The following is a 57671-nucleotide window of genomic DNA, read 5'->3' as shown; positions in this document are numbered from 1 at the left end:
CCCGAGGGCATTAAAGGCTTTAGTTGGGGCGCTTTCTTGCTAAGTTGGATTTGGGCAATTGGCAACAGCACTTGGATTGGCTTATTGGCCTTAGTGCCTTATGTTGGTTTTATTGTATCGGTGTATTTGGGCTTTAAAGGCCGAGAAATGGCATGGCAAAATAAACGTTGGGATAGCGTTGAGCATTTTCAACGAGTACAAAAACAATGGTCATTTTGGGGCGTATTGATCATTGGTGGCATATTTTTATTGGGTATTGTAGCGGCGATAGCTATCCCTGCTTACCAAGCCAATGTCTAACTTATAAATAGAGCGAAAAGCCAGTATTTACTGGCTTTTTTTATGCCTGAAATGGTCAAATAATGGGTTTAATTACTTACTGAGTTATTATGTTTTTCATTCTTTATTTTATGATAATCGTAAAATAAAGTTTGACAATCATAAATCCGCTGTGTACTTTTTAGGCTATGAAAATACGAATCAACCTAGATATAGAATTGGCAAAGAACAAAATGCAGCTGAAAGAGCTATCTCAGCGCATTGATATTTCAATGACCAATTTATCATTACTAAAAAACGGAAAAGTGAAAGCGATCCGCTTTAGTACCCTTGAAGCTATTTGTGAAGAGCTTAATTGCCAACCCGGCGATATTTTGGTGTACGAACGCGATAGCGAATAACTTTACAACGCAACAGGATTTTGGAGGGCATATGCTCAACCGTGACTATTTACTACCCGGCATAGCAGCAGGATTACTCGCTGTGATTTTTCCCATGTACTGGATTTCAGTATTTGGCGAAACACTCGATGGCTTAGGAGAGGCGCTTAAGCTTGATTTACAAAGCTTAAACTTTTCAGACCTTGTGTTCGTGCTTATCGGTGCACTTGAAATTTATGTGTATCTGAGTTTACGCAAGGCACTAAAAGATATGTTCGATGTTGAAGGTGTACGCATACTGTTATGTGTGCTTGCGGTGCTGGTATTAGCTTTTCATGCCACTGTGTTATGCGATGTTTATCTTGCTGTTGCAGGTGATAAAGCATCGAATGATGTAATAGAAAGTATTTCAATTATTGCCATGGCGGTCTCTGCTGGGAGTTTAGGCTTGTATGCGTTAGTGGGTTTGATAACAGCCGCTTTATTACTGACAAAGCGCCATGGTATGTCATCGTTGCTAACGGTGTTTTCTATCCTAATGTTGCTGATGTGCATCTTACAGTTAACGGTGATTTTTGCTTATTTAAATGTGTTTTTATTCCCAGCAGCACTATTAATTTTAATGGTGTTCTTTATCAAAAAGCCTGAACAAATCGAAGTGATTTAATAACGCGTTGTAATACAAGGAATAGAGTATGAGCTGGTTTAAAACGATTCTGTTAACGCTATTTTTGTCATCTGTTTGGGCTGCTACCTGTGTATATGGTGGTGTCAGTGGTTGGTTTTTAAAACCTATTGCCGAAACGGGCAACACTGAGCAGTTTATTGCTAATAGCCAGGCGCTGATTGCCAACAAACACGCAAATATCGCTTATGTTTTGATTGAAAATGGCCAAGTGATTTTTCAAGATTACTCAAAAAGCAAAGATGAAATAACCGCCAATACTCTGTTCCCCGTGGCATCACTGAGTAAATTTATTACCGCCTATGGCGTGATGACTCTGGCTGAGCAACAACAAATTCGTTTAGATCGCGCGATTAATGAGCAACTCACGGGCTGGCAGTTACCTGAATCAGAGTTTGATAATCAAACTGTTAGCCTTGCTCATCTGTTATCTCATACTGCGGGGCTTGGTGATGGTTTAGGCTTTGCTGATATTGAGCTAAATGAAACCGTACCAAGCTTGCTTGAGTCACTAAACAAGCCGCTATCATCAACGGGTGTGCGTGAAATTAAAGTCACCAAGCCTGTGGGCGATTTTCAGTATTCTGGGGGCGGCTATTTGATGCTGGAGCTGCTGGTAGAAGAGAAAACGAATCAACGCTTTGCAACTTGGATGGCTGATAACGTCTTTAAGCCAGTTAATATGACTGATGCCAGTTACGATGTACTCACTGAGTTAGACAATATCGCACCTGCTTATGATAAAAGCGGGCAAGCTGCTGGGCATTTTCAATACGCATCGGCAGCGGCAACAGGCTTACTGGCAAGTAGCCATGACTTGATCGCTTTAGTGCAAGCATTAACATCACCTCAAACAGGGCAGTTAAGCCCGCAAATGATCAGTACCATGCGAGAGCCATTGGCTATTAGCTTAGGCGCACCAATTTGGGGGCTAGGTACCATGCTTTATGCGCCAACAGCATCGGGAGATTTTGTGTTTGGCCATGACGGCGCAAATGAACCGGCAATAAATAGCACGCTTCGCATTAACCCAGATAACAATGATGCAATCATCGTACTTAGTAGCGGCGGTGAACATATTGCATCAAAACTCGGGTATGAATGGACGCTTTGGCAAACCGGTTACCCCGACTTTTTAGCGTTTGATGTTGCCCTGCAAAGTGCTTTTGTACCTTGCTTATTAGGCCTTGGCATCATCTTGATAGGTATGCTTGTGGTGCGCTTCAAAAAAGCGAAATAAGCAATTGATGTTAGGTTTAAATTATTTTTCTGCTTTACCCGGTAATTAGTAGCATTGTCATTGTTCATTAACGTGAACAGCTATAGTATTTGCTATACATTGATTATTCAGGGTAGGGCGCATGTTACGATTTTTTTCTATAGACCAAGGTGTGATCACAGAAACTGAGCCAGCTGCTGATACACCGCTTGTTACTTCTATTAAAAATGCCCACTGGATTGATACCATAAATCCGACCGAAGAAGAACGGCAAGCGCTGGCAAGCACGCTTAATATCACCTTACCCGGTGCTGATGATGTTGAAGAAATCGAGGCCTCTTCCCGTTGTTTTATCGACCATGAAGGCTTGCATGTGCATGCGCTTTTCATGTCACCAAATGAAGGGCGCTTTAATACGGTAACCGTGGCTTGTTTACTACAAGACAACTGCTTGCTGACAATCCGCGATGATGAACTAGCCGATTTTCGTCTTTTACGACTGCGTGCTCGGAAAGGGCAGGTAGCGTGTGATAATCCAAAGCAACTTTTGGTGACTTTATTTGACCAAAAAGTCGAAAACCACGCTGACATGCTTGAAGACATGCATCACCAGTTAGAAAAACTCAGTGCCTATGTACTTGAAGAGGATGACTCAGACTTAGAAGAAGCTGTTAGTCGAATTTCGCGCCTTGAAGATAATAACGGTAAAGTGCGTTTATGTTTGATGGATACGCGCCGGAATATCTCGTTTTTACTGCGCCACCTAGGAGCGCCGACAGAAGACCGCGAATCACTACGTGAAATTGTACTCGATATTGATACCCTTATGTCTCACTGTACATTTTTGTTTGATAAGGTGAATTTCTTAATGGACTCGACTCAGGGTTTTATTAACATCGAACAAAACCAAATTATAAAAACCTTCTCTATCGCCTCAGTGGTGTTTTTACCGCCGACCGTTGTCGCCAGTATCTATGGGATGAATTTTAACAGCATGCCTGAACTGCAATGGGCATGGGGTTACCCGTTTGCAATTGGCATTATGTTGCTGTCTGGCTTTGCACCTTACTTGTTCTTTAAACATAAAGGTTGGTTGTAACAAAGCATAAAAAAGCCCAGCAAATGCTGGGCAAGGGGTCTTCGGATAGACCTAGGGGGTTTAACCTTTCAATTCGCCGGTAGACGATTCGATATGTGCACGAACAAACCATTGGAATTGTTCTAAGTCAGCCAGTTGGCCGGTGATCATATCTTCAGAAACTGGATCTAGCTCACCAAGCTTATCGATAGCTGCACGGTGGTCTTTATTAACACCGTTATACACTTTATCAAGCGCTGTTAGGTGGTCAGTCACTAAGCCTTTACCAATTGAATAATCTTGCCAAGTACGGCGTTCTACAATTGATTGAGGTGTACCAACCGGTACGCCGCCCATGGTTGCGATACGCTCTGCAATCGTGTCAGTCATCTCTTGCACTGCGCTTACTTGTGGATCAAGCATTTCGTGTACACCAATAAAATTAGGGCCAACAACATTCCAATGAATGTGTTTTAAAGTGAGGTGTAAATCGATTAAAGCGACCATGCGCTGGTCTAGAATAGCAATCGTGTCCGCTGCAGCTTGGTCTTTAACACCAGGTGCTGTAAATTCTGCGACTTTTGATGATGAATTACTCATTACTCCTCCGAGATTATCTGTAAATTTCCTTTCGCTTTTAATCTAAAAGCATGTGTAATTACATAGAAGCAAGCGTTGTGCCTGATAATTATAAAATTATAAATTGTTGAATATAAATGGTTAATTTGATTTTTATCTTGGGCTGGAGTAGTTGTGGCTATGAAAGAGTATGAAAACTCTGCACACCTTCTGTAAAAAATTCAGTGTGCAGATACAAAGTTACGAGTTAAGAAAGTAATGCCGCCGCTAAACGAACAAAGTCTGATGAAGTTAGAATTCCCACTAAGTTGTTATCTTTATCAACCACCGGCATGCAGCCATGACGGTTTTCAACAAAAAACTTAGCAACTTCGTGTAGCGGTTGCTCTGGCGAGATACTGGTAAAATCGGTAGCCATAATATCAACTACTTTGGTTTGCTTTTCCTTGCGTTCAAGAGCGCTGGCGCTGTAATTAGCCATGATATTCATTACCTGAGCAATCATGATTTTTTGCGTTAACATGCCAACTAAACCACCGTGCTCATTGATCACTGGGATATGACGGACATTTTTCTCTTTCATTAGATTATGAGCATCATGCAGGGTATTTTGCGCGCTAATGGCGAATGGGTCTGGCGTCATCAAATCACTAACTAGGTGTGTCATGGCTACATCCTTACAATTAATCAAGTTGTGGTAAGTCTAGCGCTTATCGAGTTAATTGCACTTTAGTGAGATCAAAGTTTTAGTGATTAACGGTGCAAGTGCCAGCATTACTTTGCTGACAATAATGAAAGTCTAAATAATAGTGAGACTTAGCTGGGCGTTCACCTTTAGTGAGGTATTGATACATCAACTCGGCAGAAAGTCGGCCCATTTCAAAAGGGTTTTGACCAATATTGGCCGATGATAATCCTTGCTGTAATACTGCTAATTGCATTTGCTCAGTATCGGCAGAAACAATCACCACTTCTTGATTGGCAATACGTTGTTTATGTTTAGCAATCACGTTTGCATAGTTAGGGTTAAATTGAGCAAAACCGGCTACCGCTAGAAATAGTGGTGGATTTTCAAGGTTAAGCAGTTTGTCGAGTTGACCGAGTGACACCCCTCGCTTACCTAAGCTATATAAAGGGCAACGGTCAAATTCACTCCAGCCATTTTCACCGCTTAAACGTTTCTCTGTTTGCCCTGATAAGGCATAGCGAACGCCTTCAATACGCTTGTTTAAATTAGGCGTTGTTGAATGCCCTGATTGAATACACACTTGATTATTTGCCTTGTTGGTGAATTTTTTTAATTCGTTCCCCAAGGCCACACCATAATCAAAATTATTGGTACCCACATAAGCTAAACGGTACTGCTGATCTTCCTCAAGCAGATCAGAGTCAAAAGTGATCACAGGAATGTTGTTATCTTTAAGCTTTTTTAAAGCTCTTTCAACAAGGTAATTGGAATCTGTAGTTGCGATTAATAAACCGCTAATATTATTTCTGCGAACAAGATCGGTGATCACTAATACTTGCGTGCGAATATCTTGAAAATCTTTGGGGCCGTCGTAAATACATTCAAAATCGAGATGCTGTTTTGCAAATTGCTCACAGCCTTTAAAAGCTTGCTGATAAAAGCTATCGTTTTTGGTTTTACCCACAACTGCCACCACATATTTAGCCTGAATTGGCAGGGCGAAAAGCCAAAAACTGGCGCACAAAAACACCCAGTTTAATTTAAAATTTAATAATACTTTTAAGGGCATAGCACTACATATTGCAAGTTAAGCACGAGCTAATTATAGTGACAGAGTTTGAATTTACAAGGTTGATAGAAAGGTATTTGTTTTCGTGGCGTCTCTAGTTGTTTATTCCTTGTTTAGGCTGTTGGTTTCTATGCGATTACGACCATTATTTTTCGCTGCATAAACGGCTTTGTCTGCGCGGTTTACTAAGCTTTCAAAGCTGTCATTTGGTTGCCAATTGGTTAAACCAAAGCTAGCAGTAACCGATATACGATGTTCTCGATAAGCTATTTGACTGGTTTCAAATGTTTTACGTAGGCCCTCTAAAAATTGCTTAGCCGAGCTGATGTCGGTAGCAAAGAACAACAGTAAAAATTCTTCACCACCAAGGCGGCAACATAAGTCACCTTTATTTAAATGGTGTTTCATTAGATCAGAGAACACTTCGAGGACTAGGTCACCGCCATCGTGACCATAGCTATCATTAATCCGTTTGAAGTAATCAATATCAACAACGCAGGCAAATAAACTAGATGTTTGGCTTGGGCTGAATAGTTGCTGTTGTTCAATAATGAATTGCAGCCCGCGGCGATTGTAGAGCCCGGTAAGCGGGTCTTTTAGAGACAATTCCAAATAACGCTTTTTTTCATCCACCAACAGGGTGGTGATGAGACCTAGCCCAGTCATAACAAACACGGTTGCATGGGCAATGACGGTCAACGAATACAAGGTCGCTAAGTTATGTTCATGGGTAATAATACTTAGCTGTGAAATGGGTACTAATAGTAAAATGCATTGCGCCATTGACAACACAGTGTTGCCAATATTCTTTTCACATACAGCGCGTTTAGTTGTGAAGTAAATAAGTGCGGGTAACACGCTTAATGTAAAGCTGGCTTCGACAAGGGCGAGTTGATTTATATTTTGAGTGAGCAGGGCAAATACAGAAAAAATAGCACCATGCGCAATAATTATCTTATTAAATCGGCTAGGTTCGTCGTGGTTATAAATGGATAATTGTAGCAACGTCATGGAAATCATATAAATCACCACGCCAGAGCGAAAACTTGGTGCAAGGTCTAATAAGTCTTGGATCCACAGCCATGCAAAGCCAATGACACCGAGGTAAAAAAACAGGTTAAATAAGCAAATCGAGCGGTTATTAAAACTACTGCGCATCAGGCGCGTGGCTATAATGGAACAGGTTACTACCGTGATAAGTAAGAAGATAAAAAAGCCGTGGTAAAAGTAATTCTCTACGTTACTAGCCATGAGTTGCACTGAAAAGCTCTAGGTAAATAAAGCTTAGCACAAGAAAAATTACCCACCTTTAAATGTTAGTTTTGTGTGTTGTCGCCTCCCTCAATTAGCGTGTATGCATCATGCGCTTTTTCACTTGGTTTTATGCCATTTCCTAAAATGATTGTTAATCGTGTGACGATTGTACGCTCTAATAGCGTTGACACATGCAGTGCTGGCGAAGTTTGACTTGTGCACGTTAACAAACCGCATTGGGCTCTTTGCTCGAAACGAGGTTTGTTAGTGGGCTTGGAGCGTTCTACATCAACTGCCTGCTCGGCAACGAGAAACCAGTCATAACCGGTGTCTATCGTAATGTTTGCGGCTTGCAGCATACTTTGCTCAAGCGCTGAGCGCTTTGAACCGTGACGAGTTTCGTATCGAAGGATATATTGATTATCTGCGAGCTGCTTAGTTGTTAGGCCTGGTATACTTTTATCGGTCGAATGTTGGCTGCTGGTGCAGCCAATTAATACAATGGCGAAATAAGCTAATAACACGTGTTTCATGATTGTCTCGCTTATTGCCAATGGTTAGTCAGTGCTTGTTGTTCGGCGTTACGATCTAACGGCTGGCCTTGAATGTGCTCGTCGATGTAACTATCAAGCGCAGGTGTTTTACTTGCTAAGCGATAGCTTTGGCTTGACATTGCGCGTTGCTCGCTCGATGCATGAAGCTGCCAAATCCCTTGTTGTTTACAAGCAATATGTGTTTGCTGGGTACTTTTAGAATACAGCGTGTATTGACGGCAAAAATCGCCATTAGTATTAACAAAGCTAAGCTGAGCAGTTAGGCTTCTGTTTGTATCTATTACCGTGTTGTCGCCACTCAATTTTTGATCTAATGCGTTGGCAATGGGTTGTTCCAAACCTTGTTGTTGAACAAAGCTAGCAATAGCGACTGTAAAAAGCACTGCAATACTTGCTGCAACGGCCATTTGTTTGCGTCCGGCAAGTTTAATTTGCTGCCATTTGGATAGCGAAACGACATTCTCTTTACTATGCTGCTCGATTGTTTGTGCAAGTTCATCAGACAAGGGCATTATATCAATCTGCGCTGCGTGTTGTTTAACTAGCATGTCAACTTCACATAGTTCAGCTAGGCGTAAAGCGAGTTGCTCATCTTCAGCAATTGCATTACGTATTGCTTCCATTTCGTTTGCTGGTAATTCATTGTCTAAAAAAGCACTGAGTGTTTGGTCATCAATCTTCATGCGTTTTCCTTGGTGAAATCAGGCTTAATTAATTGATAAAGTGCGGCTCTGGCTCGTGACAATTTACTCATCACGGTGCCAACAGGTATCTCGAGGGTGTGCGCAACATCTTTGTAAGCCATACCTTGCACTGCCACGAGAGATACTATAGCGCGCTGTTCATCTGGCAAGCTTGTTAAAGCGTTATTTACTCGTTGCAAAGTCTCTTGGGTAGCGAAACTCTCTTGTTCATCGTCACAGACGGGTTCTTGAAGTTCAGTATTTTGAACTGCCTTTAAGCGCACTTTTTGCGAGCGGTATTCGTCGATCCAAACATTTCGACAGATCTTGAATGCCCATTTTAGTGGTTCAATATCATCGGGCATGCCTTTTTGTAAAAGTTTCTCGATGGTCATTTGTACAATATCATCGGCATCTGCTTGATTGCCGGTAAGCGAAAATGCAAAACGTCGCAGCGCTGGTAATAAACTGGTTACTGTATTTGTCATAGTTTCCCTTATTGGTTAGGGCAAGGGCCGATTAATGAAACAACTCATCAATGATTCAGCCAACTCACACTACTATAACGGGCAAGAAAAAGTTTTATTCCCAATAAATGCAATTTTTCTTTCACTGAAACGTTATAGTAATACCTAACTAAATGAGAAGTCACTGTAACATGAAATTGAAATCAGTCATTTTAAGTAGTTTGTTGTTTACTTCAAGTACGCTATCAGCAGCGATTATTAAGCCAATAAATGGTGTGATAGAGCAGATAGATCCTGTTGTTAATAAACTTGAACCGCGCATCACTAGCCAAGTAGAAAGCATACGCGAACATGAGTTAATCGACGACGCAACAGCAATTGTGACCTCGCTACCTAAAAGGCTAGAGATACTCAATCAGTTACAGGCTCCTGCATTTGTTGAAGTCGATGTAGAGCATGGTTTTCGTGCAGTTGAAAGGCAGTGGATAATGCTGGCGAATGAACAGCATCAGGGAAAACTCTTACAAATTGGCGCACAAATTATCGTCACTAAACAATACACGTCATTAGGTTTGTCATTAGTTCGGTTTGTTGTCCCGGCCAATTACGATTCAAAAGCGCATTTGCAACGTTTACTTTCACTCGATGATGCATCGTTATTGGATAGAAATCATATTTATCAAGCGCAAAATGGTTCTCAGCAAGAAGCGCCTTCATCAAAGCCTACAGCAATGTGTGACTGGTTTGTAAAAATAGGCATGATAGATAGTGCGATTGACACGACTCATCCGGGATTTAGTAATACACAGATAAAAACGCAGTCATTTCTTACAAATGACTTAGTATCACCCGATTTACACGGCACTGCGGTTGCTGGCGTTTTGGTCGGTAAGTATGGGCAGCTCATGCCGTTATTAACTGAGGCAACATTATACAGCGCGGCTGTGTTTTATCAGCAGTCTGATTTATCACAGGGGGCGACATTAGCTGCAATAGTTGACGCACTTAATTGGTTGGTTGCTAACGAGGTGCCTGTTATCAATATGAGTTTTACAGGGCCCGACAACGCTATTCTAGCGGCAGCAATTAATGCCACAGCGGCTAAACAAGTAACTTTAGTGGCGGCTGCAGGCAATGAAGGACCTGCTGCGCTGCCACTTTACCCTGCGGCATACCAACATGTCATTGCTGTCACGGCACTGGATAGCCAAAACCGAATTTACCGCTGGTCAAACAGAGGTGATTATATTGATTTTGCGGCATTAGGCGTCAATGTCATGACGTTAAAAGCTGGAGGGGATCTTGGTCGGGAATCTGGAACCTCTATTGCCGCGCCGCGTATTTCAGCGGCGGCTGCATGTTTAGCGGCAAAGCCTAATACAACTCCTAAAAACATTTACCACGCGTTACAGCAACAAGCGAATGATTTAGGTGAAGTGGGCAAAGATACGGTGTTTGGACATGGTGTAATTGATTAAAAGCTGGCTTTTAATGACAGCGAAGCAATGCTTTGGGTATAGGTGTTTGCTGCCAACTTAGATTGATAATCGCCGTACTCTGCTTCAGTAACAATTTGCAAAGAGTCAAAAACAGAAAGCTGCCAAAATGCGCTGACTACACTGCGACTTTCATCCCGTGATGGCTCGCTTTGTGTAAGTGATTGGTTGATAACTTCTTGGTAGTTTTTATCTTGATAGCGCCAGCTTAATCCTGCTTTATTGCTTATATCAAACGCTTTAAAACGATGAGTGATGCCCGTATTTAAGCCCCAACTTTTAAAGTTGAATTGCTCTGAATCAGCATTTTCTCTATCTAAACTAGCGCCTAAAAGCAGCATCGTTTTACCCTTATTAATAAAGTAATAAAGGTTTGAATCAAGCCCTAACCCTTTTGCATCGCGCATTGACTGTGTGGCGAATTGTTTATCTGATGCCCTAATCGCAGTGCGCAGATAGGTTGTTGGATTAACGTAATGGCCAACATACAAACTTACCTGATCCAAGGTTAAAAATGTTTCTTTTGCTACTTTTGCTAAAGCACCGTCATAACGTATACCTACATCAGTACCAGAAATGCTATAGCTAGAATCAAGGCTATATTGATGCAATGCCAAGTCATACTGGTCAAGCTGGTGATAATTGGTTTGCTCGTATCGATAACTTGGTGTGAACTTGAGGTTGTCAGTTGCATGTAACTCAGCACTAACACCAGCTTTAAGTATTGAACCTGTATCACTTTGTGAAGAAATATCATCTAACTCTTTAATGGCTAAATCAGAGTTAGTTGTTAAGCCAATTTGTGCATCAGCATGAAAAGTTGCATCCGTAGCAAACACTTGAATGCTTGTGGTTAACGCACTTAAGGTGATGAGCTTATTAATTGTACGCATAATAATCTCCTAAAGGAGCGCCGAGTGATAACCCGGCACGCTATTGGTTAAAGGCCTAAGTTCAGGCTGTTTTGAATGTTATTAACGACTTCGGTAGTTGTCGCTGCGGTTATTTGCTCAGCAACTTGTTGGTTAACGCTGTTGCTAACAGTTGATGAAATGCTTTGCTCAACACTACTTTGTACAGAGTTCATTGCAGCTTGTTGTACATTGCTAGTCAGTGATGATTGCAGGTCATTAGTGATTTGCGAGGCCTGACTTAAGCCTGCAGTGCTTAGCTCACTAGGCTCTAAAGACGTTAATACATCTGTTTGCTGACTCAATTGATTTTGCATTGCGTTGGTTATGTTCGAATTTGTGTTAGCGACGGCCACATTACTAATAGCAGTTGTCGCAGTTGACAGCATTGACTCACCTGCTAGCGCTACGGTATTGGCTGCTTGAGAAGCGCTTGATACTGAGTTTGTAAAACCAAGCTCGGGCATTGTTTCAGCAGGCTGCTGTTCATCGTTTTCAATCGTTGTTTGATTATTTGCTTGTCCGCTATTTGAACTTTCAGTATTCACACCAACTGATGAATTTTGTGTTGTTGCCGAGCCTGACAGTTGAGTTGATTGCATCATTGTCGTATTCGACGATGCTTGGTTTGAACTTGTCGAAACTTGATTATCACTGGCTGTTTGCTGTTCAGATGCGACTGATAGTTGCACGTTAGCTGCTGATGAAGCCGCTGAAAAGCCTGTTGCAGTTACGACACAGATTGCGATAAGTGATTGTTTTAAATTTGTCATTGTCTCGTCCTCTTTTTTGCGAATTGACATAGAGGTAACGAGTGGGCGAATGGTTTATTCCAAAAAGTTTTAACTTTTTTCAATCAAATTAGCTAACTTATTGAAAGCTAGACAGAGATTTCACTTTTTGTTCATTCACAGGTCGCTAAACTTTAAATTTTAAAGATACCACTGCGATGAAAAAGAGTTTTGTTTTAGCCTTATTTTTTTGTTCTGGGCCAGTTTTGGCCAACAGTGTATGTGGTGGAACGTCTGCCAATGGCTATGTACGTAATGCAGTAAAACTACCCAGCAAAGGTGACAACTTTACCAGCTACAGCAAAGTGGCTGAGCTGGCAGGACGTACGTATGTTCATTCGCAGGTAAAAAACATTATTGTTGATGCCTATCAAGCGCTCCAGAAATCCCATCCAGATAAACGATACAAATACGCTGAAACGGGCTTAGAAAATGGCGGGAAATTTAGTCCACATAAAACCCATCAAAATGGTTTGTCAGTTGATTTTATGACGCCGGTTGTTAACGAAAAGGGGCTATCAGTTCATTTGCCTACACATGTGTTTAATCGTTTTGGCTACGATATTGAATTTGATAAACAAGGCCAGTTTGAACAGTTTAAGATTGATTACACCGCTTTAGCAGCTCATATTGTTGAGCTGCATAAATCGGCAACAGCAAAAGGTTACGATCTTTGGCGAGTGATCTTTGACCCAACCCTGCAAGCTGGGCTTTATAAAACCAAGTATGCCGACTACTTAAAAGCGCATATTCAGTTTTCGACTAAACCATCCTGGGTGCGACATGATGAGCATTACCATGTCGACTTTTTAGTGCCGTGTGAAATATAAGCCAAGCAAAGCTTACTCAAATTAAAACAAACTAAACATCACTGAAGCGATTAATAGTATTGCCATTAGGTAGTTAAATGCTTTTAAGCGCTTTGGGCTGGCGAGCCAGTGTTGTAGCTTTTCGCCAAGTAAAGTCCACGAGCTGACACACGGCAGGTTAATTAAGCCAAATACGAGGCTTACGATTAACACTGAGGTGAGGTTTTTGTCTGGGGCATATAAGCTTACCGCGCTTAATGCCATTGCCCACGCTTTTGGGTTTACCCATTGAAATAGTGCAGCCTGAATAAAAGTAAACGGCTTACTCTCACTACTGGCTTTTTGTTGTGTGTTACTTGTGGCAATTTTAAACGCCAGATAGAGTAAGTAAGCAATACAAAATACTTTTAATATCAAATAGCTTGGTGGATACAAGTCAAATAGCTGCATGATGCCAAGGCCTACTAAAACCAGCATCAACATAAAGCCAAGCGTCACGCCAAGTAAGTGTGGTGTGGTTCTTTTAAAGCCAAAGTTAGCACCTGAGCTCATCAACATTAAGTTATTTGGCCCTGGGGTAATTGATGACACCAAAGCAAATAATGCCAAGGCTGTTAAAATTTCAAAACTCATCGCTATCTCTCCATTTGAATTTAGATGCAATTATAAGTTGTAATGTGCGCAATTTTTGCGCTTAATGTTGTTGTGTGTATTTAAATTTCACAATCAAAAATGAAAAAAGATAAAATTAACGACAGAATATTGCATGAGCTTAAGCGCAATGGCCGAATTGCCAATGCCGAGCTGGCAGATAAAGTGGGTTTATCACCTTCGGCATGCCTTCGTAGAGTGCAAGAGCTAGAAAAGCTTGGGGTTATTGCGGGGTATCGGGCGGTTATAAATAATCAGGCTGTTGGCCTAGGATTTATCGCTTATGTTGGGGTTGGTTTAAATGAGCACTCAACAGTATCTCAGCGAGCATTCGAACACGCTCTTGAGTTTATTGATGAAGTAAAAGAGTGCCACAATGTAACTGGCTCGTTTGAATATTTGCTGAGAGTCGAGACGGCGGATCTTAAGTCCTATAAAGCGTTTCATGCTGATGTGCTCGGCTCAATACCACAGGTACGTACCATTACAACTCATGTGGTAATGGAATCACCTAAGGACGAACGCGCTTAATAATAGAGTTTGTACCTTTTTTGTTATTAATTTATTGCGAGCTATAAGGCCTTAGTCTAGAATCTTCGCGTTAAAATAATAATATATAAGGAAATTACGTGAAAACGTTAAAGCCTTTTTTGGCGTTTATAGCTTTAGGTTTATTAGCAGGCTGTCAATCGACAACCGAAACAGGTGTATCGATGGCCCGCTTTGAGAGCCCAGAGATCAACAGTGATCCCTTTCATTTTCGTGCAACTGTCGGTACAGATACAAGCAAGATCATTGCGAAAGATACCAGCGAGAGTACATCAACGAGTACAGCGTTAACGACTTCGATGAGTATGACCTTAGGTTATTCGACGGAGCTTACCGTAGGGGTTGGTATTGGTGGCGATCATGATTATGAAAAATACGCTATTAAGCATCAGTTTTATGGCAGCCCTTTAGAATCGGCCGTCGAGAAAAACTTCTCTATGGCCGTCAGCCTAGGCTATATTCGCAGTGAAGATGCGGGGTATGGTCCACTATTAGCGGGTAATTATGATGACGATACCTATGATTGGGATTTGTCGCACGATACTTATGATATTGCACTTATTTCAGGATACCGTTTAAGCTCAAAAGCCTTGCTATACGGCAGTGTCTTTTATCAAAAAGGCTCTATTGATGTTGATTATACCCAGATGTATTACCGTACAGAGGAAGGTGATGTATTTTTATCGGGAGCATGCAGTGATACGCCAGAGCAATGCCTTGATTTTAGCGCTGATCAAGACGGTCATAATGCAGGTGTCAGCATTGCACTTGAATATGCATTTACGCATTGGTTCGCTATTACAGGTGAAGCAGTTTATAAATCGATGAACTGGTTTGATCGCAGTGAAAGCGAGACTGCGGCAAATGTAAACGTTGAATTTAGGTTCTAGGTTCGGTTTTTCGAGAAAAAGGCATTAGCAAGCGCTAGTGCCTTTTTTGTTTAACGGGCAGTTAGCGCAATAATCAGCGGCTACAAGTTGATAGTGTAAGCAGCAGGTTTTACGCATAAATGTCAGCGTATTGTTTTGATCACGAAAGCGATGTTTACCACATAGCTTTTGCCATGGTTGAAAACGTTTTGCTATAAATTCTATCGATTTCTCTGGCCAGCAAGCGATTAACGCTGCGTGGAAAGTATCACTTTGTAAACGCTTTAATAACCCTTCATTTAACCTGTATTGCAATGGCAGGTTATCATTCCAAGCATGCTGGTGATCAATTAAATGATTGGCTGCCAGTTCTATCAAATCTGCATTATTAAAAGAGTCATGTTGAACCATGATATTTAAATTAGCCAAACCATAAATATGTGAGCCCGTTACCCGCTGCTTAATATTGACCAGATCAGGAATGCAACCAAGGTGCTCTACACTGGCTACTAATAAGTAAATAACTTGCCAGCTCAGTTGTAAGTAGAGATTGATTGCGACATATCCCTCAGTAACATTTGCCCCTCTTAACTTTATAGCGTTAGCCAAATCGGTTAGTTGCTTGCTAGTTAAACATTGACTGCTAAACCATTGTTCATCGTTTGTTGGAGTTAAGAACGTCAGCAGTGAACACTGCTGACGTAAGGCTAACTCAAGCTTATTATGCTGTTGTGTTTGCAAGTGCATATTGCGCCAATGGGTTTTGCAAATCACCTGCATACTGCAAGCTTGAAGCTGGGTCGGTTATATCAACCATTTGTTGATTATTACGCAGCTGTAAGCGGTTTAAGCATGACAATGGGAATGACTCAGCAAATAAATCATGCTCAGCAAACTTGTCTTTTAGCGCTGGGTGGCTCGCCTGATACTGAACAATTGTATCGGCGACGGCTTGCCAAAATTGTTGTTCGGTCAGTAGGCCATCAGTTACTAAAATTGCCGAAAGGTAGCGGAAGAAGCAATCGAAAATGTCAGTAAAAATAGACAACACGGCAACGCCTTCTGGAATGGTTACCTTAATCCGCTTTATTTCATCATTCAGCTCGATGTTACTATTTAATAAGGCAATCTCTTCACCAATGTCTTTAATGAATACGCCTACCGGAACATGATTGTTAAATCGAACGATGAGGTTTTCACCATGTGGCATAAAGACTAAATCATACTGGTAAAAACAATGTAGCAATGGTGTCATATAAGCCTGTAAGTAGTGGGTTAGCCACTTATCAGCACTGAGCCCCGATTTGGCAATTTTAGCACTTACAAATGAACGGCCTTCGCTATCGATATGAAGCAGACTTGCCATAGTGGCAAGGCTTTCATTCTCGTCCATGTATTGAGCGGGATTTTCACGCCAAAGAGCCGCCATCATTTTCTTATAAGGGTTATCGCCAAGCGCAGGATGAGTGTAATACTGCTCATCAAAGCCAAGGGTTGCGACTTCTCTTAAAGGTTGAAACTTCAGAGATTTTAAATAGCTATCTTGGTTTACTAAGTCGAACAACCATTGATTTATTGCTGGAGTTACTTTCATATAGGCACTCGATAAGCCCCGCATAAAGCCCATATTTAAAATTGATAGAGCGGTTTTAACATAGCATTTGTGTGGTTTGCTGATGTTATACAGGGTACGAATTGATTGCTGAGGTAAATAACTATCGTGCGAGTAGCCTAAACAGACAATATGTTTTTGCGAGATGTGATAGCTATAAACATGGACTAATTTGTTAAACCACTGCCATGGGTGCATAGGAAATAACAGATAGTCACTTGGCTTTAAACCTTGCTCAGTCAGTGCTTTTTCAAAGCGTAAACGCTCAGCTACATCAAGCTCATCGGCAATCAAGTTCTCGTATTTATAATCATGGGTACTTTTATAAGTGGTATGCTGTTTGTGACACGCAAGCCATATAATTTGAAATGGGTTTGCGGCTTCCGGCGTATATTGGTGAAAATCTTGTGAGTTAAAACCAATGCGGCCATTGTTGGCTATAAAGCTTGGGTGACCCATGGTCATTTGGGTTTCGATCACTTGAAAATCTGCGTCTGCTAATTGCTGAGCGCTATAGCGATTATTTTTAAATTTAAATGCAAAGCCACTGAGTGTACTCGCGAGTTCTTCGAGATAGGTGCCAAGCATTGATTTGTCTATGTTTAACTTGTCATTACACTCAAGTACAAACGCGATAGCGTCTAATGGTTGGCTGTTGTTAAGCGCCATTTTAGTAATGCTATTTGGCTCAACTTGCAGGTGATTAAGCAACATAGGCTCACCTTTAAACTGATAGCTTTGTCCACCCATGGTATGCAACACATAATGGTTAGGTTTTTCACTGTCGTAGCTAAATAGTCGTTCGTGATAAAACTCACTGAGCATTTTGGCAATGAGTAAACGATTTGCGTATTGCCACGCTTGTTGGTCTAGATGTGAGGTACTGCAAGATGGCGTTGCTTGTTGCACTGCAGGCCCTTGCTGTGAAGTGTCGAATCGAGACGAAAGATGCTGTAAGTAATTAAAATGATCTTTTTCTAAACTACCAAGTAATGCGGTTTTCTCACCCAATTTGATAACTTTATGATGGCTGAAACCTGCCTTTAAGTTAAGGCGATAATTTTATGATTGGCTACATCTGGCTCCACAATCACTCGCTCACATGAGAGGGTATTAAACATAAACTCTAATACCGACTGCATAACAGCAAGGCTAAACCCCGCCACAGAGAACTGCTTTGGAGCGAGTAAAATATGCATGCCTAAATCGCCGTTTTTAAGCGCTAGGTGGTTCTCAAGTTTTAGTATTTGTGGTTTATAAACCTCAATTAAAGCAATAGGTGTTTGGTTTATTTCAAGCAAATAGGCTTGTTGAGCCTCATCTTTATTGAGTGTTGTATAAAATTCTAAAATTTCTTCGGGTGAATGTTCCATTGCTCCCCAAAACTGAGCTTGGGGGTGTTTAAGCCAAGGGGTAATAGTCGTTAGATCGTGTTCAGGGTTTAATGTTCTGATTTTTACATCACCAAGCAAAGCGTGCTTGATAGGAGTTTCAGTGATGTTTTTCATAATCGTGTTCTCTTAAAAATTAATAACTGTGAATAGGGTCTGTTGAGGTATGTTTGTTGCGTAAAAAAAGCAGATAAAACAAACATAAAGTGATGGCAAAGCCGACAGAACCCGTCAGTAATGGGGTGTTAAGTTCAAAGCGAGATACTAAATCTCCCGCTAAAAATGAGGCGCAGATGACACCGATATTTTGCATAAAATGAAGCTTGGCAAAGTCGCTTGAGTAAAAACGTGGTTCGCTCATTGCAAACAACATGACTTGTAGACGCACGGTTAGTAAAAATAGCCCAATAGCAAATACAACACGGCCGAACACAAGCCATTGCCAGTGTGAACTAAGTTGTATAAATAGGCCGATACTGCTTAACATAAGTGCATAAGCAATTGTTTTACTGTGCTTATTGGTTGCAGCCTTGTTTTTGGTTGTAATCAAAATGACAAGTGCAACCCAAGCAGGGATAGCAAACACAGCACCAGCTAAAAGTGCATTGCTGAAATCACTTACTTGTTGCCAAAGTAGCGTAAAGTATGGCGTTGCTAAGAACATGCTGAAGTACACGCCCATAGATATAACCCCTAAGCGAATAATGTAGCCAGGGAAGCGCTGTCGTTTTACTGATGATGCGGTTAATTCGCGTGGCTTGTAGCTTACTTTTAATAAGTAAATTAAATACAAGCAGAGCATAACCTGTAAGCAGTCACCCGCAGCCATCACTAAATATAAAAAGCGCGGCTCAATACTTTGAATGATCAAGCCACCTAATAAAGCACCGCCAATACCACCAAAGTGTAAAAGCACGCTAAATAAAGCAACCACACCGAGGTGCTGTTGTTTTTCTTCGATACTTAGAACAAAGGGATAAATAAGCAGGTAACTTGCTTTAAATACCAGCATGAGCTGTGATAACAGCCAAAAGCTCCACACGTTGTCGCTGTAAAAGCACGCAACACCCAATAGCCCTGCCATTATTTGGGTGATCACCCACAAATACAGTTCGTGCACGTGCTGCGCTATTTTCGCCCATACAGGGAAAGCACACATCACGGTGATGCAGCAAACAGCAATATAGGCACCAATGTGATTACTTGATTGCAAACCAAATTGGGCACTAAAAAACTGCGGGTAAAAGGGCAAAATCATGGTGTCGCAAACAACAGATATAATCGTCAGCAGCACCAAGCTTGACTTTAATGCGGGTTGTTTCATGCTATTTGCTTCTGTTTTTCGTTGACAACATCGGGTAAACCAAACTCTTGAAAGGCAATTTGTGTTTCAACAGGGTAGGGGGCATAACCTAAAATAGAGCGCAAAATATGGCTGTTTCGATAGCAGGCCATGCCCAGATCTGGCGTTACAAAACCATGACTGTGGAGTTCAGCATTTTGTACAAACAACCTTTGTAGCTTGTCGATACTGTAATTTCGCTCAACAGCAAAGCACCCGTTATCTAGCCAATTTATTTCGCTCATCAAGCCACTTAGAAAATCGGGTAGCTGATAACTAAAGCCCGTTGCCATAATGACCTGATTACTATGTAAGCTAAATTCAGCCTGCTGTTCACTGTGTCTAAAAACTAACTTACTGCCTTGTTTTTTAATGAGCTCGCTGTTGGTCAATAACCTTGCGCGGTTTACCCCTTGAATATCAAGTTGGTAAAGCTGATCATAAATCTGATTAATTAACTCTGAGTTGATGCCTTTGTATAAATTACGTTGCTTGGCTAGTAACTCCTGTTTGGTTGTCTGTTCTAGGTTATAAAAGTAATCAACATACTCAGGAGAGGTCATTTCTAGCGTGAGTTTCGTGTACTCAAGAGGAAAGAAACGCGGCGCTCGCGTTACCCAATTGAGTTGGTAGTTATGCTGTTTAATGTCACACAACAAATCATAAAATACTTCAGCAGCACTTTGACCTGAGCCAATCACAGTGATGCTCTTGCTATTTACTAATTCATCCCGCTTATACAGATATTCTGTGGCATGGCAGAGCTGTGTATCTTCAGCCTGAACAGCGGGTGGGTAATAAGGTGAGGGACCTGTGCCCAGTACCAAGTGACGACAATAAAGCGTTTTTGTTTGCTTTGCAGATTCAACAGTGAGTACATAGAGCTGCTTTGTTTGATCAAACTGGCTATGAATGACTTTATGACCAAATTGTATGTTACTTAATTGGCTTGCTGCCCATTGGCAATACTGGTTGTATTGCTCACGCAGTAAAAAGAAGCTTTCTCGAATATAAAACTGATACAGCTTACCTTGTTGTTTCGCATAGTTTAAAAAGCTGTATGGATTGGTTGGATCTGCCAATGTAACTAAATCCGACATAAACGGTGTTTGTAACGTAACACCATCGAGCATAAGCCCAGGATGCCAATTAAATTCATCACGTTGCTCTAAAAATAGCGAATCAAGTGTTTCAATTGGTTCAGCTAAACATGCCAAACTGAGGTTGAACGGACCAAGACCCACAGCAATTAAATCGTATACTTTATTCATGGCTAGTTTCCTCAACTTTTAGGCGTGCCTTGATGCTGTAGGCGCAGGCTTTAATATCAGCTGCAATGCTTTTAATGTCTTCAATTTGTGTGTTTGGATTAAGTAACGTGAACTTTAAGTAGTTGATACCTCTGAATTTGGTGCGAGCAATGGCACACTCACCTTGTTTGAATAGCTCATCTTTAATTTGATAATTAAGCAGGTTTAATTGCTCATCACTGAGGCTTTTATCGTTAAAGCGAAACACTAAGGTGCTCAGTTCAGGTTGGTGAATTAGCTCAAATTCTGGGTCTTGTTTGAGCGCCACATAACTACTACGGGCTAATGCCATAACAGAAGAAAACACTTTGCCAATCTGTTCGTGGCCCATAATGCGTAAAGTTAGCCAAAGTTTTAGGGCATCAAAACGGCGAGTCGTTTGAATGCTTTTATCAACAAGATTTGGTGCTGCTTGTGGGTTGTCGTTAAACGGATTTAAATAATCAGCATGATGAGTTAAATGTTTAAATTGCTTTTTATCAGCAACAATAAATGCGCTACTACTGACAGGTTGTAAGAATGATTTGTGGTAATCTAACGTCACCGAGTCAGCATGCTCAATGCCATTGAGTAAGTGACGGTGATCATCAGCAGCAAGTAGTCCACAGCCATAAGCGGCATCGACATGAAGCCATAAATTATCAGCTTTGCACCGCGCTTTTAGCTTATCTATAGGGTCTATTGAACCAAAGTCAGTTGTGCCTGCAGTAGCGACAAGCGCTATAGGAATATTGCCTTGTGCTTTACACTCATTAATAGCTGTATCAAGTGCGGTTAGGTCCATTTTAAATTCTTTATCAACTGCAACTGGAACAACCGCGTTATAGCCAAGGCCCAGTAAAGCGGCGGACTTTTGAATACTAAAATGGCTGACTTCAGAGCAAAAAATACGGTAGCGATGGGCATCAGGACTTAAACCAAAATCGCGAATAAGGTGCCCAGACAAGCGCTCTGCAGCATGGTCTCTAGCAAGTAACAATGCCATTAAATTAGATTGACTGCCGCCACTTGTGAATATGCCATCGGCAGTAGCACTTAAGCCAATGCGTTCGATACTCCAGTCAATTAACTTTTGCTCAATGAGCGTCCCGCCAGCACTTTGGTCCCAAGTGTCTAACGAAGAATTTATAGCAGTTAATAACTGTTCAGCTATTACCGCAGGGTAAGCAACGGGGCAGTTTAGGTGGGCAACATATTTTGGATGATGAAAGTAGACTGCATGATCTAAATATAGAGATTTTACTTCGCCTAGCGCTTGCTCAACGTTATTGAGAGGTTGATTTAGTTCAATACTGGCAATTAGTTTACTCAGCTCCTTATGACAGACACCAGAATGAACTTGTTTTGCTGAACGCAGTGCTTGATGGATAAGCGACAGTGTTTGCATTGAAGCCATCTCATATTTGAGCAAATTATTTTCGTTAAAAATAAATGCTTGGGGTTGTTCATCAACATTTATTGATGAATGAGTATTAAGCACGGGGGCTAATTGATTCACGACTCAATTCCTTCTCAGTTAATTTGAATCGGGATCGTAATGATAGTGATTCTCAATATCAATAATAATAAATCATTAATTTACTTTACAATTTAATTACCTTTTGTAGGTTGAAGGTGTTTTGTTTTTTATTTTATCTAGTAATAAATAATTGTAATCAGATCAAAGACTATAACTAAATTAATCCCTTTTTTAGGTTCTAATTGGCTGCGTTGTTTTACTTTTTCGATGAAAATGGGCACAAATAAAAGCAATAAAGCCATCATTTAAGAAAACTTTAATAGGTAGGTGAGAGGTTTTAATCGCTAAGTAAACACATTTTGAGTTGCTATAAAATGCGTAAGCATAGGGAGGATTCTACGAATAGTTATTTTAAAAAAGCTGGGTTACAAAGTGGGTGAGGATTAAATTAAATGAAAATAATCTTGCCATTGCTCTTTACGAGAATGGCAACAGGAACTTTAGCTTATAAAAACACATAAGCAGCAGGGAGCAGCATACCGCTAATGACTAATACTGAGCGGCTACCCCATGGGCTATTTTTACCCTTGATCATAAACAAGCCGCTGATTGCTAAAAACAGCAGCAGCCCAGCAAAAATATCAGAAAAAATTACCCACGAAGCGTTTGTCTCGTTCAAGTGTAAACGGTTAAATGCTTGAAATACATGACGAGGCTCAATGGCTTCATAGTTTATGATATCTTTATTGAGTTTAAGGCTGAGGTTGTTACCGTTTTTTAAAAACACCTTAAACTCTTGCGGCGACACCCAATAAGAAGCCTTTACCGGCTCGCTTACATCAGCATGGGAGATAATTTGCTCAATCAACAACTCGTCATTATCTAATTGCCAAGTTTCATCGCTCACACTGATTTGCTGGTGGCTTACTTTGTAGTTTGGGTTCCAATCATCTTTGTGGTTCACTGCAATGCCAGAAACCGCAAAGATAATTACTAAACCAACACAAAAGTAACCAATATCGCGGTGTAAGTTTCTGTTTAACTTAAACCAGTTGATACTTGATTTATTACTCAATGATTTCAACTCCGCTCGGTACGAGCTGATAAATAGCCATTGCTTCAGTCACTGAGTTTGCATCAAAGCTTTCGCCGGCTTGCTGCGCTTTGTGAGCAAGTAGCGCTTTAGTGCGGCCAAGGCTAAGCTGAATTTTATCGAGCTTACCAGTTACGATAGCTTTACTGCCTTTAGCCGTCATCGGGAATACCATGTCGCCATCTTCAACTTTGATACGTAAGTTTTCAAAGCGTTTGTCAGATGCAAGCGTCATCCAGCAACCACGTTTTTCGCAAACCCCAGTGATAGTACCTTCCACGGTAATTGGATTTGCAAGGTAATCGTCTGGTGAGGCCATAACCGTCGAAATTTTAATGAGTTTGTCACTGTCGACTGGATTGCCAAACTGTAAGCTAAAGGCGTGTTGGCTAAAGCTTAAAAGCGCCAATGAAAATGCAATAAATGTTTTTGATTTTAGGAACATAGCGGTTGCTTCTTGAAATAAAATTAAGCCTTAGTTTAAGCGATTTACTTGTATGATAAAAGCTTAATGAGATTAAAAATGATTTGCAATTATATCAAACCTAGATCAATTGCTTTTAATGCTGCACGGGTTCTATCACGTACATCTAGCTTTCTGAGAATAAAAGACACTTGATTACGGATAGTCCCTTCAGACTTATAAAGTGCCTCGGCGATTTCACTATTTGAATAGCCTGCAGCGATTAAATTGAGCACTCTAAGCTCGCTTTTACTTAATTTATCAGGAGTTGCTAAAGAAGTATCGGTTGTTTTAGTGGGCTTATTCAAAATTCGCTCGGTGATCGCAGGAGCTAGCGCTGAGCCACCTTTAGCAAGTGTTTCGATGGCGCTGACCAAGCGCTCTAAATTAATATCTTTTAACGCATAACCTTTAGCACCATAGCGAATACATTCTAGCACTTGTTCACTATCATCAAAGGTCGTGAGTACCAGTACTGGTTGCCTCAGCTGTTGTGCTTGCATACTTTTCAGTACGCCAATACCGTCTAGAATAGGCATGCGAATATCAAGGAGTACAACATCAATAGAATGTTGCTTGAGCATCTCAAGAGCTGTTTGGCCATTGTCAGCCTCAGCCACGACTTGAATATTTGCTTTAAGGGCGAGTAAGCTTTTTAAGCCTTCTCTTAATAATGTTTGGTCATCAACGAGTAATACCCTAATCATTTTTTACGCCAAAGTATGTGGATTAAGTTTATGAGGTAGCGTTGCAGCAATCGCAAACCCATCATTATTTTGTTCAAACTCGATTGCCCCTCGCACTAAAGCTAAGCGCTCTTGCATGCCTGTTAAGCCATTGCCTAAGTTCAGCTTGGGCATTTCGCCGCCGTTATCATAAATAGTGAGATGCACTGAATCAGCTTGGAGGTCTAAGCTTACCGACAGCTCGGTCGCATCACTGTGTTTAATACAATTCGTAATCGCTTCTTGCACAGTATGAAATAACGTTTGTGCCAATAACGTATCACTTATTTTTATATTTTCATCGTAATTGAGTGTGACATTTAAGCCTGTAACATGACTGCACAATGAATTCAGCGATGCATGTAAATCAATGGTTTGGTTTTCTCGCATTGACGAGACAGAGTCACGCACATCATTTAATAACAAGCGGGTAATTTGCTGTGCTTTAGTTATGTGTTTTGGTGCTTCATGGTTAGCACAATGATTGGCGACTTCTAGGTGAATACTGAGTCCCGTAAGGTGGTGGCCAAGGGTATCATGTAAATCTCTGGCAATACGAATACGTTCATCGCGAGTTGCGGTGTCGTTTAAAAGCGCTTGGGTTGCTTTTAATTCACGTAATAAATGGGCTGCTTGTTCTTTGGCTTTACGCTCAGAAATAAGCCGAGTAGCAAAGCGATAGGCAAAGCTATTGTATAAAGTGAAAGCCAACCCGTTGAGCAATACAAATTGCTTATCAAAGCCATAGTGAAGCGTCAGCGCCATCAAAAAGGGCAGGCAAATGAGTAAATAGAGGCTGGCTTTGTTTGGCTCGTAATCGCTGAATTTAACTAAGAAGATGATCAATAGAATTGTAACAAAGCCAATATTAAATAGCCACATCAATAGCACAACATTAGCGATAGTGAAGTTCAAAATACGGGTTTGATAGTGCTTAAATCGTGATCTGAAAAACTCAAAATAAATTAAAAAAGCAAAAAAGCTTATAAATAACACACTGATCAAAAACGTATTTATTGTACTAAAACTTAGCTGCGCCGATTCTGCTCTTTGCGACCAAGCGTGCAGAGTATAAATAAACACAAACCCCCAGGTGATTGCTGAGAGTATGAAATCGCTTCGATGTATCAACGTTTGCAAGAGTTTGTTCATACGCTTAGTTTAATCCGCAATTATTCGTTTATGTATATGACAAATGTCACGATTAAATATGTGACATTTGCAGCAAGTCAGCCCTAATGGTGAGGCGTTAAACTGCATTAAAACACCAATATAGGGACATTATCATGACCAAAAATGAATTTCTGCGAAATAGTCTTTTTTCTTATCTGTTGATCGCAGCTTATTGTTTAGCTGCATTATTTGTTGATGATGCCAAGGCCGATGAGCAATCACAGCAATGGCAAATGGAGGTCGGTGCTGCACAATTGGCCATTGATACAGCATGGCGAGATTACGATATTCAAACCATGGTCTTGCCATACTTCAACGCCCGAAAAGGCAACTGGCGCATAGGGCCTAAATATGGCTTAGTGCAATATGCCTTTTTACAAGGCGCAGAATTTGAAGCGTCAATGGGGCTTAGTTTCCGAGATGAAACCTACGATAGCAGTTTAATCTTTAGTGATGAGTTGTCGGATCATGAGGTTTTCACTGACTATAAAGACGGCAAAGGTGAGCTAACCTTCAGAACTCAGCTGCAATATAAACAGCTTTTTGTTCGTTTAGCGCAAGATATTTCGAATCACTCCGATGGACTTACGTTTCTTGCCCGCTATAACCTACCGATTTATGGCCAAGGATTAGGGTTACAGCTAAGTGCTGATCTCGGTTTTTATTGGCAAGATAAAAAATACACTCAATACCTGTATGGCATAGCTAATGGCAATATCGCCCCTGAATTTGGCAGATATGAATATCAGCCAAGTGCAGCCCTTAACCCATTTACCTCGCTAAACCTGACTTATGTTTTTAATGAGCAGTGGTCTGTTTTTACGAGCTTGCGCTATGAGCAACTTGACTCAACTATCAAAAAAAGCCCGCTAGTGGGAGAAACTGCCAAGCAGCAATTCGCTGCCAATATAAATTATCGTTTTTAGAAAAAGGGATGAGCAATGAATTATCTACTGAGATTATGCATTTTACTCTTACTAACTGGTTGTAATAGCGCTGAAGAGGAAGTGTTTGACGAAGACGATTTATACCAAGGTGTCTATGAAAGTGACTATTATGTTTATAACTATAGCGAGTACCCGGTTGATTTTTATATGATGAACCTACGAAACAACACACCAACAAGCGCAATTTATAAGGAGCAGAACTTCCAACAATCAATCGATGGCTACGGTGGTTTTGAAAAGCTTAACTTTAAGCGTTCTGTGGTCGGAAAGGTTGGCTTTGCAGCTTTTTATGATGCTGAAATAAAAGCTCATCTACAAAAGTGGGTTGTTAGTGATATAGCTAATTATGTGATCAGTTATATGGATGGCGAAACGCTGAAACTGGCTTTTTTAGCACGCACTGAGGCTGTAGATAGTGGTGATTACCCTGTGGTTAGGCTGGTTAGTTTTATCGGCAATACGAACTACAGCTATAAACTTGCTAATAGTGAATTAACTGAAGCAACAGCAACAGCTTATATACCGCTAACTCATTGCGCTAGTGACTTACAAATTGCAGGTTTTGAATTTGATTTTTGTAACTTAGAGCAGCGTGGTTACTTAATTGTGCTGCTACCTAATGAGCAAATAGCAATCATCAAAGAGTAGTGCTTTATGACAATTTCGTGAATATTGTGATAATGTAACTTTTTATCGTTTCATTGCTTTATAATGCCTTTTTTATTTGTATGATAAAGCTGGTTTTAGCTTGGAGTTAGCATGGTTTCACGTCGAGAATTTTTAGTAGGGGCGGGCACATTGGCCTTTTTAGGATTATCAAAAAGTGCCATAGGTAAAGTGTCGTTAGGTGATTTAAAAACAACGGCTGTGGGCTTTGGCCCATTAATTCCCGATCCAGATAAATTGCTCGACTTACCTGAGGGCTTTAGTTATCAAGTCGTTTCAAGCCTAGGCGAGAAAATGTCTGATGGATTTACAGTACCTGACAAAGCCGATGGTATGGGTTGCCTAGGGCTTGGTAATGACCGTGTTGCATTAGTGCGAAACCATGAGCTAAAGCCAAAAGATTTAGCGAAAGCTGAGGCAAGTATTGCCAACCATAAAACGCCCCAGGCTTTTGATACTAACAGTGACGGTGTGGCGTTACCGGGTGGCACAAGTCATATCATTTATAACTTAAAAACCCATCAAAAAGAGCAAGAATACTTGTCATTGGTCGGCACTATTCGTAACTGTTCTGGCGGTATCACGCCTTGGGGCACCTGGCTTACGTGCGAAGAAACCACAGATACCAAAGCTGATGGATTTAACCAAGACCACGGCTATATTTTTGAAGTACCCGCAAATAGCAAAGGCTTAATTAAACCTGAGCCATTAAAAGCCATGGGGCGATTTAATCACGAAGCGGCTGCCGTTGATCCGCGCACTGGCATTGTTTATCTAACAGAAGACAAAGGTGATAGCGTCTTTTATCGCTTTATTCCAAATGAATATGGCAAGCTGCATAAAGGCGGGCAATTACAAGCTATGGTGGTAAAAGGTAAGCCACAATTCGATAGCCGGAACTGGAATAATAAAGCCATGGGGCTACATCAAGAGCTTGAGGTTGAGTGGGTCAATCTAGATAACCCTGAAAGCCCGAAAGACGACCTACGCCTACGTGGCTACAAACAAGGCGCAGCATTGTTTGCTCGCGGTGAAGGTATTCACTGGGGTGATAAAGAGCTTTATTTTTGCTGTACCAATGGTGGTAAAAAACAACTTGGTCAGGTTATGAAATATCAGCCATCAGAATTTGAGGGCACAGATAAAGAAGCACAGCAACCTGGTAAAATCTCGTTGTTTGTAGAAAGTACCAGCAAAACCTTTTACAACTTTGGCGATAACCTGACTGTGTCACCTAATGGTCATTTAATTGTTTGTGAAGACCAATACACCGATGTGGTTGATAATCATCTTCGTGGTGTGACACCCCAAGGCCAAGTTTATAATTTTGCCCGCTTAGTGGCGCAAACCGAGCTGGCAGGTGCCTGTTTTTCACCAGATGGTAGCACTTTGTTTGTGAACGTTTACTCACCGTCAAAAACACTTGCTATAACAGGCCCATGGCATCAGTTTAGTGTTTAACAAATAAAAGAGCTTTACTTTAATTCATCAATTATTAGTAACGGAAAGTTCTTTGCCGAGCGGGGCTGCCAATCTGCAAACTCAATATTCCTCACATTCAGTGTATTGAGTGCTTTTTTTGAGTAGCTCCAGCCTCTGGCTTTTTGTGCCACAGCTGCACGCTTTAGCTCTTCAGATAAACCAATGGTTAGCAAGTTATGCTTAACACCGCGTTTTGCATAAAAGGCTTTTTCACGTGCCACGGCTTTTGCGATTATTTCATCGTATTGAGTGCGTAAAGCCTGCCACTTGGTTGTTTTTTCTGGCTCTTTTAAATGCGTTACCATGGCATCAATATCGCTATCTCGCCAGCGAGCCGAAGCGGCATCGCCATGCCAACCGACAATGGTGTTCTTAGCTATGGTAGTAGGGTTTCCTGCAAGCAATACATAATTAGCACACGACGAAAAGCAAAATTGTTTTACATGAACTTTTAAATTATGCGCCAAAATCAATTCGGCGAGATCCATACCTAAATCAACGTTTCCGCCACCACTGGTGATTTGTATGCTGTTTATGTTTGGCTGCTCAGCCAAAAGCTGTGCAACATGTTGATTGTTTTTGGCACTAATTTCGCCCTGATAAATAATGCGCTGCTCGCTTAGTGACACACCGGCAAAGCTGAACCAAGGGATAATTAAAAACAGACTAAAAAATACACGAAACATAAAACGCTAACCTTATAAATTGTATGATAATTCTATCATGCTTTTAGGGTCTTTTAGCTGCTTTTTTGGCGCTGACTTTAGCGGCGTGTTTGGCAATCCACTTTGTCATTTTTTTCATTAAGGCGGGCGGAAAATCATGGCCCATTCCGGGCACAACTTTTAGCTTACTACGCTTTATTAAGATTGCGGTGTTGATACCCGCAGACAGAGGCATAACAGGATCAGCACTGCCGTGGATCACTAAGGTGGGGGCTTTAATCTTCTTTAAAAGTTGCTCACGATAGGGCGTTGCGGCAATGGCTGCAAGCTGACGTTTAAAGCCTGTTTGATTTGTGTGGGCCCGCTCAATATAGCGTTCAGCGTTGGCGTATAAAGCGTGTTCATCTTGTGGATAGGCTGGGCTGCCAATGAGTTGGTTGAGCTTAACATTGTAATCAATCGCGGCTTCTTTATTACTGCTCCGGGGTCGTATTTTAGCGAGCTTTACTAATAGGTTTATGTTTGACCCCGAAAACGATAACGGCGAGCTACTCGACATAATTGAAGTTAAGCTCAGCACACGTTTTTTATACTTTGCCGCGGCAATTTGCGCAATCATGCCACCCATCGACGCCCCCACTAAGTGCGCTTTTTTGATAGCCAGTGCATCCATTAATTCTTTTACATCGCGAGCCATGTCATCGAGCGAATAGGGCAGTTTTGCACGAATGGGTAATCGACGGCTAAGCCAATGCTTTACAAGACTCGGCTTGCCTAACTCATCTAACGATGAGGATAACCCTGCATCACGATTATCAAAACGAATAACCCGAAAGCCTTTTTCGACCAAGCCAAAATAAAGCGACTCTGGCCAAACGGTAAATTGAGCACCTAAGCCAATAATTAAAATGATCACCGGCGCGTTTTCATCGCCTTCATCTTGATAACTAATACTGATACCACTGGCTGTAAGGATATGTTCCATAGACTGACAAATAAGCTTACGCAGGTATCATCAGCTTAGTGTGTGAAGTTGGCAGTTTAGTGACAGCAATAAAAATAGACAGCACATGACTGCATGCTGTCTATTTTCAGGGAGTTTTCTTAGAAGTAAGCGGTAACGCCAATCCAGAAGTTACGGCCTTTATCTTTAACGTTGTAGTCGTCTGTGAATGTGACTTCACTAATTACACCGCGACCTGTTAGGTACTCATACTCACCATCGCCATTTAGGTCGGTATAGCTTGTGCTATAAGAGGTGAAATCTTCGTCTAATAGGTTGTTTACGCGGGCATTGATTTGCACGTACTCATTTACATAAAACTGCGCACCTAAATTAAGTAGGTTGTAGTTTTTGTAATACAGCGCTTTGTCGTGCACGTTATCCCAACCGCGATAACGGTCTGAACGATATACACCTTGTAGGTATAAGTTCATAAAGTCAGTCGCTTCCCAGTTTAGGGTAAGGTTTGCCATGTGCTCAGCTGAGTTAGTTAATGGCTGACCTTGTTCAGGACCGCTCTTTTGTTCGCTATCAGTCCAGGTATAGTTACCGTTAACAGACACTGTTTTGGTAATAGTATATTGGCCTGCAATTTCAACACCTTGTAGGTCTACTTCGTCGATATTGATTTTTTGGCTATAGCTATCGTAGCCAAGCTGATCATATTGACCTAAGTTCACACAAGGGCGTACATTGTTAGTTTGCTCACAGCTTAAAATAGTGTCGCCGCTGGCAATTTTGTCTTCAAACTTGGTGTTGTAGTAAGTCACATTGATGTTGTGATCGCCATCAAGCGAAGTCCAGTAAAGGGCGATTTCAGAGTTCACGCTGGTTTCTGGTTGTAAGTCTGGGTTACCTGCAAACGGGCTTGTGCCTTGACCGCCAAATCCGGTAATACCGTCATAAAGGTCTGTGGTTTGTGGTGTTTTATAACCCGTACTTACACCCCCTTTTAGCGTCCAAGTGTCAGAGAGGTTATAGACACCGTAAACGCGCGGAGATACTTGGCTGCCAAATACATCATGGTCATCGTAACGAGCGCCTAATGTGAAGGTAAAGTTGTCAGTTGCCATCCAGTTATCTTCGGCAAAGATTGAGTACATGTTTTGCTCTTGTACTTTGCCAGCTTGGTCACTTTCAAGACCAAATACACCGTCTTTTAATTCACCGTCGATAAGCTGGCCACCAATTGCTAGGTTATGGCTACCAAAGCTACCTGTGATAGGAATGTCAAAGCGTAAGTCATAGGTATATTGGCTGCTTTCTAGAGGGCGAGCAGGGCGCGGTAGGAATGTTTCTTCGGCTAAGTCTTTACGTGCTTGCTCATCCATACCTTCGTATTCGCCAGTACCATCGTACATAGCTTGCAGCTCTAGGCGCTCGCTGACACTCAGTGGTAAAGTACGGCCATTATTTTGCGTATCAACATAAGAAACAGAGGCCTTCAGCGTTGCCCAATCAAGCTCGCCATCGTAGCTGATTGACCACCACTCACGGTCAAACTCTTGGTCTGCCGCATAACCTGCGCGCGGGTTTACTTGGCCGCGGCGGTCTTGCCAAATTGATTCAATATTATCTTTAGTGCCAAGCGGGTAAGTAATTGTGCCTGATTCGATGTCGTAGCTTGGCGTGTTGTCGTACACTTGGCTTGAATTATCATAATCAAAACGTAAATGATGAGACTCAAACGGGGTAAAAGTTAAAGTAAAACCATACTGCTCGTTTGTGTTATCAACGGTACGACCGCCACTCCCAAAACCTAATGAACGAGTATGAACAACACCATTTGGATCGGTTGCTGGTTCAAATGTTGGCGAAGATGCTTGTTGCTCGTAAACACTGCCGCGTACACCTAAGCTTAATACGTCTTTAATAAGTGGACCCATCACACTAAAGTCAGTGGTAATGTCATCACCAAAATCATCGTTTTGCTGTAATGAACGGCTAAAAGACACTGCACCGCTCCAACTATCAGTGTGCTTTTTAGTGATGATATTAATTACACCACCCAATGCATCTGCACCATAAAGCGTTGATGCAGGGCCGCGAATTACTTCAACACGTTCAATGGCATCAACTGGTGGTACGTGGTTAAACGCGTTGCCACCAAAATTGTTTGGGTATATGTCGCCATGGTTATTTTGGCGTTTACCATCAATAAGTAACAGGGTGTATTCACCTGTTAAACCACGCATACTCACACTGCCTTGGCCCGTTTTATCTCGGGTTGTGCCAATGTCGATACCTTCTAAATACTGCACAGCATCAAGTACTGAGGTGAAGGCATGAGACTTAATATCTTCATTAGTGATAATTGAAATACTTGCAGGTGCTTCGGTAACTTTTTGCTCAAAACCTGTTGCAGTGATAACTAAGCGTTCCATATCTTGTTTTGGCTTAGCGTCATCAGCAAAGGCTGAAAAATGTGTTGCTATGGCAAGTGCCAGTAAGCTTGGTTTTATTGATTTCATTGTAGGTTTCCAGTTCTTTTTGTAGGTTATCCCTTTGAGGGACGTCGCGTATACTACAGAAATGAAAAATACGATCAATAACTATTATTATTTAGATTAATCTTTTTCAAGTTGGCTTAACACTATTCACAATTAAGTTGCGTTTGTTTTTTAGCTAATTAATACCAACCCGCTTAATTAAGTAGTCTATTTTGAGGCAATAAAACCTCGTTGATAGCAAGGCAAAAATTTCGTTATTTAGTTGTTCTAAATGAGAAATTTTTAACGCAGTTAGCGACAGGTTTAATCCCTCAAAATGATTAAGTATTATTGCGGGTTGGTATAACACGCTGTTACAAACAAGTTTTAGATTAAATACCCAAGGCAGATTCAGTTCCTGTATAGTGTTTTAATCATCATCATAAAAATTAAAATAATGAATTCAGATATCTCTTTAGCGCGCTTTAAGCAGTTCCCAGTGCTTATGTGGATCTTCCTATTTGGCTCATTTATTACCCGTGGTAGCTATTACATGGTGTGGCCATTTCTTGCGGTGATCTTGTACGAAAAGTTTGCTTTATCGGCGACAGAAGTCGGTTTGGTACTTACCAGTGCCGCGGTGATTTCAGTGTTCACCAGTTTTATTGGCAGCAGCCTATCCGATAAAGTGGGCCGGCATACGCTGATGTACATTACCGGCGTGCTGTATATCATTTCTTTCTCGCTGTTAGCTGAGGTAGAAACCGTGGCCGGTTATGTGATTGTAATGACCTTATGTTCGATTGCGACTGCACTTTGGCGACCATTAACCAGTGCGGCGATTGGCGATATTATTGAGGATTCACAAACTCGCGAGCTGGCCATGCAGTCGCTGTACTTTATTGTTAATGTGGGCTGTGCGGTGGGTCCATTAGCAGGGGTATGGCTAGGTTTAACCGGTGAGCAGTCGAGCTTTTATATTACCGCAGGGGCATTTGCTATTTTATTGGTGCTGCTTGTTTGGGGCTTTAATTTTAGTGATAAAGCAGCAAAAAATACCGCAGCAATTGATGAGCCAGAAGAGAAAAAACCAGCTGTACAGGGCAAGCAAATCTTACGTATTCTATTTGCAGATAAGCTGCTGCAGTGTTTAATTTTAGCCAATATTTTGTGCATGTTTATTTATGCGCAAATGGATAGTTCACTCATACAATACCTAACTCGTGCAGAGGCACCCGACCTACTTGCATTGATTTCTGCACTAATATTTACCAATGCGTTAGTGATCATTTCGAGTCAATTTCTGCTGTTAAAAATGATGGCACGATTTAGCCTAACGGTGCGCATTCAAATTGGCTTGGTGCTATTAATGGTGTCGCAGTTTTGGCTAGCACTTAATCCAATCGATTTATTCTGGGGCTGGATTGGTGCGATAGTGGTGATGAGTTTGGCCGAAACTATTTTGTTTCCGACGATGAACGTTCACCTTGATAGGCTCGCACCTTCTCATCTTCGTGGTGCGTACTTTGGTGCGGCTTCGTTTTATGATTTAGGGTTTGCTTTAGCACCACTCGGTGGTGGTTTAATTTTAGATTATTACAACGGCCCAACGTTATTTTTCGCAGCGGGAGGCCTTTGCCTTGTGGTGATTTATTTATACGCCATACTCGAAAAGTTACCCAGACCCGATTTTGCAAACCCGTCATAACCTTTAAAAAGCCCCTTTATGGGGCTTTTTACGCTTTAACAATTAATGACAGCGATATCAATTTACGTATTTTTTCCGAGATAATAGTTTGTAGTATCGGCTTATAATGTTAAAAAATTGTTTACCATACCGATAAGAACTCAATGAACGCACCCTACTTTTTGTGCAAACGCTCGCTATTATGCTCGGCTGTATTGCTAACACTTGCTGCTTGTGGCGGCTCAGGCTCAGATGAAAAACAAACAACAACCCCTCCTGTAACCGAAACACCACAAAATCAAGCGCCGCAAATCAGCGGTCAATCACAGACTTTACGTGTTGGTGAAACCTTGAGTTTTAGCCCTGAAGTCTCTGATCCAGATAATGACCCACTTACTTTGTCTGTAACAAACTTACCAAGTTGGCTAAGTTTTAATGAAGCCTCAGCAAGTATCAGTGGCACGCCTGAGCAAGTAGGTAAGTATGCAAACATTGAGTTTACGGTCACTGATGGGCAGCTCTCTGCACAGCTTTTGATTGATATTAATGTAGAAGCCAAACTTATTGAGAATACACCGCCAACGCTCACGTCCACCCCATCGGATAGCAATGAAGGCCAAGCTTATACTTACCAGCTAACATTTACTGATGCACAAAATGACACTGTGGTAGTGAGTGAAGTTAGTAAACCTGATTGGCTTAGCTTTGATGCGAATAACCTCAGTTTTAGCGGTACGCCCTTGTTTGCGAATACGGGCGAACAGCAAATTCGTTTTCGTTATTCAGATGGCGAAGTGACGCAGCAGGCAGAGCAAACATTTAACATCGTTGCCAGAGCAAACTCAGCGCCTGTGGTGTCTCCACTGAGTAGTGAAGCACGTGCTGAGCAGGCTTTGAGTGTGCAGTTAATCAGCACCGATGCAGACAACGATGATGTGAGCTTAACCGTAACAGGTTTACCAACGTGGCTAAGTTTTGATGAGCAAACTAGCATCTTATCTGGCACCGCGAGTAATGAAGACCTTGGTGAACATAAACTCACAATCACAGCCTCTGATTCACGTGTACAGGCAAGCTTTGAGTTTGTGTTAAACATCACCCAAAGTTATGTGGCCGAGGCACTCGAAACTGGCAATGCGCTGGTTGTTCCAAACAGTGAGTTGCTACTTGATGCGACACTTGCTGAAATTGATACCCACAAAGCGCGCTTTCAAAGCATTAAAAATAGCTTATTTGGTTTTGGCTCAAGCTCCGCTCTTGATGAATTAAGCTGGTATCCAACATGGGATGCAACGTTATTAAATGCCACTTACCCATTCAATGAGCCAGTTCTACTTACCAACAATAGTTGGCAAGATGGTTACGAGACAAAGGTCAGAAACCTTGCTGTAGTCGGGACTGGTGATGGTGAGCAAGGCCGTTACTTAGTATTTGGCAGTAATCCTTATCGAAATACCATTAACGAGCAAATGACTCAGTTTTTGAAAAACAGCACCACCTGGTTAGCTGGCAGAGAAATAACCGCAGAGCAGCCACTTAAACTTGTATTAGCGCAACTTGATCAAAGCTATTACTTTCAAGATAGGATCAAAACGCGAGAGTGGTTTGATAGTCAATATGAAGGCATGGTGAGCTATAACGACAATACAAGTTGTGACAACGACGCTTTAGCGGCGTGTTTAACAACTGACACGGATGTACTGATTATCTCTCAGCATGAGCGTGAAGGATTAAATATTGAGAATGTTGTGGCTGCAGTAAAGCAAGCTCAAGCAAATGATATAGCGGTGATCTATATTCAGCGTGATGGTAGTCAAACAGCACTCGGTAAAGCGCTATTTGAATTACTCCATGTGAGCGTTGCAGGTGATAACTATTGGCACCGATTAGAACTGGCACAGTGGAACCCAATTGCTATCAACGACAGCTTGCCAACTGATGCGCAAACTATTAAAGACTTACTTAGTCGCTTTAAAAGCAGCGAATTTAGTGTTGATTTAAGTGCCTGTGATAACCGTAGTTGCCCAGCTGAAAGCCAATATCAGCAACAGTTTAGTGATGCGGCAACGATCATTAATTCGGTTTTTAGAGGTTTTGACCAAGCGAAAACAGATATCTTTACAGAGCAGGGCTATCGCTTTTACCAGTTACTGGCGCTGCTTGCAGATCATTATCGCCAAGTAGTGAACTTCCCGATGGATAAGCTAAGCACCGATAATACAAGCTTCTTTCGTGCCCTGTTTACTGATCATGCGGTATTAAATATACGTAAAGTCAATCCACTTCAAGTTGATATGGGTAATTTCAGCCGTAGTGATTTTAGTCATGTAACACCTAAAACCGTCACCGTGAATATGCAGAGTAAGGCGTATTTTCGCTCAACGGGTGTGTATGCCTTGCCGGGGCAAACGTTTGCTATTAAACGCACCGATAATCAAGCAGTGAATACTAAGGTGTTTGTTAATACTCTGCGTGATGGCGCAACACATTACATGAGCAGCAATGGCTATAATCGACCCGCTAAATTGCAGTCGGTTCATGTGCCTATAGAGACAAATGAAACAGTCTATTTTACGTCACCTTATGGTGGGCCAATTCAAATTGAGTTTGATAAAAATGATTTAGATGTCAGCTTTGAATTTAGCAATGTAGGTGAGCACCCTTATTGGCGTAGCAGCAGTGATGATGAGCGCTTTGCTGAGTTGCTTGAAAAAGGTGACTATGATTGGGCTGAGGTAGCAACCGGTGGCTTTGAAGTGCATTCAAAGCTCGAGAAAATGCGTATTTCAATTAACGATGGTTATTGGCCTGTAGCGTCTGACTTCGCCCATGCAGTAGAGCGTTATACTCATAACTATCCGCATGTACTTGCTGGTTTCAAAGGGCCGGGCATCGATGTGGTTAGCGAAATTCATGACTTTGCGAGTGCACGCAATATCGAAGTGCAAACAATAGATATTGTAAAACATATGAATGCAGACCAACCGACCTGTGGTTGGGGCTGTTCTGGTAATCCGTATGACGCAGGTTGGAATTTTAATCCAACTGGGCATGGCGATATCCATGAATTAGGGCATGGACTTGAGAAAGGGCGCTTCCGAATTGAAGGGTTTGGTGGCCATTCAAATACCAATTTTTACTCCTACTACAGTAAGTCGAAGTTTGAAGATGAAACTGGCTTTTCGGCATCGTGCCAAAACTTGCCATTCGAGAACTTGTTTGATCATTTACAAGCCAGTAAACAAAGCGCAGATGCATTTGCTTATATGCAAGATTTAGCAATGTCAGAGTGGTCACAAAGTCATGCTATTTATTTACAAATTATGATGGCCGCACAGGCACACAATAAGCTTGAAAACGGCTGGCATTTATACCCTCGCTTACACATTTTGGAGCGTGCGTTTAATCTAGCTGATAACAGTGAGACTAATTGGCAGGCACAAAAAGATGCACTTGGCTTTTCAAGCTACAGCTTGTCAGAGGCACAAAGCTTAGGCAACAATGATTGGCTATTAATCGCGCTTTCAGAAGCAACCGAGCTCGATTTGAGTGACTACTTTAGCATGTGGGGTATGGCAACGTCAGACAAAGCAAAACAGCAGGTTAAAACGAAAAGCTACACGGTATTAGGTGATGTTTACTATGCCTCATCTGCCACCGGCTATTGCACCACGTTAAATCAAACAGAGGTTGCAATAGATGGGGCGCAAAGCTGGCCTGAATAATACACCGCTTTGTTAAGTTGATTGGTATTCATATTTAAAACGCCAGCGAAAGATTTCGCTGGCGTTTTTACTATTAGATTCGTGAAATTAGCTACAGCTGCTACCTTTATAACTCACACATTTATCGTTGAGGTGTAACATGGCTGTTTCTGCAATCCCAAAAGGTTTCCATGCGGTAACCCCGTATTTGATTATTGATGGCGCAACAAAAGCTATCGAATTCTATAAGCAGGCTTTTAATGCCGAGCTTGTAATGCAAATGCCAATGCCTGATGGTGGGGTGGCGCACGGCGAGATAAAAATAGGCGACTCCTACATCATGCTTTCTGACACCTACCCTGAAATGGAATACAAATCTCCACAGCAGCTTGGCGGTACACCTGTCAATATGATGCTGTATGTTGAAGATGTCGATGCTGTTTTTGCCAAAGCGTTGTCGCTTGGCGCGAAAGAGCTACGCCCTGTGCACGACCAATTTTATGGTGATAGGTCGGGCACGTTAGCCGACCCTTTTGGCCATATATGGAACATCGCGACACATAAAGAAGACCTAACCGAACAAGAATTAATCGAGCGCATGGGAGAGCTCATGAGTAAAGAGCAGGATGCTTAAAAAGTTGTTTCAACCGACATTCCTATTTGCCATGAATCAACGTCTTGGTAACTGCCCAGAGGCGTACTAAAGTCGATATGGATCACATTGTCGTTACTTGAGCGCGATGAATATAGGCGAATACCTAGACCTGCACTGGTTAGCATTGAATCTGAAATATTTGCAGTTTCAGTGCTGCCAAAAGCTTGGCCTACATCAACAAAGCCAACAAAGCCTACATCTACAAACTGATACAGATTGATGTTAGGGTACATTCTTAGTTCCGCCGTTGCTTGTACGCTTGAAGTACCATGTTGGTAACTTTCTGGGAAGCCACGCATACCTTCTTCACCCCCAACAGCCAGTGGTTTGTCAGCAAATTCATGGTTTTGCCAATGACCATTTAGATGCGCATAAAAAGCAAATGAGTCTGACCAGCGATAGTTCATTTGTGCTTTTGAATAAAGCGCTAAACGGTCATCAAGCTCAGTTCCGACATTGCCTTTGATTCCAGCGGCAAATCGATACAAGGCGTTATTGTTAAACCACGCTTTGGTAAGGTTTGTATCAAATAAAAAGCCTTGACCAAAATTTACGGTATCGATGGCAAACTTTGAATTTAGCTCCCAACCTAGGTTAACGTCTTCGTTGTGGTTTATTAGGTCAATATCGTGCAAAACGGCGTAATTGTCTTCTAGCCAATGTAATCCGACCCAAGGCGCTGCAATGGTGTAATCGTTAAGGCCTGCAAGCAAAGGCTCTGTTTCAAAAGGGCGGTAACTGACATCTTCGTAATCAATCCCAGCAAGCCAGTGAAAGGTTTGCTGACTGTCTTGCGATAAAATTCCGCCGTAAGCAAACTGGGCGATTAATTCATCAGTAAAAAACTCTGAACGTGTCATGCCATTTTGATAGATATAACTTTTTTGCTTTTGTGATTTAGCAAAGTAGCGCATAAGTGCGTCACTGCTGCGTTGATAAAAAGGCTGATGATAATCCACTAAAAAGACTTGCCCGTCATCGTAATCATCAGCTTGTAAAGTGAGGGTTGCATGAGGCTGCCAAGGCACTGGCATTTGCAGCACTGAGTGGTAGCCTGAGCGTTCATGATCTGATTTATACTTTAAAGATGCGCGAATACCGTAGCCTAAAAAGTTTTCTTCTTTAAAACCTAAGCTGTATTTATTATTGCCGCTACTACGGCCAAAATTAATGGTTGGCAATAAACTCCAGGTATCCCAGGTATCGATTTGCACCACGCGGGGTTCATCTTCAAGGCAATCTTTTGTATAGCTAACCTTGGCATCTCTTAAGTATTTTTTGCTGCGCAGAATACGCTCCGCTTCTTGTAGCTGACGCTCACTGACTTGGTCACCCTCTTTGAAGGTAATTTGCTCACTAACAACTTTGTTTTTGGTATCTATGTGCAGCCAGTTGATAAAGCGATGTAGGGCGGTTGTTTCAGGGTCATTAGGATCGAAAATCGTATGCGTATCAATGTTGAGTTTATCAACAGTGATGTCTTTGTCTTCGCTTAACTCTGCAGTAGGTTTGCTTTTTACTTCACAAACCACATCTAAGCTTAAAGGCTCGTTTGCATAAACAGTCCCTGTAGCAGTGCATGTTATTAATAAAACGGGTGTTATTTTATTCATCATTATTATGCCTACTAAATACCAAGGAGATGCAGCGTGTTTGGCTTTATCAACCTTTAAATTCTTTACAGTTATCAGCATAAAATCGCTAACTTAAGAAAAACTTAACTAAAACTTAAACTTCATTGAAGATTGTAAGTTTATGATTAATAAACGTTATGCTAACTAATTGTGACAAAGTTAATCGAGAAATAGCTGGCTTACGTATGATTTCTTAAGGTTTCTAATTGAGTAAATAATGAAAAAGCGTGTTTTATATTGGCTGCAAAATGATTTACGCCTAGTCGACAATGAAATTCTATCTGAGTTAGCTGATTTTGATGGTGAGCTTGATTTAGTGTTTGTGATTGAGCCGCGCTGGTTTAGGCAAACTAACTATCAATCAAAACCGTATGGGACGCATAAATACCACTTTTTACGTGAGAGCCTAGCCGCATTTGCACAAGCTGTTGAGCAACTCGGGCAAACACTTCATGTAATTACAGGTGAGCCTGAGCAAGTAATCAGTCATCGTTTGCAAAAATATGATATTGAAACATTGGTTTGTACCGAGCAAGTTGGCGTTTATGAGCAAAAACAGCTAAGAAAAATCAACGCATTGTGCCCACAAGTGACGGTAAAAACATATCAGCAAGATACCTTGTTTAAAGCAGCAGACTTGCCTTTTCAGCTTGATAACTTACCTAAAAACTTTACAGCCTTTCGCAAACTGGTCGAAGCTGAGCCAACCTTTATAGCCGCGCCACAGCAAGCGGTTAGCCACTTACCTCATCCTGTACAACTATGCCCTGACAACCTTATTGCTGATGTTGCAACTCAATCGGGCGTTTTTAAAGGTGGTTTACTTGCAGCTCAGCAGCATTGTAATGCGTACTTCTCATCTCAGGCGCCAAGCAGTTATAAAGAAACACGTAATGAGTTAGACGGCTTTAGCAACAGTACTAAGTTCAGTGTATGGCTCGCTGGTGGCACAATTAGCGCAAAACAGCTATACCGAGAAGTGGAAGTGTATGAGCTACAAAACGGTGCGAATGAGTCGAGCTATTGGATAAAGTTTGAATTACTGTGGCGCGAATATTTTAAGTGGCATGCAATGCGCTCTGGCGCAACACTCTTTCAGTTTAAAGGGCAAAAGCACAGTGCACCGCTGACGACTTTTAACAGCCAGCGCTTTAATGCCTGGTGCCAAGGTCGCACGCCATTTGCTTTGGTTAATGCAATAATGCATGAGCTTAATGCGACAGGCTATATTGCTAACCGCTCTCGGCAAATTGCAGCAAGTTGTTTAGTTAACGAGCTTGAACTTGATTGGCGCTATGGTGCAGCGTATTTCGAACAGCAACTCATTGATTATGACGTGGCTGCAAACTGGGGTAATTGGCAATATATAGCGGGGGTCGGCGTTGACCCTAGAGGCGGTCGACATTTTCATATTAATAAGCAAACAGTCCTTTATGATCCTCTGGCGCGTTACATTCGAAAATGGCAAGGAGATCAAACCATCGTAAGCACAATCGACAGTGTTGATGAGGTGGATTGGCCAAAAATGTAATAGCCTGCGTTAGATCAATATTCTTCACGGATTTTTAGTGTTTTTTTATTTTGTTAACTAAAATAATGATTAAGGCTTACTTTTATTTCGGGTGAGCTAGTTAACAAGGCTAATTATGGCATTTAGTGAAGGGTATGATGCGATTAAATCGCAGCTTGGATTAGACATTGCTCAGCTAATTCTCGACAGTGGGGATGCGGGTGTCTGGCTTTGGAATGTACAAACAGGCGAAACCATTTTCAATGATAAGTGGGCCGATATTATCGGTTACACACTGCAAGAATTATTGCCAGTTTCAATAGAAACTTGGCTCAGCTTTGCTCACCCTGACGACCTATCAAAATCGGAACAGCTATTAAACGCTCACTTTAAAGGTGACTCTAAGCGTTATATTTGCGAAGCGCGAATGAAGCACAAACAAGGGCATTGGGTTAAAGTGCTCGATAAAGGCCAAGTGCAAAGTTGGGATGAAAATGGCAATCCTGAATGGATGCTAGGCGTTCATATCGATATTACTGAACAGTGGTTAAAAGAGCGAGAAATTGAGTTTTTACATGCTAAATTGCAAAAGTTTACTGATAACTTACCGGGGTTTGTTTATCAGTATGTGGTGGAAAAAGATGGCACCGCATATTTTCCTTTTGCCAGCTCCAAAGTCTTCAAGATTTATGGCTGCACAGCAGATGATATAAAAAATTCTGCAGATTTAATCATGCAAACGATTCACCCAGATGATTTAGAGCGAGTCGTTAAAAGCATTGAGAAATCGCGAGTCGAATTATCCGATTGGCATGAGGTATATAGAGTTAATCATCCAACTAAAGGTGTGATTTGGGTTGAAGGAAAATCCTCACCTATTGCCCGTGCTAATGGCAGTGTTGAGTGGAATGGTTATTCAGAAGATGTCACTGAAGAAGTTAAAAGCAACGAAAAAATACAGCTGCTTACAGCCGTTTTCTCAACAACAAGCCGCGGTATATTAATAACCACCTCTGAGCCTAAAATTGTGGATGTTAACCCTGCTTTTGAGCAAATTACAGGCTTTTGTAAGGCAGAAGTGCTTGATAAAAACCCATCTATACTTTCAGCTAAGCAGCAACCCACAGAGTTCTTTGAGTTGATGTGGGAGAGTTTAATACACAATGGGCGCTGGCAAGGTGAAATATGGAACAAGCGCAAAACCGGTGAAGTTTTTCCTGAGTTGTTAACCATAGATGCCATGTATGACGAACATGGTCAAGTGAGTCATTACATTGGTGCATTTGATGATATTTCGCAGGCAGTAGAAAAGCGCCAACTGCTTGACGAATTAGTCAATCAAGACCCTCTTACTAAGCTGTTAAATCGGCGAGGTTTAGATATTCAGTTACATTCATTTTCTCATCATGCGGCGAATGAAGGTAACCAGTTTTCGTTGATTTATGTCGACCTTGATAACTTTAAACTGGTGAACGATACCTTTGGTCACGAGCAGGGCGATAATCTACTTCTTGAAATCAGTGAGCAGCTTTCACTTCAGCTGCGTGATAAAGACATATTAGCGCGCATTGGTGGCGATGAGTTTGTGATTGTGTTGCCAACGTTAGCAAAACTCTCTGTTTGCCAAGACATTGCTGGACGCTGCCAAAAAGCAGTTGAAGGCGTAGCAAAGCGCTACGCAACAAAAGTGCCTGTGAGTGCTAGTTTTGGTATCGCGCTTTACCCAGAAGATGGTAAAAACGCCAAAGAGTTACTCGCCACAGCTGACGAGCAAATGTATAAGATGAAGCTTAAACATAAAGCATCACCACTCGGTTGATATTTCGACACTCGGCAATTTATTTAAAAGCGGAAGTAAAGCGCGCTCTTTGCGTAAGTCTTTGCGCTCGTTTTCTAAGTCTTTACGCTCTCGATATAGCGCTTTTTGCTGGCTATTATCAAGCTGATTGCTGTTAAGCTCTGCACGAATATCTTTTAGGCGACGGTCTATGTCGTCAATTCGGTCATCAATGTATATCAGCCTTTGTTGTACTTCGTACCTATCATTACCTTCTTGCCATGCTTTACGAAACGCCGTGCTATTACAAACACCATTGTAAGATGCGCCTTGCATACCAAGGGTAAAGCCATTTTCGGGCTCACAATACACTGCCAGACCTTGATCATATCCCACTTTATATTCAGCAATATCGGCACTTACGCCATATTCGCTGCATTGTGATAAGGCATCGATGCCATCACGATACTCAGTGCCATCTGCACCATGTTTATAACCAATACCATGCCAATTGGCTTGTAAACATTCATCTTTACTGACTGAGGTACAGCCTGCTAATACGATTAATGGCAGTAGAGGAAGTGTCCATTTTCTCATTAAAGTCTCAGCTTAAATTATTAATAACTGACTTGATTCTAGCCTGTAATATTATTTTTTAGAAAGTAGTTTTTGTATTTCATAATAATGCCCTCAGATGAGGGCATTATGACTATCAATTACCACTGACAGAACCGCTGAGCAATGCGTATATTTGGCTGTGCATTCTTTAAGTGAGCTAATTGTAATAAGCATAACGCGGTAAAGTGACTGCGTTTGATCAATTGATGGCGATCAAAGCGCATGATCTCGTACCACAGCTTAAAGAGCTCGCCAAAACGCATCAGATTGTTATTGTTAAACTGCCACTGTGATTGGTAATTTACCTTGATAGGGCAAGGCATATGACCCGGATAAGCTTGCCATGGTGCAAGCATAGCTCGTGGGTAACTGGTTTTCAGCCAACGTTGATAAAAGCGGTGTTTACGTACATATTCAACTGGGACAGCTAGAGGATATTGCAGTACTTTCCACGAATAAAACGGATGAAAGAACTCCATTTTAAATTCGCATACTTGCTCGTTCGGAATGCTTAAATGATGGTGTTGATCATTGAGTAGTAAAAACAATTGGAATGCTTTTTCCAGTGGTAATTCAGCCAAGGGTTTAAAACTAAGTTTTAGGTTATCAATTAGTTTTTGTTGCAGCATAGACGCATTATGAACCACTGACTTTGGCAAATAAGCGTACTGCTGATCTAAATAAGCTTGAATGAGCTTATCAAGATTGTTTTCTTTTGCCGCCTCATAAATAGCGTCGCCATAAAATACGGCACCTAAACCAACACTGCCACCATTACCTGACCAACTAATTTGTGGTCTTGAAACGGTTTTATATTCATTGTGATGTGCTTTGCGCCAGTATTTGCCAAGGCGCTGCTCAACAGAGAGCTTTTGCGTGTCGCGTACTTGCACAACTTCAAGTTTAAGGGCATTTTGCGAAGCATATTGTTTTGCGCAGTAGAGATCTTGGCTATCTGATTGCGAAAAATTAAACGACTTAAGCTCAACACCTTGGCGTAAGAGCTCGCAGTTAATTAACCGTGAATCAAGGCCACCTGACAGAGTGCTCAGCACTTTTTTATCGGTGTGCATCGCTTTTGTTACAACACTGCGAAAAGCCTGAGTAACGCCTTCAATTGCATCGGTCACCTCTCGGTTTTGTTTGGCAAGGGCGACCCAATCAAAGTAACGTTGCTTTACCACGCCGTGGCTGGCATCAAAACGTAATATTTCGCCTGGGTATGAGCATTTAATGTTTTTATAAGGCGTGTGATCTAATAGCGGGTAACCAAGCACAGCAAGTTCTGTGAGTGCTTCGGCATCGCTTTCAAGCTCAATACTCAGTTGTTTAAATATCCCCAAGTTGGTTGAAAACAGTAAGCCTTGCGCCGTTTTTAAGGTGTAAAATGGTTTTAAGCCAAGTGGGTCGGTGGCAAGTACTAAGCTGCCTAATTGGCTATTAAACTGGCAAAAGCTAAAAACCCCTTCACATTGCTGTAAGCAGGTGTTGAGCGAAGCTGTATTGGCCATGGCTTTTAAATCATCACTGCGCGAGCTGCTGAGTAAAGGATGACCAATCAGCGTTGCAATTTGCGACTCAGTTTGCAACCAACTCGCTTGTTGGTAAGCATCAAAGTCATAGTGAAAAATAGCTCCATTATCACAATCAAAGCGCTGAACATCTGCTTTTTTATAGCGATTAAATACATCAGCTATTTGATTAATATAATGAAATTCTGTTTTGCCTAATTCATTGAATTGGATATAACCTGCGATAACAGCCATGTTAACCACCTTTTCGTTTGCTAACTTACATGTAAAGTTGCAAGCCATAGGCCAAAACGAATAAAGGCCTTAAACAAGGCCTTTGGGTAACATTACAAAAGCTGATCAGCGATTGTTAAGTTGTTGGTTGATTTCATCAAAAATACTTGCATCATCAATGGTGGATGGAATTTGTAGTTCTTCACCATCGACCAATTGACGTAAATTCTTTCTGAGTATTTTCCCTGAGCGGGTTTTTGGGAGGCGCTCAACATGCAAAATGTTTTTCAGGCAGGCAATGGCGCCAATTTGATTTCTTACCGATAGGATCAACTGTTGCTCGACTTCTTTGCTATCGCCAAGGTAATCGTCTTTGAGCACTATCATCGCCATAGGTAATTGCCCTTTGAGTGCATCGTTAACACCAAATACTGCGCATTCAGCAACAGCAGGGTGGGCTGCTACAATTTCTTCCATTTCACCGGTTGATAAGCGATGACCCGCAACGTTAATTACATCGTCGGTACGACCCATAATAAATAGATAACCATCGTCATCAATATAGCCGCCATCACCAGAAAGGTAATAACCCGGGTACTCGCTTAAGTAGCCCGCTTGAAAGCGTTCATTGTTTTGCCAAATTGTTGGTAAACAGCCAGGAGGTAAAGGTAGTTTAATAACCACAGCGCCACTTTCGTTTGCTGCACACTGCTCACCATTCATATCAAGAATTTGTACATCAAATCCCGGTGTTGGCACCGTCGAACTACCCGGCTTAGTAGCAAGTTGTTCAATACCAATTGGATTACACGCAATTGCCCAACCTGTTTCTGTTTGCCACCAGTGGTCGAGTACAGGCAAGCCGGTGTTGTCTTTTAGCCATTCATAAGTGGGTGGATCTAGGCGCTCACCGGCCAAGAATAAACGTTTTAAACTTGAGGTATCGTATTGTTTAAAGCCCTCGGCGGTAGGGTCTTCTTTTTTAATTGCGCGAAACGCAGTAGGAGCACTGAATAAAGCAGTGACTTTATAATCTTCTACAACACGCCAAAACGCACTGGCATCTGGGGTTCTAATGGGTTTGCCTTCATAAAGTACACTGGCACAGCGATAAATGAGCGGTGCATAAACAATGTATGAGTGACCAACCACCCAGCCAATATCAGAGGCCGCCCAAAATACCTCGCCGGGCTTCATGCCATACACGGTTTCCATGCTGTAATGCATTGCAACTGCGTGACCACCGTTTTCTCGAACCACTCCTTTAGGTGTGCCTGTGGTGCCTGATGTGTAAAGAATGTAAAGCGGGTCGTCGCCTGCAACAGGCACTGCATCGACTGCACTTGCTGTATCAGAGGCTGATTGCCAATCGATGTCTCGGCCATCTTGCATCTCGGCAATGGCTTGTTCACGCTGAAATACAATACAGTGTTCAACAGCATGCTTGGCATTTTCGAGTGCTTCATCAAGCAGTGGTTTATATTCAATCACATGATTGATTTCGACCCCGCAAGACGCAGTAAGCACAAGCTTAGGCTTTGCATCATCAATACGCACCGCGAGTTCGTGCGGTGCAAAACCACCAAATACAACGGAGTGAATGGCACCAAGGCGCGCACACGCCAGCATACCAATAACCGCTTGTGGGATCATTGGCATATAAATGACTACGCGGTCACCTTTGCTTACGCCAAGGGATTGCATGAGTCCTGCAAATTTAGCAACTTGAGTTTGTAACTCGCCATAAGTGTATTGTTGTTTGGTATTGGTAACAGGGGAGTCGTAAATCAGTGCAGTTTGGTCGCCATAGCCTGCTTCGACATGTTGATCGAGGGCTAAGTAACAAGTGTTTAACTGACCATCGGCAAACCAATGGTAAAAATCATTATCGTCATATTGATAAGGGGCACTTGGCTCTTTAAACCAAGGAATTCGTTTACTTTGCTCAAGCCAAAACTGACCCGGAGCGCGCTGGAACTGTTGATATTGTTGTTGATATTCGCCCGCCATTGTGAGGATCCTATACTTTTTAGTGAGAGATTTGTACAACGTACTAAAAAATATAGGGCGGTTTTTGATTAAATAATATGCGACCTTGGTCGGCATTAATTTGGCTAAATGTCGTGAAATCGCCCTGTTTAGGGGCGATTTTAGGGAATCGTGGTGCTAATTAAACCTGTTGTTCACTAATAAGCGGTAAGCAAATGAGGATCTTAACGCCACCTAGCTCACTATGCTCAGCTTTAATAGTGCCTTTGTGTGTTTCAATCAGGCTTTTACAAATTGCAAGCCCAAGGCCTGAGCCGCCTGTTTGACGGCTTCGCGACTTATCAACGCGGTATAAACGTTCGAATATTTCAACTAACTGATTATTGGTAACGCCGGGTGGGGTATCTTCAATACTAAAAGTAATACTCTGCTCTGAGGCCATTGCTATAAATTTAATTTTGCCGGGTTTATCAGTATAAAAAGTACTGTTTGATAAAAGGTTCGTCAGTACTTGTTTAATTTTATCGATATCCCATGTGACTTTGATATCAGCAGCAAGGTGAATGTTACAAGTAAATTCAAAGCCTTTGTTTTCTACAAAAGCAGTAAAGTCTTGCTGCCAAACGGATAATACATCAGCAAGTAAATAGGGTTTTAGGTTCAGATATAGGCTATCGGAGTCAGCTTGTGCTAGTTGATGGATATCACGGATCAGTACATTGATATCGGTAAGTTTTCGATTAATGGCATCGTAAGAGGCATCTACGTCTTTGGCGATATTGTATTGCAATGCTTCAACTTGCAATTGTAGTGCTGTGAGTGGCGTGCGAATTTCATGAGACACATCGGCTAGTAAGCGGTTCTTTTTATCAACGACTTCTTGGAGTAGCTGGGCTCGCTCGCTGGCAAGTTTACGCTTTTTAAATGAGCGGTAACCAAAGCCAGATATCAATAAAATCACGCAGCTTAGGCCCAATAACGACGCTTTAAATTGCCATTCACTTTCGCTTAGTTGAGCCGCTTGAATTTGCTTATCAGCACTCAATTGGTTGATTTCTTGCTGATTTCGCATAAAAGCTACTTGGCTTTGCATCGCGGCCACGGTTAAGTCGTGCTGATTTTTACCAGTACTATCTTCAAGGGTTTGATAGCGGCTTTGCGACTCAAATGCTTGTTTATACAGTTGTAATGCAAGGTATGAGTCAGTGAGTAGCTTGTTTAAGGTAATTTGATCTTCAACATCTTGCAGTTCGTCAGCCTGTTTTAAAGCCTGCTCCGCGGTCTTAATTGCTTCAGCGTGATCATCCAGGGCTTGATTGATACGTGTTTGGGTGATCCCTAAAGCGACTAAATGGGAGCGAAAATTATAGTCAGTAGCGATTGCTAAAGCGCGGTTGATATAGGCTTGCGCTTCACTGATGTTGCCATGCTTTAAAGCAATTAACGCCATTAAATTATATGAGCGACACAGCCCAGTGTTTGAAGATGATTGCTGATAATAGCTAATCGACTTTTCTGCGTAATCTGTGGCTGTAGCAAGTTCGCCTTGTTTTAGCGCAGCATAGCCGACCTTCATGGCACTATTACCGATGTCGACTTTAGAGCCAATTTCTAAATCCAACACGTGAGACATTTTAAAATGCTTTAACGATTGGGCACTGTCGCCCATACGGCGGTAAACTTCGCCAATTTCATAAAGCGAATCGGCAATGCCTTTTTTGTCATCAAGCTTTTGATGCAAAGAAAATGATTGAGTTAAACTTGCGAGCGCCGCATTGTGATCGCCAATAATGGCTTCGATTATTCCTAGATTTAGTAATGCCGATGCATACGATTTGTCATCATCAAATTCATGTAAGATATTAACAGACTTTTGTGCCTCATTAAGGGCGGCTATGTATTTATCTTGCCAGCGTAAAATGGCTGCTAATCGCTCATAAGACTGAGCAATTAGCACTGAATCTTTTATCTGTTTGGCAATAGATAATGCATCTCGGTAGTGCTGCTCTGCTGTTAGAAAGTTACTTTTTCTACCTTGTGCGTAGCCCTGAATAAGCATTGCTCGTACTGTGATAGCCTGATTACTTTGCTTTTGTCCGTACTCCAGCAGCTGCTCTGCATAGCTCAGTGCTTGGTCATAATCACCACTGCTGACATTCATAAATGCCAGCGATTCAAGCGCTTCTTGTATGATGTTAGACTCATTGACAAGGGTTGAGTCGTTAGTTAACTGCTCAAATATTTCAGTGGCTTGGTTTGGGTTACTGTTACGTAACGATTGTGCTTCGTTTAGCTTTTCTAACGCTTGTTCAGAAGTTATTGCAAAGGCGCTGAGCGATAAACAGCTAAGGCACAAGCCAAAGCTAAGCTTTTGTAAAATAATGGAGTGTTTTTCATTTTTAATTAGGTAAAGGCAACTGCCATTTTTGTAAAATTGCTTGGTATTGACCACTTTGCTTCAATGCTTCAATCGCGTTACTTAATTGCACAGCGAGTTGTTTATCTAAATTAAGATTTGCAGCTAAATAAAGACCTGAAGGAAAGTCATCTAAGTGTAGGCTTTTATGAATGTCACTCGGATCAACCCCAGATAATACCAGTTCATTTTGCAAAGTCAGGGTGTTGGTCAGCACAAAGTCGATGCGCTCTTTTTCAAGCAATTGCCAAAGTTGATGGTAATGACTGACTAGCACCAAGTTTTTATCTTCATTAAATCCAGCTTGCTTCAAATAATGCTCACTTGAATAGCCTCGAATAGTCGCGACACGGTATTGCTGAGCTTGCTTCAAGCTAATTATTTTGTGGCTTTTGCTGGTAAGGTCAACAAGGTAAGCGTCCGAAAAATAGGTTTGTGCTAACCACTGAAAGCGGTTTTCGCGAGCTGAGTTTTTTAGTAGCGAAATCATTAACATGTTTGGATTGTTTTCGAGCTCATGAAAAGCCCGCGCCATAGGCATAATTGCGAATTCGCTAGGGATGTTTGCGTGTTCTAAGGCGGTTTTTACTACTTCAACAAGTGCACCATCGGCTTCGCCTTGTTGGTTTTTAAAATGGTAAGGAGGTAGATCTTCAGCGATAAAGGTCAGTGTTTTCGCAGCCGTTGCACAACTGATGAAACAAAGCAGGGTAGCAATCAGTAATGAGCGAAACAGCATAAAGATCCTTTATCCTTAAACAAGTAATTAACATACTAAAGAATCTTAATGAAAAGGTATAGGTTTTTAATTGGCAAGTCAGATTTAGTTGCTTTTTTTACTGCGGGGTGCACCTAGCAAGATACCTATATGGCAAACACAGACAGATAGAAAAGCACTCAAGCCCAATGCACCGCCATAGCCATGCAAGCGCGGCACAAGGTATTCAAATAACAAAGCAAACAAGATTGAAGCAATGGCTAATGTAAAAATGCCAAAGCGTTTTGGTGCACTCATGCCAATGAAAGTCCCCCCAAAAAACGCCACGCTGTAAAGTTCTACATCAACAGGGAGTAGGCTTAAAATCGCAAATGCAATGATACTGGTGGCGGCAGAGGCACGAATGCCATCAAAGCGATTATGATGCGCTAAAAAGTAAGTAGAGTAGGCGCCTAGTAAAGCGGTAATAGCAATAAACAAATCCATTAAAAGACTCCTTTTGCAAGCATGTAAAGCGCCACACTGGCAAAAGCAACACTACCAAGACGACCACCAAAACCTGCAAATAGATTCATAGTTAATACGTAAAGGCTGGCACCAATTAAAGAGATAAAGCTCAGCTCCCAGTAGCTGTTGATTAAACTCGATGAGCACATACCAGCAAAGCTGCCAGCGTAAATGGCTGCATAAGGGTGGTTACCAAAACGAGCGGGAAAAGGAATAAATGTGCCAACTAATCCGGTAACAGCGGCAGATAATACAAGGGCAACATGGGCTTGATCATGAAGTAAAAAACAGGCAAAACAGCCAGCAGAAAAGGCCAAAAACTTGACCATGAAAAACGTAATATGTGCCATTAATTGACGATACACCTCGCTTAAGTAGGTAAACGAGGTGCATTATCTCATTGATGCGTTTAGTCCTGCAACTGCGCTTTGGCGGGTATTGCTGCTACTTTGGTATGGTGGCCATACAAAGCAACAATTAAAAAGCAAACCAGAGGTACAACAAACGAAACCGCAGTGTTAAAGGCATCTATGGTTGCAGCTTGGATCAGAGGTAAAAATGCGCCCCCTAAAATTGCCATTACTAAACCTGCCGCACCCACTTTTGCATCTTCGCCGAGGCCTTCAAGTGCTGTGCCGTAAATGGTTGGAAACATCAAAGATAGACAGCTTGAAATAGCAACAAGTGCGACTACGCCCACTAAATTAACTTGGGTGGTAACAATAAAACAAAGCACGGCTGCAACTAAAGCCATAAAACGCAGTAATTTAGCGCCGCTAATAAAGCGCATTAGCCAAGTCATAATGAAACGAGATACTAAAAACACCAGCATAGAATATTGTAAGACTTGGCCGCCGGTAACTTCTGTGGTGTTAAGTGCTTCCATGGTGTAGCCAATGGTGTAGGTCCATACACAGGTTTGCGCGCCAACATTAAAAAACTGTGCCAGCACGCCAAATCGGTAGTGCTTATTTTGATACAAATGTTGAAAGGTCTTTTTAAGTTTACGCGGCTGCGTGGCGGCTTTTGTTGCTGTGGCAGGAGAGCGACTAAAAAAGATGCATAGCCATAGTAAGATTAAGCAACAGGCCATACCCACATACGGCACCATCACAGCATCGAGTTCTGCACTCACAACGGTTTTTAGTTGCGCTTCACTCATCAGGGCACGGCTTGCGCTATCAGCTTGATTTAAGTTCGGTAAAATCAACGTCGCCGCTAAAAACACACCAATATTAGTACCAACAGGGTTAAAAGCTTGTGCTAGGTTAAGTCTACGGGTGGCTGTTTGCTCGCATCCTAACTGCATGACATAGGGGTTGGCAGAGGTTTCTAAAATAGACAAGCCACCTGCAAGAATAAACAAGGCCAATAAAAAGTGGCTATAGAGCATGGTTTGGCTAGCAGGGTAAAACAATAACGCACCACAGGCGGCCATGGCTAAACCCACTAACAGCCCCGTTTTATAATTAAACCGTCTATTGATCATGGCTGCCGGTAAAGCTAAGCAAAAATATGCGCCGTAGTAACTAAACTGCACCAGTGCTGATTGCAACGCACTCATCGAAAATGTTTTGCTAAAAACTTTCACTAATGGGTCTGTCATATTCGCCGCAGTACCCCAAGCAGCAAAGCAAATTGTAAGCAGAATAAAAGGCCAAAGCATTTGGCGCGATACAATAGCGGACTGTGTTTGCATAGTTCACCAGATTAATGTGTTCATATTGTTGTGGCCGACAGTATTCACGACTATAAATAATAAATCAACCTAGTTGATTTATTATTTTGACTGGTAGATAGTACGCCAAAAAGGTCTAATAGGCCGCTAATCAAGCTTGTATCAAGAAGGATGTTATGAAGAGCAGTTTATCGCGAGCACCAAGAAGCAATAACGAGCGCGCAATCTTAAGTTTAATTAGGCAACAGCAAAGCATGCCTAAAGCACAAATAGCGAAAGCGTTAGCCTTGTCTGCTCAGGCGGCAACAGTGAATATCAACAAGCTCGAAGAAGATAAGCTATTGCTTCGTGATGCACCTGTTAAAGGCCGAGTAGGGCAACCTATTGTGCCATTTAGGCTAAATCCTGATGGCGCATTTAGTTTTGGTTTGAAAATTGGGCGACGACGCTTCGACCTGATACTCGTTGACTTACAAAGCACGCAAAGAGCATCTGTATCTGTTGAGGTGAATGAAGCATCGGTTGATGAGCTTAAATCATTCTTAGAAACATATATCCCAAAATTAATCAGTCAATTAGAACCTGAACTGCGCTCATATGTGTGTGGGCTTGGGGTCGCTATGCCGTTTGATATTTGGCAATGGCAAGCAGCTTCAGACTCAGCAACAAATACTCTTAGCCAGTGGCAAAACTTCGACTTAAAAGGTTACTTAGAAAGCCAGTTCCAGTTACCTGTTTATATTAGTAACGATAATAACGCAGCCTGCTGTGCAGAACTAAGCCTTGGTAACCCTAATAATTACAGCGATTTTTTATATGTCTATTTGGGGGCTTTTTTAGGCGGCGCTGTAGTGATTAACTACCAGCTTCTCGAAGGTAAAAGTGGCAATGCGGGTGCTATAGGCTCAATGCTAAACGCTGATCGGGAGCAGTTACTTAGCCAATGTTCATTACTATCACTGCAAAGCGAGTTTGATAAGCAGCAACTTGGTATTTCTGTGTACGAGCTAACAGACAGTCAGTTTACAGAGCATAAACCACTTGTTCAGCCTTGGCTTGAAAAAGCCGCTGAGGCTATCAGTATTGCCATGCATAACAGTTTAAGTTTATTAGATATGCAAGCGGTGATTATTGATTCGCCACTACCGAGTAAAGCGCTTGAACAGCTTAAGCAGTTATCAATTGCAGCATTTGCACGTTTAGATAGTCGTGGATTACGTAGCTGTGAAGTGAGTTTAGGCGTGTGCGGGGAAAAAGCGCAGTCGATAGGATCTGCTCAACTTGCGCTTAGTCATCATTACTTTTAAGCAGGAGTGAGTGCCTCACTCCTGCTTAATTCATTACTTCTGATATTGCTTGAACCACGCAAGCGTGTATTCAATTTTCGAAATCATACGTGATGGACGACCCGCAATACCATGTGGTGAGCCCGGTACGCGAATAAGTACGGTATCGACCTTTTGCAGTTTTAATGCTTGATAGAACTGCTCTGATTCTGAAATCGGCGTACGGCGGTCTTCTTCACCTGTCATGATCAATGATGGCGTGGTTACGTTACCCACTAATGAAAGCGGCGAACGTTTCCAGTAGTGCTCAACATTATCCCATGGCATACCAGGGAACTGGTTACGAATTTGACCAATGTAGCTGTCGGCAGTCAGTGTTTTACTTAACCAATTGATCACCGGCTTGGTAATTGCTGCAGCGTTGAAGCGGTTTGTTAAACCAACCGCATAAGCCGTTGCAATACCACCTGCTGAACCACCAGCAATAAACAAGTTATCTTTATCGATAAAGCCTTTAGCAATCATCGCATCAACCGCTGAGTTATGATCAGCAAAGTCTTCTTCAGAGCTGTATTTACCATCTAGCAGTAATGCAAAGTCTTTACCGTAACTTGTTGAACCACGGTAATTCACATACACAACCACATAACCTTCGGTTGCATAACGCTGTAATTCAGCAGTAAAGCTTGGACCATAGGCTAGGTGTGGGCCACCGTGAATTTCAACCATTAATGGGTATTGCTTGTTTTCATCAAAATCAGGCGGCGTGATGTACCAACCTTGAATGGCTTGGCCGTCAAACTGCGACTTAACATTCAGCTCGTGCACTTTACCAAGCTTTTTATGGCCTAATACATCTTCATTTAATGAAGTCAGTGTTTTACTTTTACCCTTGTATAGGTAGCCTAAATCAGCTGGGCGGTATTCATTGCCTGTGGTGTAAGCAATCGCGCCATTATTGGCCATGCTAAAACTACCACTGACATACGGGCGACCAATAGAAGTGCCCGACACGGTATCAGTTAAATCAGTGACCTTACCGCGGCTTGTTACTTTAGCGAGCTTACGCTTACCAAAATCATCGTATTGAATAACAAAGTCGCCATCGCCTGACCATTTATAATCAGCCACAGAGCGATCTAGCTTTTCAGTAATATGCTTGACTGATTTGTTATCTAGATCAAGTAACGACAAGGTTGAGTTGATATAAGGCACAGGGGCGTTATCACGAGCAATGAAGGCAAGTTCATCACCGTCTTTAGCGTAATGCGGGTTACTTTCTCTACCTGGTAAATCAGTTAGTTGCGTAAGCTCACCTGATTTTACATTGATTTCATAAAGGTCAGACTCTGTTGTACGGTATTCCCAATCAGTATTGCGATCAGCAGAGAAAGCAAGTTTGCTATTGTTCGCGTTCCAAGCCAGTGGACCATAGTGCTGGAAATCACCTGAGGTTAGCTGACGCGGCGTGCCACCCGAAACGGGGATAACGAAAACGTGACGATATGAAGGTTCTAAGAAACCTGCACCATCAGCTTGATAACGCGCTTTCTCAATAACCTTAACAGGTTTTGACCACTCAGCACCTTTTGGTTTTTTTGGCAGCTTTACAGATTTTGCGAACGCAGATTTACCTTCAGGAATACTCATCGTAAACGCAATTTGCTCTGAGTCATTCGACCACGTTAAGTTGCCGACTGATTTTGGTAGTTGCGTTAAAAGTGCTTGTTTGTCTTGCGCTAACCAATAAACGTGAAGCTGATTTGAGCCGCTTGAGTTGCTGGTAAAGGCAATTTTTTGGCTATCTGGAGACCAGGTTGGTTGACTGTAGTTATGCTCATCAGAAAACAGTGGCGTGTGTTGACCAGACTTTAAATCGTACAGCCAAAAGCTACGTTTGTTGCCATCTTTCATGATGTCGTAGCCGCTGCGAACATAAACGATTTTTTTACCGTCTGGGCTTATTTGTGGGTCGCCTGCGTATTCAAGTTGAAAAATATCTTCAGAGACAAACTTGTCGCTAGCATATACCTGAGCAGTCGTTGCTGCGCACAGCAAACTAGCTCCAATAAGGATTGTTTTTTTTAATTGCATGGAATGGTCTTTTTTTAGCCGTAAAATTTTATCCTAAAAGCAGACCATTTACTGCGCAAGCACATTGAGACCAAAATGCCGTAACGAGAGTTAAATTGACTCAAACTCGATTTATGCTTGCTAGTACCTGATTTTAAAGGCTTAGGCAAACTTAAAATAGTCATCCCAACGACTATCTAAGCGCTGTTTGGCCTTAGCTAAATCAACCGCCGAATAAAGATCATTTTGCAGATTAACTAGCTCAAGCTTGACGAGTTTGTCTAAAGCATCATCAATTTCAAAGTCGAGCTGGCAATTATGTTGCTCGTTAAACCACTGTTCAATTTGACTATCTAATTGCTGTGCAGTCATCGCAGACTCGCTTTTTAGTAAAAAGGTGTAGGCGAGCAGCGCCTCTTTTACATCTTCTTCTTCAGCTGCGTCGACTAGGGTATGAAAAACCCCCGCATTGTTATCGAGGTTTTTAAAATATAAGTTGTCGGCCAGTGCTTTCATAAAACGAATTTTACGGTTTTTAAACTTGCTCCACTCTTTGAAAATAAAGCTACCAAACACCCCCATGCCGACTGCAAAGGTAATAAAGTGCTGCTGACTCATATGCACTTCTTCACTGCGCCAACCACCCCAAAAGGCAATCATGGCAATCAGGAGTAAAATTGACGCACCTAATTTTGTTACCAATACCACAGCACCACCAATCAGTGCTGATGAACCAATAATCAGTTTATCTATTGGACGCATTTTTACTTCGCTATTCGGAAACAGCATTTCTAAATCGGCCTTTGGCACATTCTGGAATAATTTGACGATGGTTGAGTTTGGCTCAAAGCCCACTGGCATTTTGCCTTTTTCTAAAAAGTACTGCTCGTCTTTAAAGCGGAT

52 protein-coding genes (2 of these 52 running past the window's edge) are annotated in these 57671 nt (G+C 41.8%); 18 read left to right on the top strand and 34 right to left on the bottom strand.

Features of this window, described 5'->3' with window-relative positions; translation table 11 throughout:
• The 5 genes from C2M33_RS14185 to corA all read left to right on the top strand — a co-directional run.
• Positions 1–300 carry the 3' portion of a hypothetical protein gene (locus C2M33_RS14185; RefSeq protein ID WP_105174731.1) on the top strand. 84 nt of this gene lie to the left of the window's left edge, so the window shows 300 of its 384 coding nt (coding positions 85–384); its start codon lies off the left edge, out of view; it ends in the stop codon at positions 298–300.
• 167 nt (positions 301–467) lie between these two features.
• Positions 468–680 carry a helix-turn-helix domain-containing protein gene (locus tag C2M33_RS14180; RefSeq protein WP_054560716.1) on the top strand — a complete coding sequence of 71 codons (213 nt, stop codon included), beginning with the start codon at positions 468–470 and terminating at the stop codon, positions 678–680.
• Positions 681–711: 31 nt separating this feature from the next.
• Positions 712–1326: a hypothetical protein gene (locus C2M33_RS14175; protein WP_105174730.1), complete on the top strand. Its 615-nt coding sequence runs from the start codon at positions 712–714 to the stop codon at positions 1324–1326.
• Positions 1327–1354: 28 nt separating this feature from the next.
• On the top strand, positions 1355–2584 hold the full coding sequence (locus C2M33_RS14170; protein WP_105174729.1) for a serine hydrolase domain-containing protein: 1230 nt from the start codon (positions 1355–1357) through the stop codon (positions 2582–2584).
• A 121-nt stretch (positions 2585–2705) separates the two neighbouring features.
• A complete protein-coding gene (gene corA, locus C2M33_RS14165) occupies positions 2706–3662 on the top strand; it encodes a magnesium/cobalt transporter CorA (RefSeq protein ID WP_055021294.1) in 957 nt (318 codons plus the stop codon).
• Positions 3663–3722: 60 nt separating this feature from the next.
• Here corA and dps read toward each other — a convergent pair whose 3' ends face one another.
• The 7 genes from dps to C2M33_RS14130 all read right to left on the bottom strand — a co-directional run bounded on the left by dps (position 3723) and on the right by C2M33_RS14130 (position 8956).
• The gene (gene dps / locus C2M33_RS14160; RefSeq protein WP_063700453.1) at positions 3723–4241 is read right to left on the bottom strand and encodes a DNA starvation/stationary phase protection protein Dps; all 519 of its coding nucleotides are present in this window, start codon (positions 4239–4241) and stop codon (positions 3723–3725) included.
• Positions 4242–4467: 226 nt separating this feature from the next.
• Positions 4468–4887, bottom strand: a complete 420-nt coding sequence (locus C2M33_RS14155) for a CBS domain-containing protein (protein ID WP_054551886.1) — start codon at positions 4885–4887, stop codon at positions 4468–4470.
• 79 nt (positions 4888–4966) lie between these two features.
• Positions 4967–5872, bottom strand: coding sequence for a substrate-binding domain-containing protein (locus tag C2M33_RS14150; RefSeq protein ID WP_233999218.1), 906 nt, complete (start codon positions 5870–5872; stop codon positions 4967–4969).
• Positions 5873–6079: 207 nt separating this feature from the next.
• Positions 6080–7228, bottom strand: a complete 1149-nt coding sequence (locus C2M33_RS14145; RefSeq protein WP_105174727.1) for a GGDEF domain-containing protein — start codon at positions 7226–7228, stop codon at positions 6080–6082.
• A 65-nt stretch (positions 7229–7293) separates the two neighbouring features.
• Positions 7294–7764: a CC0125/CC1285 family lipoprotein gene (locus C2M33_RS14140; protein ID WP_105174726.1), complete on the bottom strand. Its 471-nt coding sequence runs from the start codon at positions 7762–7764 to the stop codon at positions 7294–7296.
• 11 nt (positions 7765–7775) lie between these two features.
• The gene (locus C2M33_RS14135) at positions 7776–8468 is read right to left on the bottom strand and encodes an anti-sigma factor family protein (RefSeq protein WP_105174725.1); all 693 of its coding nucleotides are present in this window, start codon (positions 8466–8468) and stop codon (positions 7776–7778) included.
• Positions 8465–8956, bottom strand: coding sequence for an RNA polymerase sigma factor (locus C2M33_RS14130; protein ID WP_063700442.1), 492 nt, complete (start codon positions 8954–8956; stop codon positions 8465–8467). Before C2M33_RS14130 ends, C2M33_RS14135 begins: the two co-directional genes overlap by 4 nt.
• 170 nt (positions 8957–9126) lie before the next feature.
• Between C2M33_RS14130 and C2M33_RS14125 the strand changes: the two genes are divergently transcribed.
• Positions 9127–10413, top strand: coding sequence for a S8 family serine peptidase (locus C2M33_RS14125; protein ID WP_063700441.1), 1287 nt, complete (start codon positions 9127–9129; stop codon positions 10411–10413).
• Here C2M33_RS14125 and C2M33_RS14120 read toward each other — a convergent pair.
• On the bottom strand, positions 10410–11324 hold the full coding sequence (locus tag C2M33_RS14120) for a surface lipoprotein assembly modifier (protein ID WP_063700439.1): 915 nt from the start codon (positions 11322–11324) through the stop codon (positions 10410–10412). The genes C2M33_RS14125 and C2M33_RS14120 overlap by 4 nt on opposite strands.
• A 47-nt stretch (positions 11325–11371) precedes the next feature.
• Positions 11372–12115, bottom strand: coding sequence for a hypothetical protein (locus C2M33_RS14115; protein ID WP_105174724.1), 744 nt, complete (start codon positions 12113–12115; stop codon positions 11372–11374).
• A gap of 176 nt (positions 12116–12291) precedes the next feature.
• Between C2M33_RS14115 and C2M33_RS14110 the strand changes: the two genes are divergently transcribed.
• Positions 12292–12963: a penicillin-insensitive murein endopeptidase gene (locus C2M33_RS14110; RefSeq protein WP_105174723.1), complete on the top strand. Its 672-nt coding sequence runs from the start codon at positions 12292–12294 to the stop codon at positions 12961–12963.
• A 21-nt stretch (positions 12964–12984) separates the two neighbouring features.
• Here the strand turns inward: C2M33_RS14110 and C2M33_RS14105 are convergent, their stop codons facing one another.
• Positions 12985–13575 carry a LysE family translocator gene (locus C2M33_RS14105; protein ID WP_105174722.1) on the bottom strand — a complete coding sequence of 197 codons (591 nt, stop codon included), beginning with the start codon at positions 13573–13575 and terminating at the stop codon, positions 12985–12987.
• A gap of 99 nt (positions 13576–13674) precedes the next feature.
• Here C2M33_RS14105 and C2M33_RS14100 point away from each other — a divergent pair, with 99 nt between their 5' ends.
• Positions 13675–14124, top strand: coding sequence for an Lrp/AsnC family transcriptional regulator (locus C2M33_RS14100; protein ID WP_054551870.1), 450 nt, complete (start codon positions 13675–13677; stop codon positions 14122–14124).
• Between the two features lie 98 nt (positions 14125–14222).
• Positions 14223–15032 (top strand): hypothetical protein, encoded by an 810-nt coding sequence (locus tag C2M33_RS14095; RefSeq protein ID WP_063700430.1) that lies wholly within the window; start codon positions 14223–14225, stop codon positions 15030–15032.
• Between the two features lie 24 nt (positions 15033–15056).
• Here C2M33_RS14095 and C2M33_RS14090 read toward each other — a convergent pair whose 3' ends face one another.
• From C2M33_RS14090 to C2M33_RS14045, 10 genes are all read right to left on the bottom strand, one after another.
• Positions 15057–15758 (bottom strand): (2Fe-2S)-binding protein, encoded by a 702-nt coding sequence (locus C2M33_RS14090; RefSeq protein WP_158685592.1) that lies wholly within the window; start codon positions 15756–15758, stop codon positions 15057–15059.
• Positions 15733–17634 (bottom strand): IucA/IucC family protein, encoded by a 1902-nt coding sequence (locus C2M33_RS14085; protein ID WP_105174720.1) that lies wholly within the window; start codon positions 17632–17634, stop codon positions 15733–15735. Before C2M33_RS14085 ends, C2M33_RS14090 begins: the two co-directional genes overlap by 26 nt.
• A gap of 32 nt (positions 17635–17666) precedes the next feature.
• Positions 17667–18131 carry a GNAT family N-acetyltransferase gene (locus C2M33_RS14080; RefSeq protein ID WP_105174719.1) on the bottom strand — a complete coding sequence of 155 codons (465 nt, stop codon included), beginning with the start codon at positions 18129–18131 and terminating at the stop codon, positions 17667–17669.
• A 19-nt stretch (positions 18132–18150) separates the two neighbouring features.
• Positions 18151–19338, bottom strand: a complete 1188-nt coding sequence (locus tag C2M33_RS14075; RefSeq protein WP_063700424.1) for an MFS transporter — start codon at positions 19336–19338, stop codon at positions 18151–18153.
• Complete coding sequence (locus C2M33_RS14070) at positions 19335–20627, bottom strand: lysine N(6)-hydroxylase/L-ornithine N(5)-oxygenase family protein (protein ID WP_105174718.1); 1293 nt, start codon at positions 20625–20627, stop codon at positions 19335–19337. Before C2M33_RS14070 ends, C2M33_RS14075 begins: the two co-directional genes overlap by 4 nt.
• Positions 20620–22164 (bottom strand): pyridoxal phosphate-dependent decarboxylase family protein, encoded by a 1545-nt coding sequence (locus C2M33_RS14065; RefSeq protein WP_062565034.1) that lies wholly within the window; start codon positions 22162–22164, stop codon positions 20620–20622. Before C2M33_RS14065 ends, C2M33_RS14070 begins: the two co-directional genes overlap by 8 nt.
• A gap of 466 nt (positions 22165–22630) precedes the next feature.
• A complete protein-coding gene (locus C2M33_RS14060) occupies positions 22631–23200 on the bottom strand; it encodes a PepSY-associated TM helix domain-containing protein (protein ID WP_105174916.1) in 570 nt (189 codons plus the stop codon).
• On the bottom strand, positions 23193–23663 hold the full coding sequence (locus C2M33_RS14055) for a DUF4920 domain-containing protein (protein ID WP_105174717.1): 471 nt from the start codon (positions 23661–23663) through the stop codon (positions 23193–23195). The genes C2M33_RS14060 and C2M33_RS14055 overlap by 8 nt, the downstream gene beginning before the upstream one ends.
• 89 nt (positions 23664–23752) lie before the next feature.
• Positions 23753–24388, bottom strand: coding sequence for a response regulator (locus C2M33_RS14050; RefSeq protein WP_054560701.1), 636 nt, complete (start codon positions 24386–24388; stop codon positions 23753–23755).
• Between the two features lie 3 nt (positions 24389–24391).
• The gene (locus C2M33_RS14045; protein WP_158685591.1) at positions 24392–25288 is read right to left on the bottom strand and encodes a sensor histidine kinase; all 897 of its coding nucleotides are present in this window, start codon (positions 25286–25288) and stop codon (positions 24392–24394) included.
• Between the two features lie 404 nt (positions 25289–25692).
• On the opposite strand from C2M33_RS14045, the gene C2M33_RS14040 reads away from it, so the two are divergent.
• The 3 genes from C2M33_RS14040 (at position 25693) to C2M33_RS14030 (ending at position 28653) form a co-directional block, all read left to right on the top strand.
• A complete protein-coding gene (locus C2M33_RS14040; protein WP_105174715.1) occupies positions 25693–26505 on the top strand; it encodes a MipA/OmpV family protein in 813 nt (270 codons plus the stop codon).
• A 15-nt stretch (positions 26506–26520) separates the two neighbouring features.
• Positions 26521–27174: a hypothetical protein gene (locus C2M33_RS14035; RefSeq protein WP_105174714.1), complete on the top strand. Its 654-nt coding sequence runs from the start codon at positions 26521–26523 to the stop codon at positions 27172–27174.
• Positions 27175–27285: 111 nt separating this feature from the next.
• On the top strand, positions 27286–28653 hold the full coding sequence (locus C2M33_RS14030; protein WP_105174713.1) for an alkaline phosphatase PhoX: 1368 nt from the start codon (positions 27286–27288) through the stop codon (positions 28651–28653).
• Positions 28654–28667: 14 nt separating this feature from the next.
• Here the strand turns inward: C2M33_RS14030 and C2M33_RS14025 are convergent, their stop codons facing one another.
• From C2M33_RS14025 to C2M33_RS14015, 3 genes are all read right to left on the bottom strand, one after another.
• Positions 28668–29360, bottom strand: a complete 693-nt coding sequence (locus C2M33_RS14025) for an ATP-dependent Clp protease proteolytic subunit (protein WP_105174712.1) — start codon at positions 29358–29360, stop codon at positions 28668–28670.
• 43 nt (positions 29361–29403) lie between these two features.
• Positions 29404–30324 (bottom strand): alpha/beta fold hydrolase, encoded by a 921-nt coding sequence (locus C2M33_RS14020; protein WP_105174711.1) that lies wholly within the window; start codon positions 30322–30324, stop codon positions 29404–29406.
• Between the two features lie 119 nt (positions 30325–30443).
• Entirely contained in the window at positions 30444–32813 is a 2370-nt protein-coding gene (locus tag C2M33_RS14015) for a TonB-dependent receptor domain-containing protein (RefSeq protein ID WP_105174710.1), read from the bottom strand.
• Positions 32814–33228: 415 nt separating this feature from the next.
• Between C2M33_RS14015 and C2M33_RS14010 the strand changes: the two genes are divergently transcribed.
• The 3 genes from C2M33_RS14010 to C2M33_RS14000 all read left to right on the top strand — a co-directional run bounded on the left by C2M33_RS14010 (position 33229) and on the right by C2M33_RS14000 (position 38796).
• On the top strand, positions 33229–34479 hold the full coding sequence (locus C2M33_RS14010) for an MFS transporter (RefSeq protein ID WP_105174709.1): 1251 nt from the start codon (positions 33229–33231) through the stop codon (positions 34477–34479).
• A gap of 143 nt (positions 34480–34622) precedes the next feature.
• Positions 34623–38183, top strand: a complete 3561-nt coding sequence (locus C2M33_RS14005; protein ID WP_105174708.1) for an ImpA family metalloprotease — start codon at positions 34623–34625, stop codon at positions 38181–38183.
• 139 nt (positions 38184–38322) lie between these two features.
• The gene (locus tag C2M33_RS14000) at positions 38323–38796 is read left to right on the top strand and encodes a VOC family protein (RefSeq protein ID WP_063700397.1); all 474 of its coding nucleotides are present in this window, start codon (positions 38323–38325) and stop codon (positions 38794–38796) included.
• On the opposite strand, the gene C2M33_RS13995 is transcribed toward C2M33_RS14000, so the two are convergent.
• On the bottom strand, positions 38793–40433 hold the full coding sequence (locus tag C2M33_RS13995; RefSeq protein ID WP_105174707.1) for a hypothetical protein: 1641 nt from the start codon (positions 40431–40433) through the stop codon (positions 38793–38795). The genes C2M33_RS14000 and C2M33_RS13995 overlap by 4 nt on opposite strands.
• A 235-nt stretch (positions 40434–40668) precedes the next feature.
• Between C2M33_RS13995 and C2M33_RS13990 the strand changes: the two genes are divergently transcribed.
• A complete protein-coding gene (locus tag C2M33_RS13990) occupies positions 40669–41982 on the top strand; it encodes a DASH family cryptochrome (protein WP_063700395.1) in 1314 nt (437 codons plus the stop codon).
• Positions 41983–42097: 115 nt separating this feature from the next.
• On the top strand, positions 42098–43780 hold the full coding sequence (locus tag C2M33_RS13985) for a sensor domain-containing diguanylate cyclase (RefSeq protein WP_063700393.1): 1683 nt from the start codon (positions 42098–42100) through the stop codon (positions 43778–43780).
• Here the strand turns inward: C2M33_RS13985 and C2M33_RS13980 are convergent.
• The 8 genes from C2M33_RS13980 to fucP form a co-directional block, all read right to left on the bottom strand.
• The gene (locus tag C2M33_RS13980; RefSeq protein ID WP_063700391.1) at positions 43766–44335 is read right to left on the bottom strand and encodes a DUF2799 domain-containing protein; all 570 of its coding nucleotides are present in this window, start codon (positions 44333–44335) and stop codon (positions 43766–43768) included. The two genes, C2M33_RS13985 and C2M33_RS13980, sit on opposite strands and share 15 nt — an antisense overlap.
• Positions 44336–44454: 119 nt before the next feature.
• Complete coding sequence (locus C2M33_RS13975) at positions 44455–46122, bottom strand: asparagine synthase-related protein (protein WP_063700389.1); 1668 nt, start codon at positions 46120–46122, stop codon at positions 44455–44457.
• A 105-nt stretch (positions 46123–46227) separates the two neighbouring features.
• Positions 46228–48111: a propionyl-CoA synthetase gene (locus C2M33_RS13970; RefSeq protein ID WP_063700387.1), complete on the bottom strand. Its 1884-nt coding sequence runs from the start codon at positions 48109–48111 to the stop codon at positions 46228–46230.
• Positions 48112–48271: 160 nt separating this feature from the next.
• Complete coding sequence (locus C2M33_RS13965) at positions 48272–50542, bottom strand: tetratricopeptide repeat protein (RefSeq protein WP_105174706.1); 2271 nt, start codon at positions 50540–50542, stop codon at positions 48272–48274.
• Positions 50490–51245 (bottom strand): substrate-binding periplasmic protein, encoded by a 756-nt coding sequence (locus tag C2M33_RS13960; RefSeq protein WP_105174705.1) that lies wholly within the window; start codon positions 51243–51245, stop codon positions 50490–50492. The genes C2M33_RS13965 and C2M33_RS13960 overlap by 53 nt, the downstream gene beginning before the upstream one ends.
• An 84-nt stretch (positions 51246–51329) precedes the next feature.
• Positions 51330–51710 (bottom strand): hypothetical protein, encoded by a 381-nt coding sequence (locus C2M33_RS13955; protein ID WP_105174704.1) that lies wholly within the window; start codon positions 51708–51710, stop codon positions 51330–51332.
• Positions 51710–52081 (bottom strand): hypothetical protein, encoded by a 372-nt coding sequence (locus C2M33_RS13950; protein WP_370626045.1) that lies wholly within the window; start codon positions 52079–52081, stop codon positions 51710–51712. Before C2M33_RS13950 ends, C2M33_RS13955 begins: the two co-directional genes overlap by 1 nt.
• 59 nt (positions 52082–52140) lie before the next feature.
• Positions 52141–53430: an L-fucose:H+ symporter permease gene (fucP, locus tag C2M33_RS13945; RefSeq protein WP_105174703.1), complete on the bottom strand. Its 1290-nt coding sequence runs from the start codon at positions 53428–53430 to the stop codon at positions 52141–52143.
• 155 nt (positions 53431–53585) lie between these two features.
• On the opposite strand from fucP, the gene C2M33_RS13940 reads away from it, so the two are divergent.
• On the top strand, positions 53586–54716 hold the full coding sequence (locus tag C2M33_RS13940) for an ROK family transcriptional regulator (RefSeq protein ID WP_105174702.1): 1131 nt from the start codon (positions 53586–53588) through the stop codon (positions 54714–54716).
• A gap of 33 nt (positions 54717–54749) precedes the next feature.
• On the opposite strand, the gene C2M33_RS13935 is transcribed toward C2M33_RS13940, so the two are convergent.
• Together C2M33_RS13935 and C2M33_RS13930 are read right to left on the bottom strand one after the other, a co-directional pair.
• Positions 54750–56789: a S9 family peptidase gene (locus C2M33_RS13935; protein WP_063700376.1), complete on the bottom strand. Its 2040-nt coding sequence runs from the start codon at positions 56787–56789 to the stop codon at positions 54750–54752.
• A 141-nt stretch (positions 56790–56930) separates the two neighbouring features.
• On the bottom strand, positions 56931–57671 hold the 3' portion of the coding sequence (locus C2M33_RS13930) for a TMEM143 family protein (protein ID WP_105174701.1). It continues 492 nt past the right edge of the window; 741 of the gene's 1233 nt are visible here — the last part of the coding sequence; its start codon lies beyond the right edge, outside the window; the stop codon is at positions 56931–56933.

The sequence above is a fragment of the Pseudoalteromonas sp. T1lg122 genome (assembly GCF_002964825.1).
Taxonomy (GTDB): Bacteria; Pseudomonadota; Gammaproteobacteria; order Enterobacterales; family Alteromonadaceae; genus Pseudoalteromonas; species Pseudoalteromonas gelatinilytica.
This window is presented reverse-complemented; position numbering and strand designations above follow the sequence as displayed.

What these genes read in the sequence shown, in the direction of transcription:
- C2M33_RS14180 (WP_054560716.1), top strand. Translation starts at nt 468, where the DNA reads ATGAAAATACGAATCAACCTAGATATAGAATTGGCAAAGAACAAAATG.
- C2M33_RS14175 (WP_105174730.1), top strand. Translation starts at nt 712, where the DNA reads ATGCTCAACCGTGACTATTTACTACCCGGCATAGCAGCAGGATTACTC.
- C2M33_RS14170 (WP_105174729.1), top strand. Translation starts at nt 1,355, where the DNA reads ATGAGCTGGTTTAAAACGATTCTGTTAACGCTATTTTTGTCATCTGTT.
- corA (WP_055021294.1), top strand. Translation starts at nt 2,706, where the DNA reads ATGTTACGATTTTTTTCTATAGACCAAGGTGTGATCACAGAAACTGAG.
- dps (WP_063700453.1), bottom strand. Translation starts at nt 4,241, where the DNA reads ATGAGTAATTCATCATCAAAAGTCGCAGAATTTACAGCACCTGGTGTT.
- C2M33_RS14155 (WP_054551886.1), bottom strand. Translation starts at nt 4,887, where the DNA reads ATGACACACCTAGTTAGTGATTTGATGACGCCAGACCCATTCGCCATT.
- C2M33_RS14145 (WP_105174727.1), bottom strand. Translation starts at nt 7,228, where the DNA reads ATGGCTAGTAACGTAGAGAATTACTTTTACCACGGCTTTTTTATCTTC.
- C2M33_RS14140 (WP_105174726.1), bottom strand. Translation starts at nt 7,764, where the DNA reads ATGAAACACGTGTTATTAGCTTATTTCGCCATTGTATTAATTGGCTGC.
- C2M33_RS14135 (WP_105174725.1), bottom strand. Translation starts at nt 8,468, where the DNA reads ATGAAGATTGATGACCAAACACTCAGTGCTTTTTTAGACAATGAATTA.
- C2M33_RS14130 (WP_063700442.1), bottom strand. Translation starts at nt 8,956, where the DNA reads ATGACAAATACAGTAACCAGTTTATTACCAGCGCTGCGACGTTTTGCA.
- C2M33_RS14125 (WP_063700441.1), top strand. Translation starts at nt 9,127, where the DNA reads ATGAAATTGAAATCAGTCATTTTAAGTAGTTTGTTGTTTACTTCAAGT.
- C2M33_RS14120 (WP_063700439.1), bottom strand. Translation starts at nt 11,324, where the DNA reads ATGCGTACAATTAATAAGCTCATCACCTTAAGTGCGTTAACCACAAGC.
- C2M33_RS14115 (WP_105174724.1), bottom strand. Translation starts at nt 12,115, where the DNA reads ATGACAAATTTAAAACAATCACTTATCGCAATCTGTGTCGTAACTGCA.
- C2M33_RS14110 (WP_105174723.1), top strand. Translation starts at nt 12,292, where the DNA reads ATGAAAAAGAGTTTTGTTTTAGCCTTATTTTTTTGTTCTGGGCCAGTT.
- C2M33_RS14105 (WP_105174722.1), bottom strand. Translation starts at nt 13,575, where the DNA reads ATGAGTTTTGAAATTTTAACAGCCTTGGCATTATTTGCTTTGGTGTCA.
- C2M33_RS14100 (WP_054551870.1), top strand. Translation starts at nt 13,675, where the DNA reads ATGAAAAAAGATAAAATTAACGACAGAATATTGCATGAGCTTAAGCGC.
- C2M33_RS14090 (WP_158685592.1), bottom strand. Translation starts at nt 15,758, where the DNA reads ATGCACTTGCAAACACAACAGCATAATAAGCTTGAGTTAGCCTTACGT.
- C2M33_RS14080 (WP_105174719.1), bottom strand. Translation starts at nt 18,131, where the DNA reads ATGAAAAACATCACTGAAACTCCTATCAAGCACGCTTTGCTTGGTGAT.
- C2M33_RS14075 (WP_063700424.1), bottom strand. Translation starts at nt 19,338, where the DNA reads ATGAAACAACCCGCATTAAAGTCAAGCTTGGTGCTGCTGACGATTATA.
- C2M33_RS14070 (WP_105174718.1), bottom strand. Translation starts at nt 20,627, where the DNA reads ATGAATAAAGTATACGATTTAATTGCTGTGGGTCTTGGTCCGTTCAAC.
- C2M33_RS14055 (WP_105174717.1), bottom strand. Translation starts at nt 23,663, where the DNA reads ATGTTCCTAAAATCAAAAACATTTATTGCATTTTCATTGGCGCTTTTA.
- C2M33_RS14050 (WP_054560701.1), bottom strand. Translation starts at nt 24,388, where the DNA reads ATGATTAGGGTATTACTCGTTGATGACCAAACATTATTAAGAGAAGGC.
- C2M33_RS14045 (WP_158685591.1), bottom strand. Translation starts at nt 25,288, where the DNA reads ATGTGGCTATTTAATATTGGCTTTGTTACAATTCTATTGATCATCTTC.
- C2M33_RS14040 (WP_105174715.1), top strand. Translation starts at nt 25,693, where the DNA reads ATGACCAAAAATGAATTTCTGCGAAATAGTCTTTTTTCTTATCTGTTG.
- C2M33_RS14035 (WP_105174714.1), top strand. Translation starts at nt 26,521, where the DNA reads ATGAATTATCTACTGAGATTATGCATTTTACTCTTACTAACTGGTTGT.
- C2M33_RS14030 (WP_105174713.1), top strand. Translation starts at nt 27,286, where the DNA reads ATGGTTTCACGTCGAGAATTTTTAGTAGGGGCGGGCACATTGGCCTTT.
- C2M33_RS14025 (WP_105174712.1), bottom strand. Translation starts at nt 29,360, where the DNA reads ATGTTTCGTGTATTTTTTAGTCTGTTTTTAATTATCCCTTGGTTCAGC.
- C2M33_RS14020 (WP_105174711.1), bottom strand. Translation starts at nt 30,324, where the DNA reads ATGGAACATATCCTTACAGCCAGTGGTATCAGTATTAGTTATCAAGAT.
- C2M33_RS14015 (WP_105174710.1), bottom strand. Translation starts at nt 32,813, where the DNA reads ATGAAATCAATAAAACCAAGCTTACTGGCACTTGCCATAGCAACACAT.
- C2M33_RS14010 (WP_105174709.1), top strand. Translation starts at nt 33,229, where the DNA reads ATGAATTCAGATATCTCTTTAGCGCGCTTTAAGCAGTTCCCAGTGCTT.
- C2M33_RS14005 (WP_105174708.1), top strand. Translation starts at nt 34,623, where the DNA reads ATGAACGCACCCTACTTTTTGTGCAAACGCTCGCTATTATGCTCGGCT.
- C2M33_RS14000 (WP_063700397.1), top strand. Translation starts at nt 38,323, where the DNA reads ATGGCTGTTTCTGCAATCCCAAAAGGTTTCCATGCGGTAACCCCGTAT.
- C2M33_RS13995 (WP_105174707.1), bottom strand. Translation starts at nt 40,433, where the DNA reads ATGATGAATAAAATAACACCCGTTTTATTAATAACATGCACTGCTACA.
- C2M33_RS13990 (WP_063700395.1), top strand. Translation starts at nt 40,669, where the DNA reads ATGAAAAAGCGTGTTTTATATTGGCTGCAAAATGATTTACGCCTAGTC.
- C2M33_RS13985 (WP_063700393.1), top strand. Translation starts at nt 42,098, where the DNA reads ATGGCATTTAGTGAAGGGTATGATGCGATTAAATCGCAGCTTGGATTA.
- C2M33_RS13980 (WP_063700391.1), bottom strand. Translation starts at nt 44,335, where the DNA reads ATGAGAAAATGGACACTTCCTCTACTGCCATTAATCGTATTAGCAGGC.
- C2M33_RS13975 (WP_063700389.1), bottom strand. Translation starts at nt 46,122, where the DNA reads ATGGCTGTTATCGCAGGTTATATCCAATTCAATGAATTAGGCAAAACA.
- C2M33_RS13970 (WP_063700387.1), bottom strand. Translation starts at nt 48,111, where the DNA reads ATGGCGGGCGAATATCAACAACAATATCAACAGTTCCAGCGCGCTCCG.
- C2M33_RS13960 (WP_105174705.1), bottom strand. Translation starts at nt 51,245, where the DNA reads ATGCTGTTTCGCTCATTACTGATTGCTACCCTGCTTTGTTTCATCAGT.
- C2M33_RS13955 (WP_105174704.1), bottom strand. Translation starts at nt 51,710, where the DNA reads ATGGATTTGTTTATTGCTATTACCGCTTTACTAGGCGCCTACTCTACT.
- C2M33_RS13950 (WP_370626045.1), bottom strand. Translation starts at nt 52,081, where the DNA reads ATGGCACATATTACGTTTTTCATGGTCAAGTTTTTGGCCTTTTCTGCT.
- fucP (WP_105174703.1), bottom strand. Translation starts at nt 53,430, where the DNA reads ATGCAAACACAGTCCGCTATTGTATCGCGCCAAATGCTTTGGCCTTTT.
- C2M33_RS13940 (WP_105174702.1), top strand. Translation starts at nt 53,586, where the DNA reads ATGAAGAGCAGTTTATCGCGAGCACCAAGAAGCAATAACGAGCGCGCA.
- C2M33_RS13935 (WP_063700376.1), bottom strand. Translation starts at nt 56,789, where the DNA reads ATGCAATTAAAAAAAACAATCCTTATTGGAGCTAGTTTGCTGTGCGCA.